Origin of the sequence: Companilactobacillus muriivasis (assembly GCF_036246245.1) — a bacterium.
GTDB lineage: Bacteria > Bacillota > Bacilli > Lactobacillales > Lactobacillaceae > Companilactobacillus > Companilactobacillus muriivasis.
This window is the reverse complement of record NZ_BTTQ01000006.1, coordinates 115,343-173,013: the sequence shown is the minus strand read 5'-3', so window position 1 is coordinate 173,013 and position 57,671 is coordinate 115,343. Positions and strand designations below refer to the sequence as shown.

The 57,671-nt window shown below is 38.0% G+C and carries 46 protein-coding genes and 1 pseudogene (2 of these 47 running past the window's edge); 38 read left to right on the top strand and 9 right to left on the bottom strand.

Annotated features, from left to right (window positions below):
• A protein-coding gene (locus AAA923_RS08370) for an MFS transporter (RefSeq protein WP_338216285.1) crosses the window boundary here: on the bottom strand, positions 1 to 663 show its 5' portion. It extends 546 nt beyond the left edge of the window; 663 of the gene's 1,209 nt are visible here — the first part of the coding sequence; it begins with the start codon at positions 661 to 663; its stop codon lies beyond the left edge, outside the window.
• Positions 664 to 1,688: 1,025 nt separating this feature from the next.
• Here AAA923_RS08370 and AAA923_RS08365 point away from each other — a divergent pair.
• Genes AAA923_RS08365 through AAA923_RS08355 form a run of 3 tightly spaced genes read left to right on the top strand, consistent with a single transcriptional unit; the run spans position 1,689 to position 4,335 of the window.
• The gene (locus AAA923_RS08365; RefSeq protein WP_338216283.1) at positions 1,689 to 2,657 is read left to right on the top strand and encodes an ABC transporter substrate-binding protein; all 969 of its coding nucleotides are present in this window, start codon (positions 1,689 to 1,691) and stop codon (positions 2,655 to 2,657) included.
• 24 nt (positions 2,658 to 2,681) lie between these two features.
• Positions 2,682 to 3,632 carry an ABC transporter permease gene (locus AAA923_RS08360; protein ID WP_338216281.1) on the top strand — a complete coding sequence of 317 codons (951 nt, stop codon included), beginning with the start codon at positions 2,682 to 2,684 and terminating at the stop codon, positions 3,630 to 3,632.
• Positions 3,580 to 4,335, top strand: a complete 756-nt coding sequence (locus AAA923_RS08355) for an ABC transporter ATP-binding protein (RefSeq protein ID WP_338216280.1) — start codon at positions 3,580 to 3,582, stop codon at positions 4,333 to 4,335. Before AAA923_RS08360 ends, AAA923_RS08355 begins: the two co-directional genes overlap by 53 nt.
• A 1,064-nt stretch (positions 4,336 to 5,399) precedes the next feature.
• Here the strand turns inward: AAA923_RS08355 and AAA923_RS08350 are convergent.
• Positions 5,400 to 6,203 carry a tyrosine-protein phosphatase gene (locus AAA923_RS08350; protein ID WP_338216278.1) on the bottom strand — a complete coding sequence of 268 codons (804 nt, stop codon included), beginning with the start codon at positions 6,201 to 6,203 and terminating at the stop codon, positions 5,400 to 5,402.
• Positions 6,204 to 6,268: 65 nt separating this feature from the next.
• Between AAA923_RS08350 and AAA923_RS08345 the strand changes: the two genes are divergently transcribed.
• The 26 genes from AAA923_RS08345 (at position 6,269) to AAA923_RS08220 (ending at position 38,968) form a co-directional block, all read left to right on the top strand.
• Positions 6,269 to 7,381: a glycerate kinase gene (locus AAA923_RS08345; RefSeq protein ID WP_338216277.1), complete on the top strand. Its 1,113-nt coding sequence runs from the start codon at positions 6,269 to 6,271 to the stop codon at positions 7,379 to 7,381.
• Positions 7,382 to 7,460: 79 nt separating this feature from the next.
• Positions 7,461 to 7,952 (top strand): universal stress protein, encoded by a 492-nt coding sequence (locus tag AAA923_RS08340; RefSeq protein WP_041501204.1) that lies wholly within the window; start codon positions 7,461 to 7,463, stop codon positions 7,950 to 7,952.
• 304 nt (positions 7,953 to 8,256) lie between these two features.
• Complete coding sequence (locus AAA923_RS08335) at positions 8,257 to 8,805, top strand: DNA-3-methyladenine glycosylase I (protein ID WP_338216273.1); 549 nt, start codon at positions 8,257 to 8,259, stop codon at positions 8,803 to 8,805.
• Positions 8,806 to 9,321: 516 nt separating this feature from the next.
• A complete protein-coding gene (locus AAA923_RS08330; protein WP_041501206.1) occupies positions 9,322 to 9,810 on the top strand; it encodes a hypothetical protein in 489 nt (162 codons plus the stop codon).
• A 2-nt stretch (positions 9,811 to 9,812) separates the two neighbouring features.
• Positions 9,813 to 10,640, top strand: a complete 828-nt coding sequence (locus AAA923_RS08325; RefSeq protein ID WP_338216271.1) for an ATP-binding cassette domain-containing protein — start codon at positions 9,813 to 9,815, stop codon at positions 10,638 to 10,640.
• Positions 10,630 to 11,304 (top strand): hypothetical protein, encoded by a 675-nt coding sequence (locus AAA923_RS08320; protein WP_338216270.1) that lies wholly within the window; start codon positions 10,630 to 10,632, stop codon positions 11,302 to 11,304. The genes AAA923_RS08325 and AAA923_RS08320 overlap by 11 nt, the downstream gene beginning before the upstream one ends.
• Positions 11,305 to 12,196: 892 nt before the next feature.
• The gene (locus tag AAA923_RS08315; RefSeq protein WP_338216268.1) at positions 12,197 to 12,721 is read left to right on the top strand and encodes a GNAT family N-acetyltransferase; all 525 of its coding nucleotides are present in this window, start codon (positions 12,197 to 12,199) and stop codon (positions 12,719 to 12,721) included.
• Positions 12,722 to 13,240: 519 nt separating this feature from the next.
• On the top strand, positions 13,241 to 14,410 hold the full coding sequence (locus tag AAA923_RS08310; RefSeq protein WP_338216266.1) for a metallophosphoesterase family protein: 1,170 nt from the start codon (positions 13,241 to 13,243) through the stop codon (positions 14,408 to 14,410).
• Positions 14,411 to 14,424: 14 nt separating this feature from the next.
• On the top strand, positions 14,425 to 16,335 hold the full coding sequence (gene asnB / locus AAA923_RS08305; protein ID WP_338216265.1) for an asparagine synthase (glutamine-hydrolyzing): 1,911 nt from the start codon (positions 14,425 to 14,427) through the stop codon (positions 16,333 to 16,335).
• A 626-nt stretch (positions 16,336 to 16,961) separates the two neighbouring features.
• Positions 16,962 to 18,314, top strand: a complete 1,353-nt coding sequence (locus AAA923_RS08300; protein ID WP_338216264.1) for a BspA family leucine-rich repeat surface protein — start codon at positions 16,962 to 16,964, stop codon at positions 18,312 to 18,314.
• 624 nt (positions 18,315 to 18,938) lie between these two features.
• Complete coding sequence (locus AAA923_RS08295) at positions 18,939 to 20,159, top strand: carboxylate--amine ligase (protein ID WP_338216318.1); 1,221 nt, start codon at positions 18,939 to 18,941, stop codon at positions 20,157 to 20,159.
• A 17-nt stretch (positions 20,160 to 20,176) separates the two neighbouring features.
• Entirely contained in the window at positions 20,177 to 20,641 is a 465-nt protein-coding gene (locus tag AAA923_RS08290) for a universal stress protein (RefSeq protein ID WP_338216262.1), read from the top strand.
• A 589-nt stretch (positions 20,642 to 21,230) separates the two neighbouring features.
• Positions 21,231 to 23,174, top strand: a complete 1,944-nt coding sequence (locus AAA923_RS08285; protein WP_338216259.1) for a M13 family metallopeptidase — start codon at positions 21,231 to 21,233, stop codon at positions 23,172 to 23,174.
• A gap of 657 nt (positions 23,175 to 23,831) precedes the next feature.
• Positions 23,832 to 25,778: a M13 family metallopeptidase gene (locus tag AAA923_RS08280; protein WP_338216257.1), complete on the top strand. Its 1,947-nt coding sequence runs from the start codon at positions 23,832 to 23,834 to the stop codon at positions 25,776 to 25,778.
• A gap of 462 nt (positions 25,779 to 26,240) precedes the next feature.
• A complete protein-coding gene (locus AAA923_RS08275) occupies positions 26,241 to 27,491 on the top strand; it encodes an MFS transporter (protein WP_338216255.1) in 1,251 nt (416 codons plus the stop codon).
• Positions 27,492 to 28,156: 665 nt separating this feature from the next.
• The gene (locus tag AAA923_RS08270) at positions 28,157 to 28,858 is read left to right on the top strand and encodes an ABC transporter ATP-binding protein (RefSeq protein WP_338216254.1); all 702 of its coding nucleotides are present in this window, start codon (positions 28,157 to 28,159) and stop codon (positions 28,856 to 28,858) included.
• 10 nt (positions 28,859 to 28,868) lie between these two features.
• Complete coding sequence (locus AAA923_RS08265) at positions 28,869 to 31,394, top strand: ABC transporter permease (protein WP_338216253.1); 2,526 nt, start codon at positions 28,869 to 28,871, stop codon at positions 31,392 to 31,394.
• Between the two features lie 14 nt (positions 31,395 to 31,408).
• Positions 31,409 to 32,113, top strand: coding sequence for an SDR family oxidoreductase (locus AAA923_RS08260; protein WP_338216251.1), 705 nt, complete (start codon positions 31,409 to 31,411; stop codon positions 32,111 to 32,113).
• A gap of 44 nt (positions 32,114 to 32,157) precedes the next feature.
• Positions 32,158 to 32,604: a MerR family transcriptional regulator gene (locus AAA923_RS08255; RefSeq protein WP_338216249.1), complete on the top strand. Its 447-nt coding sequence runs from the start codon at positions 32,158 to 32,160 to the stop codon at positions 32,602 to 32,604.
• A 525-nt stretch (positions 32,605 to 33,129) separates the two neighbouring features.
• Positions 33,130 to 33,453 carry a carboxymuconolactone decarboxylase family protein gene (locus tag AAA923_RS08250; RefSeq protein ID WP_338216248.1) on the top strand — a complete coding sequence of 108 codons (324 nt, stop codon included), beginning with the start codon at positions 33,130 to 33,132 and terminating at the stop codon, positions 33,451 to 33,453.
• Between the two features lie 2 nt (positions 33,454 to 33,455).
• The gene (locus tag AAA923_RS08245; protein WP_338216246.1) at positions 33,456 to 33,866 is read left to right on the top strand and encodes a cupin domain-containing protein; all 411 of its coding nucleotides are present in this window, start codon (positions 33,456 to 33,458) and stop codon (positions 33,864 to 33,866) included.
• Between the two features lie 9 nt (positions 33,867 to 33,875).
• A complete protein-coding gene (locus AAA923_RS08240) occupies positions 33,876 to 34,511 on the top strand; it encodes an NAD(P)H-binding protein (protein ID WP_338216244.1) in 636 nt (211 codons plus the stop codon).
• Positions 34,512 to 34,763: 252 nt separating this feature from the next.
• Positions 34,764 to 35,852 carry an ABC transporter ATP-binding protein gene (locus AAA923_RS08235; RefSeq protein ID WP_338216243.1) on the top strand — a complete coding sequence of 363 codons (1,089 nt, stop codon included), beginning with the start codon at positions 34,764 to 34,766 and terminating at the stop codon, positions 35,850 to 35,852.
• Complete coding sequence (locus tag AAA923_RS08230) at positions 35,845 to 36,786, top strand: carbohydrate ABC transporter permease (protein ID WP_338216242.1); 942 nt, start codon at positions 35,845 to 35,847, stop codon at positions 36,784 to 36,786. The genes AAA923_RS08235 and AAA923_RS08230 overlap by 8 nt, the downstream gene beginning before the upstream one ends.
• Positions 36,786 to 37,616 carry a carbohydrate ABC transporter permease gene (locus AAA923_RS08225; protein ID WP_041501224.1) on the top strand — a complete coding sequence of 277 codons (831 nt, stop codon included), beginning with the start codon at positions 36,786 to 36,788 and terminating at the stop codon, positions 37,614 to 37,616. The genes AAA923_RS08230 and AAA923_RS08225 overlap by 1 nt, the downstream gene beginning before the upstream one ends.
• A complete protein-coding gene (locus AAA923_RS08220) occupies positions 37,616 to 38,968 on the top strand; it encodes an ABC transporter substrate-binding protein (protein WP_338216240.1) in 1,353 nt (450 codons plus the stop codon). Before AAA923_RS08225 ends, AAA923_RS08220 begins: the two co-directional genes overlap by 1 nt.
• 262 nt (positions 38,969 to 39,230) lie before the next feature.
• Here the strand turns inward: AAA923_RS08220 and AAA923_RS08215 are convergent, their stop codons facing one another.
• Complete coding sequence (locus AAA923_RS08215) at positions 39,231 to 40,160, bottom strand: DMT family transporter (protein ID WP_338216238.1); 930 nt, start codon at positions 40,158 to 40,160, stop codon at positions 39,231 to 39,233.
• 109 nt (positions 40,161 to 40,269) lie between these two features.
• On the opposite strand from AAA923_RS08215, the gene AAA923_RS08210 reads away from it, so the two are divergent.
• The 3 genes from AAA923_RS08210 (at position 40,270) to AAA923_RS08200 (ending at position 45,598) form a co-directional block, all read left to right on the top strand.
• Complete coding sequence (locus AAA923_RS08210) at positions 40,270 to 41,166, top strand: ABC transporter ATP-binding protein (RefSeq protein ID WP_338216236.1); 897 nt, start codon at positions 40,270 to 40,272, stop codon at positions 41,164 to 41,166.
• Positions 41,159 to 42,382, top strand: coding sequence for an ABC transporter permease (locus AAA923_RS08205; protein WP_338216234.1), 1,224 nt, complete (start codon positions 41,159 to 41,161; stop codon positions 42,380 to 42,382). Before AAA923_RS08210 ends, AAA923_RS08205 begins: the two co-directional genes overlap by 8 nt.
• Positions 42,383 to 42,712: 330 nt before the next feature.
• The gene (locus tag AAA923_RS08200; protein ID WP_338216231.1) at positions 42,713 to 45,598 is read left to right on the top strand and encodes a glycoside hydrolase family 84 protein; all 2,886 of its coding nucleotides are present in this window, start codon (positions 42,713 to 42,715) and stop codon (positions 45,596 to 45,598) included.
• Positions 45,599 to 45,724: 126 nt separating this feature from the next.
• Here AAA923_RS08200 and AAA923_RS08195 read toward each other — a convergent pair whose 3' ends face one another.
• Positions 45,725 to 46,444 (bottom strand): MIP/aquaporin family protein, encoded by a 720-nt coding sequence (locus AAA923_RS08195; RefSeq protein WP_338216230.1) that lies wholly within the window; start codon positions 46,442 to 46,444, stop codon positions 45,725 to 45,727.
• Positions 46,445 to 47,372: 928 nt separating this feature from the next.
• Between AAA923_RS08195 and AAA923_RS08190 the strand changes: the two genes are divergently transcribed.
• Both AAA923_RS08190 and AAA923_RS08185 read left to right on the top strand, forming a co-directional pair.
• Entirely contained in the window at positions 47,373 to 48,317 is a 945-nt protein-coding gene (locus AAA923_RS08190) for a D-2-hydroxyacid dehydrogenase (protein ID WP_338216228.1), read from the top strand.
• A 652-nt stretch (positions 48,318 to 48,969) separates the two neighbouring features.
• Positions 48,970 to 49,284, top strand: a complete 315-nt coding sequence (locus AAA923_RS08185; protein ID WP_338216227.1) for a hypothetical protein — start codon at positions 48,970 to 48,972, stop codon at positions 49,282 to 49,284.
• Between the two features lie 349 nt (positions 49,285 to 49,633).
• On the opposite strand, the pseudogene AAA923_RS08180 reads toward AAA923_RS08185, so the two are convergent.
• From AAA923_RS08180 to proB, 4 genes and pseudogenes are all read right to left on the bottom strand, one after another.
• Positions 49,634 to 50,092: pseudogene (locus tag AAA923_RS08180) on the bottom strand (GNAT family N-acetyltransferase); the annotation flags it as partial.
• Entirely contained in the window at positions 50,073 to 51,320 is a 1,248-nt protein-coding gene (locus AAA923_RS08175; RefSeq protein ID WP_338216224.1) for a glutamate-5-semialdehyde dehydrogenase, read from the bottom strand. The gene AAA923_RS08175 and the pseudogene AAA923_RS08180, both read right to left, overlap by 20 nt.
• 824 nt (positions 51,321 to 52,144) lie before the next feature.
• Positions 52,145 to 52,570: a MarR family winged helix-turn-helix transcriptional regulator gene (locus AAA923_RS08170; RefSeq protein ID WP_338216222.1), complete on the bottom strand. Its 426-nt coding sequence runs from the start codon at positions 52,568 to 52,570 to the stop codon at positions 52,145 to 52,147.
• A 531-nt stretch (positions 52,571 to 53,101) separates the two neighbouring features.
• Positions 53,102 to 53,914, bottom strand: a complete 813-nt coding sequence (gene proB / locus AAA923_RS08165) for a glutamate 5-kinase (protein ID WP_338216220.1) — start codon at positions 53,912 to 53,914, stop codon at positions 53,102 to 53,104.
• Positions 53,915 to 54,007: 93 nt separating this feature from the next.
• On the opposite strand from proB, the gene AAA923_RS08160 reads away from it, so the two are divergent.
• The 4 genes from AAA923_RS08160 (at position 54,008) to AAA923_RS08145 (ending at position 56,591) form a co-directional block, all read left to right on the top strand.
• Complete coding sequence (locus AAA923_RS08160) at positions 54,008 to 54,292, top strand: LysR family transcriptional regulator (RefSeq protein WP_338216218.1); 285 nt, start codon at positions 54,008 to 54,010, stop codon at positions 54,290 to 54,292.
• Between the two features lie 75 nt (positions 54,293 to 54,367).
• Positions 54,368 to 54,547, top strand: a complete 180-nt coding sequence (locus AAA923_RS08155) for a hypothetical protein (protein ID WP_338216217.1) — start codon at positions 54,368 to 54,370, stop codon at positions 54,545 to 54,547.
• A 942-nt stretch (positions 54,548 to 55,489) separates the two neighbouring features.
• The gene (locus tag AAA923_RS08150) at positions 55,490 to 55,765 is read left to right on the top strand and encodes a hypothetical protein (RefSeq protein ID WP_041501237.1); all 276 of its coding nucleotides are present in this window, start codon (positions 55,490 to 55,492) and stop codon (positions 55,763 to 55,765) included.
• Between the two features lie 73 nt (positions 55,766 to 55,838).
• Positions 55,839 to 56,591 (top strand): alpha/beta fold hydrolase, encoded by a 753-nt coding sequence (locus AAA923_RS08145; RefSeq protein WP_338216214.1) that lies wholly within the window; start codon positions 55,839 to 55,841, stop codon positions 56,589 to 56,591.
• Here AAA923_RS08145 and AAA923_RS08140 read toward each other — a convergent pair.
• A protein-coding gene (locus tag AAA923_RS08140) for an MDR family MFS transporter (RefSeq protein ID WP_435890172.1) crosses the window boundary here: on the bottom strand, positions 56,563 to 57,671 show its 3' portion. Its footprint extends 283 nt past the window's final position; only the last 1,109 of its 1,392 coding nucleotides appear in the window; its start codon lies off the right edge, out of view — the gene reads right to left on this strand; the stop codon is at positions 56,563 to 56,565. The genes AAA923_RS08145 and AAA923_RS08140 overlap by 29 nt on opposite strands.

The window sequence follows — 57,671 nt, the reverse complement described above, 5'->3', positions numbered from 1 at the left end:
TGCTCCGTAGCCTAAAGCTGTGATAACTAAAATCAAGAGTAATTGTGGTTGTTTAATAATGCGCCAGATACCTTTAACACTAGTTGGTTTAGGCAATGGCAATTCATTTGGTACGAGGATAGTGTTGCTGATAAGTCCAATCAATCCCAAAGTAACTAGGAAAGCAAATGACATTCTCCAGCCAAACGTTTGACCGATGAAAGTTCCGATTGGAACACCAGTAATAGTGGCAACAGTCAAGCCAGTAAACATGACTGCAATTGCAGAAGCACGTTTATTTGGAGCCACAACATCAGCTGCAATTAAAGATGCAATTGTCATGAAAATTCCGTGTGACAAGGCAGCGATGACACGACCAGCCAATAAGATGGCAAAGTTTGGTGCCAAAGTAGCTAAGAGATTTCCTAAAATAAAACTAACCATGATACCAATCAGTAATTTCTTTCGATTCCATCGATTAGTAATCAAAGCTAACACCGGTGCGCCAAACATAACACCTAAAGCATAAATAGAAACAGTCAGGCCACCCTCAGAAATAGAGATACCGAAAGTTTTCGTCAATAAAGGCATAATGCCGACACTGATAAATTCAGTTGATCCAATAGCAAAGGCACTGATAGCCAATGATAAAAGAATCCAGTTTGGAGATATTTTTTTGTTCATATTATTTTCGCCCCTTTAAGTAAAAATTGAGTATGTGTAACATTATATGGGGTTAGAACAAATAAACAATTACGTACTTTAAAGTGCAGTAGGGACTAAAAAGTACCTATGGAATTTGTTAGGTATTTGGTTCACTGCTGCCTCCAGTTGTGAGGAAATTCCACGGCTGTGCGACCGACTTGAGCCAAGGTCTCAAGTCTCGATTTTGAGCTTTGCATAAACCGCAAATCTCAAAATACGTCGGTGGGGTAAGTCCTTTCAGGACTAACGCCACCTGCACTGCACGTGGATTTCCTCACAACTGGAGGCTATATCATTTTTAGTTTTGCTGCAGATTTATGGTTTCTGATGTTTTTTTGAACTTTGATTATATTTTATAAAATATTGAATTGATTGTTATAGAGGTTTTGGAATTATTTTTTCACTTTGAATATGAGTTAACTGATATTGGATGTAAATTTTCGAACCATAAAAAAATTAGCTTTCGGTGGTCAGTGATGGAGTACGCTGTGGAGGTGGCGTTATGGCTTCAGCCATTACACCACAGGGCGATTTTGGAGACTTGCCGAACTGTGGCAAGGCTTCAAAGCGAGGGACGAGACCATGGCTCGGCCCGGTCCTCAGAGCGGACTCCATCACTGACCGCCGGAAGCGGCAGTGTCGATCACATTAAATATTTCTAATAAAATTATTGACAGATTAATTTTAGAATGTTTTACTAGTCATTGTAAATTGAAAACGAGGGGAACTTTATTATGAAAATGAATAATAATCTTAGCTCACATTTAAATAGTCAATTTGCCTTTAGCTTTTTCTTTAGATAGCGTTTGTATCCGGTCATTGGATACGAACGCGTACGTGTTCGTATCTATCGATTGGCTAAAGCTTTTAAGCATGTCATTTAAAGCCAGATAGATACAGGGTTGAATCTATCTGGAGAAAATATTTGGGCCCAATTATTTAACCAGTTAGATTCGTATCCGAATCTAGCTGGTTTTTTTTATACTTTTGGGAGGGTATTTTTCATGAAAAAAACATTAATCGGATTATTAACAATCACAATGGCAGCACTTTTATTAGTCGGCTGCTCTAACAAGGCTGCAGCGTCAGACAAGAGTTTGAACGTTGGTATTTTACAAATTGTTCCACATGGATCACTCGATGCTGCACGTAAAGGCTTCAAGGAACAGTTGAATAAAGAAATGAAGCAGAATCATAAATCAATCAAAGTTAATTACAATTATCAAAACGCTCAAGGTGACCAATCGAATTTAAACTCGATGGCACAACAGTTAACTCAAAAGAAGAGTGATTTAATTTTGGGAATCGCCACACCATCAGCACAAGCTTTAGCTAAGAAAACTAAGACGACACCGATCGTGGTTACAGCTGTTACTAATTTGGAGAGTGCTGGCTTAGTTAAAAATGATAAGAAACCTGGCACAAATGTCACTGGTACAAAGGATCTTGGTCCAGTCGACAAGCAAGTTAAACTTTTGACAACTATGACAAAGAACGACAAGCCAATCGGCGTTTTGTACAACTCATCCGAAGAAAATTCTGTTTTGCAGATTAAGATGGTCAAAAAATACGCTAAAAATCACAATTTGAAACTAAATATTGTCAGTGTCACAAGTACCAATGATGTTGCAAGTGCTTTATCAGGACTAGCTGGAAAAGTTTCTGGTATCTACATTCCGACTGATAATTTGATGGCAAGTTCCATGAAAACTGTTGGTAAAAAAGCTCGTGAAGCTAAATTGCCAGTCGTTACTGGTTCAATCGAAATGGCCGAAGATGGCGGTACAGCAACCTACGGAATCAATTACCACGACCTTGGTAAACAAACAGCTAAAATGGCTTACAAGATTTTGATCGACAAAAAGAAGCCTCAAGATATGCCAGTTGAAACATCACACACATTGAGACTTTACGTAAACAAAGCTAACGCCAAAGCAGTTGGTGTTAACCCTGATAAGATTCAGAAGCCATAATTAAAACTTTTTGGAGGTAGAAATATGCTTATATCTAGTCTTGGACAAGGATTACTGTGGGCGCCTTTAGCGATTGGTGTCTTCATCACATTTAGAATTTTAGATATACCTGATTTGACGACTGAAGGCAGTTTTCCCTTTGGTGCTGCCGTTGCAGTGAGCTTGATGTTGAAAGGTCAGTCAGCCATTGTCGCTGCGTTGGCAGGCTTTGTTGCCGGATGTTTGGCGGGGCTGATAACGGGAATCTTGGATACCAAGTTACACATTCCATCACTTTTAGCCGGAATTTTAACAATGACTGGTTTGTACTCAGTCAACATGCACATTATGGGTAAATCCAACGTGCCACTCTTGAATGAAAAAGTTTTGACCGAATATTTGCCAGCTGGTTGGAGTTTAGAAATTCAAACAATCGTCTTGGGATTAATCGTTACCGGTATCGTTGTCACAATTTTATATTTAATGTTCAAAACTAGATTAGGTTTGTCACTGATGGCAACTGGTAATAACAAGAACATGTCAGCTGCTAACGGGATCAATACCGATGGCATGATTATCTTCGGATACATGATTTCCAACGGATTCATCGCTTTATCAGGTGCCTTAATTGCTCAAAGTAACGGCTACGCTGATATCGGCATGGGAATTGGAACTATCGTAATTGGCTTAGCATCAGTATTAGTTGGAGAAATTTTCCTACGTGGACACAATATTTTGACCAGATTAATTGCTATGGTCGTTGGTGCAATCGTTTATCGACTACTTCTAACAGTTGCCATGGGACTAGGATTCCCACCAGATGACTTGAAAATTCTATCTGCGGTCATCTTAGTAATCGTAATCTGTGTGCCAATTATTCAAACAAGAATTAGAACAAAACGTCAATTGAAGAAATATTTAGAACAAATGGAGGACAAAGCTGATGAAGGTATTACAAGTGAAGCACCTACAAAAGGTATTCTTTCCCGGGACTGATAATGAACGTCACGTTTTGAAAAATATTAATTTACAAGTAGATGAAGGCGACTTTATTTCTGTAATAGGTAACAACGGGGCCGGAAAATCAACTTTGTTAAATACCATTGCTGGAACTTTGCACGCTGATGCCGGAGAAATTGACTTGGTCTCACATAATGTTTCCAAAAAATCGATTGCCTACCGTTCACGCTGGATGTCGCGAGTGTTCCAAGATCCAAAAATGGGCACAGCTGGTGATTTAACAGTTATGCAAAATTTAGTTTTGGCCCAAAGCCACACGAATACCATCAACTTGAAGTGGTACCAAAGAAAAGGTGACGTTGAAGAGTATCAAGAATTATTAAAGACATTGAACATGGGACTAGAAAATTTCATGGATACCCAAGTTAAATACCTTTCTGGCGGTCAAAGACAGGCATTATCATTGTTGATGGCAACCTTGAGTAAGCCAAAATTATTGTTGTTAGATGAACATACAGCAGCTTTGGATCCAAAGACGAGCCAAGAAGTTATGAAGATAACGAATGAAATGGTTCAAAGAGAACATTTAACAACCATGATGATTACACACAAAATGTCAGATGCATTGAAGTATGGCAATCGTTTGGTTATGGTGCAAGATGGTCAAATTAAGTTAGACGTCAGAGGTGCTGAAAAAGAGAGTTTAGATACAGCTCAATTGTTGCAGGCATTTGAATAGAGGAGTCCCGTCTACAGAGCTGGGAAATATTCACGAGCTGTGCGGACCGGTCCGAGCCAAAGAGCGGTCTCGAACCTCGGTTTGAAGCCTTGCAAAAACCGCAAGTCTCCAAACGAGCCCGGTGGTATAAGTACGGGAGAACCTCCCGCACTTATACCACTACCACGGCACACAAATATTTCCCAGCTCTTCCGACTAATTAATCGGCAATAATTGAGTGTAAAAGTATTCAATTATTACTGACAACTGGAGACAATACAAATAAAAAGACTAGTTACTGAAGTAGGATTCAGTGACTAGTCTTTATTTGTATAACCCATTTATCAGGGGGGAAGGATGGATTACAATTTGTTCTTTTTGAATGTGAATCATTCTATATCTATGTTTTTTATATGAAGATTAACTTTATAGGGGGGATAAGTTAAAGCTTTTTGATTTCCTTTAACTTACAAATACATCATAACCAGAAAATGTGAAGAAATTATGATGCCAATGTTCCGAAAATGAGAATTTTATTTATTTTTTCGTCTCCGGTTGAGAGATATAGAGTCGCTGTGTGGACCGGTTCGAGCCAAAATACGGTCTCGAACCTCGCTTTTGAGCCGAAAGTCACGTCTCAAAAGACGTCCTGTGCTGTAAGGGCGAAACGCCCTAACACCACTACCACTGCAGACTCTATATCTCTCAACCGGAGACTGGTGTGGCTTTTGTATGCAATAGTATATTTGAAATTAATTAATGTACGAAATGTCACTATAAATATATTGGTGTAATTGATTATGAATTCAAAAAAGAAACATCCTCATTTTAAAAGAGAATGTTCCTTTACAATTTAATTATCATATATGTATTAAGAAATCTGTTAACTAAAATAAATTAGTTGGAAGAGCTGAGGGTATTTAGCCGCAGCGAAAGTGGCGCTATTGCTTTAGCAATTACACCACCGGACGAGTTGGAGACTTTCCGTTCTTTGGAAAGGCTTCAACCGAGATTCGAGACCGCACTGTGGCTCGAACCGTGCTGCGCAGCAGCTGAATACTCTCAGCTCTGGAAACGGGATTAGACTACTCGAGGTAAATCTTCTTCAATGACTCGATTTCAGAAGGACTAACCTTCAATTCATTTTTGATATACTTATCTATGTTGCCATAGGTTTTATCAATAGTCTTAATAGCAGTGGCTAAATAATTATAATGAACAGTCATTAAGTCCTTAACAGAATTGATAACGTCAGGGTCTTTGTAACCCTTAGAATCCAATAAACCTAATAGGTCAGTGACAAATTCTTTGTTAGCTACGTTAGTTAATAGATAATCCTCTTTGATTGTTTCAAAAGGAACTCCCAAAGCTGTTAACAAGAAGACTGCACCCATACCGGTTCTATCCTTACCAGCACTACAGTGGAAAATCAAAACTTCGTTATCGTTCTTATTTAATAATAATTGATTAAAGAATTTTCGATAAGCAGCTTTTGAACTATCCTTTGTGATAATATCACGGTAAACATCAATCATATGTGCATATCCATCGGTAGGATCACCGTCAATTTCAGGAATATAACTGTCACTTTGCACCTCGGATGATTTAGTTTCATCTTCTTCAAAAACTGGTGCCCAAACGTAACGTACACCTGCAGGACGTTTGTCGGGTTTCTTATCAATTTCTTGTTTCGAACGGAAATCCACATCAATCTTCAAGCCGTAATCTTTTAAATATTGAAGGTCTGCGTCAGTTAAGTCAGCCAATCCAGCTGATCTCAAAATTTTGTGGTATTTAACCGTTCTGCCATCGGTTGTTTGATAGCCGCCAAGTTCACGGAAATTAACACCTTTTTCAAGGTTTAAAACACGTTCATTATCGTTAGCCATTCTCATTTACCTCGGTTGTTTTTTTCTACGTACCCATTATAACAAAAAGAAAGAGTTACCTTATTATGAAGTTCATTATTGCACCCGGAAAATACAGTAATCATGTTAGCTCGGAAAAAATCGGTCAAGCTATATACAGTGGAATATTACGTGCCTTGCCCAATGCGGAGATTGCTACCATGCCAGTGACGGACAGCAAGGATGGTATGCCAGCATTGGTTGAGCACACAATTGGTGGTCACTGGAGTGAACTGCCGTTTTTTGATGCCTTTTGGACTAGTAAAACTGGGCGATACCTTGTTACTAATATCGACAGTCAAGATACCGCTATTATTGATTCGGAACAAGTCGTAGGCGTAGATTTAGCAAAAAATAAATCGCGTGATCAATTGTTTCATGCAACGAGTTATGGTATCGGCGAGTTGATTGTTGATGCTGTGACAAGTGGAATTCGCAACATTGTTCTTTGTTTGGGTAAGACGGCCGTAGCTGATGGTGGCTTAGGAGTCTTACAAGCGCTTGGGGCTAAGATTTATGATGAGTCTGGGTCATTAATACCAGAGGGTGAAAATCCGCTGATAAACGTTAATAGAATCGATTTGGAAGATGTCTATGAATTATTAGGAAAAAGAACACGGATAAATGTGTTGTTAAATTTCTCCAGTTCCTACCGACTCAGTGATACTGTAGAGTATTTGAACGAGGCGCAGGAAAGTTTTTTGGAAGATAATTTAGTTTATATTACCGAAAAAATGAATCAGAAGTATAATTTAGATATACACCCGATGCCACATTCGGATTCAATTAAGACGTTGGCAGGGGCGTTTGCAATGATTAATGCACAGATTTCACGCTCGTCATTTGAGTGGGTCGCTAAAGTTACAGGGATGAATGACACCATTCGTTCGGCGGATATATTGATTACGGCCACTGATAAAATTTCTGGAGATTCGATGCATGATGATATTTTGTATCACTTGAGTCGGGTGGCAGGATCAGAAAAAATTCCTACGTTTGTTTTGTGCAATAATTTCGTTGATAATTTTAATAATTATGAGCAACTATTCACGGGGATATTTTCCACACAAATGACGGAATATGACGATGAAATCACGATTTTTGAAAACTATGAATCCGTAGCCAACCAGTTGGCGCGAACTCTTTTAGCTTTTAAATAGTTATTTTATTGAATAATATATATGAATGCATTAATCTTAAAACAAAGGATTTTCAATAAGTGCATTGGAGGATTGAATTATGGAACAAGATTATAAGAGAATTTTGGTTCCGGTAGATGGATCAAATGAAGCAGAAATGGCTTTCAAAAAAGCTGTCACAGTTGCCAAAATGAACGGTGGTCACATCGACGTTTTGACTGTGCTAGATACAAAACAATTCATCGGTTTACATGGTGGAATGCTTAACGGGGACGTTATTTACCAGCTATCCGAAGATGCCCAAAAATATCTTAATGAATTAAAAGAGGGCGCCGTTAAGGACGGTTTCAAAGAAGACGACATCGACATCCACGTTCGTTTCGGTGAACCAAAGACAGTTATTTCCCAAGAATTTATCGAAGAATACAAGAACGATTTAATCATGATCGGTTCAACAGGTATGAATGCAGTCACAAGATTGCTAGTAGGTTCAGTTTCAGAGTACGTTACAAGAAATGCTAGAACTGATGTTATTATTGTTAGAACTGATATTGATAATAAGAAATTAGTTGATAAGAAGCACAAAAAATAGAGAGTGGAGTAGGCCTGGGAATTTCCGAGCATTTTCGTAACTAAGTGAATTGCACGCCGAACTTAGCGGGCGATTTACTTAGTTATGAAAAGCGGAAGAAATTGGCCTACGGAACTCGTTTTAGAGCCACTGACTATATAAAAACGGGCTAAAAACCAACTGACTATATGACAACGAACTAAAATTCGTTGCCCATATAGTCACTGTTTTAAAAAGAATTCACTATTTCGAAGCTCTAAATATAAAATACGAAAAAAAATAAAAAGCTGGCACAATGCCGGCTTTTTTGTTGGAGGAAAACCATATGAGATGTGAGTGGGCCAATAGTTCCGAAGAAATGCAGTCTTATCATGATAACGAGTGGGGCAAACCAAGTCATGATGAACGTCTTTTTTTCGAAATGTTAACACTAGAAGCGGCTCAAGCTGGATTATCATGGTCAACAATTATCAAACGTCGCGAGACATATCGAAAAGCATATGATAACTTTGATGTTGCTAAAGTAGCGGCCTTTGACCAAGCAAAGAGGGATGCATTGCTTCAAGACAAAGGTATCATCCGCAACCGTCTAAAAGTCGATTCATCCATCAATAATGCCAAGTTAATTCAGGAAATGCATCAACACGGAGAAAACTTTTTTGAATATATTTGGAAATTTGTTGATAATAAACCAATAATTAATCATTATAGTGATATGAGTGAAATGCCTGCTCAAACCGAATTGTCGCAAAAAATCAGTAAAGATTTGAAAAAACGAGGTTTCAGATTCGTCGGTCCAACAATAATATATTCATATTTACAGGCGGTCGGAGTTATTAATGATCATGTAGATTCCTGTGATTTCAAGTATTAATTAGTATAATAGTACTGTGCCGTTTCCAGAGCTGAGAGTATTCATCCGCTGCGCGGAACAGCCCGAGCCAAAAGGCGGTCTCCAACACGCCCGGTGGTGTAATGGCTAAAGCCATAACGCCACTTTCGCTGCTGATGAATACTCTCAGCTCTTCCAACTAATTTATTAGGAATAGTTATATTAAACTTTTTCAGTCGTTAGAGACGTAATTTAAACATTTACAGAGTTAAAGTATAATAGATTATTAAGAAGACATTATACCTAAACAACTGATATACTTTAATATCCCAGCTGGAGGTCGCAAGTAATTTTGCATGCAGTGAAGGTGGAGTTAGGACTTTAGGTCTTACTCCACGGACGACTTTTGAGACGCGATTTTCGGCTTAAAAGCGAGACTTGAGACCTTGGCTCAAGTCGGTCCTCACAGCAGTCAAAAATTACTTGTGACCGTAAGCGACAGTAAAAACTAAAAACCAAAAACAAACAAGCAACCTTTAGCAATAACGGAGGAGAATTATGAATTCTGAAACAATTAGTAAATTAGCTGAAAAGCTATATGAAGATCGCAATAAGATTGAAGAAAAGTCACAAACATTCGAGGCTCAAGCAGTCTACGATATTTTGGATTCACTAGAAGTTTTGAGAAAGCCTATCAAGGAATACTTTGATATGACTGAAGATGACTACTACCAAAATGAATCAGATCACCGTTTGACTTTACAAAGCCCAACTCATAAATTGAGTGAATTGCATGACCGTGTTCAGGTAAATCATGTTGATGGTTCTTTGGATGCTCACGAAATCAACTTTACTTACAATCACGAAGATCCATATGCTGGCGGCGATTATAAAGTTAAAACTGATCTTAATTTGGTCAGCTTTGCTTTCACCGTTATCGGCGCTGTTTATGACAATACAATTGTCGCTGATGTCAGAAACTCGCTTTCAAAGGATGCTGTTCTTTCAATCGGACTAGCAGCACACGCTATTGAGGCTTGGCAATAATTATGAAATTAATATCAGTCAATGATTTATCATTGCAAAAAAATGGCTACTTTGCATTCAAGCATGTAGCTTTTTCTTTATCCCAAAACGAAATAATCGGTATCAACGGCGACAATGGTAGTGGTAAAACTCAACTTTTAGAGGCAATTGCTAATTATCAAACACCAGACAGTGGCACAATTGAATATACTCCAGGGGTCAGGATCGGTTATTTACCCCAAGATAATCCGCAAGTTGTGGATCAAACTGTTGCCAAGTATTTAGAAAATATTCGACGAATTTCAAAAGATTTAGCTGTTAGAAAAGAACAATTGCAAGGGATGATTACGTTTCTTGGTGTCAGTCCATGTTTGAATCAACCTGTCCGCCAATTATCGCTTGGTTTAAGACGACGGATTGACTTCTTAGCAGCGGTGGCTGGACACCCCAATGTCTTGTTGTTGGATGAACCGTTTGCCTTTCAATCGAAGAAAACTATCAAGAATATGTTGAGTTTAATGCAAGATTTGAAGAAGAATGGTTCAGGCATAATTTTGAGTGCAACAAGTTTTGATAAAGAAGTCAGTCAATATTTGGATGCTGGCTATCTTTTGGCTGAAAACAAGCTGACAAAAATTGAATCTACGACTAATAAAGAGCTGAAATGTCAGTTGATTTTTAGCGTGCACCCAAATTCCGTGGCCGTAACTTCAGATATTGAACGTTATATCACTTCAAATCTCAATAATATCGTTAAATTAGATATTCCTTTTGCGTTGAAAAATGCTATGGTTGAGAAGATGACACGACTTCACTATCATCTGGAGGAGGTTTTACGAGATGAAGGTTAGAATCTTCTTGAAAAGTTATCTGCAATTAATTTTTCAAGATTTCTGGTATTTGACAATGCTGTTTGCCATTATCGTTTTCGGATTGACCGCTGACCATTTGCTCGGGATTGATTCGATAAAAAAATACAGCCTATTGTTGATTGGCAGCTTTTTCTTGTCGCTGTTCTCCACGATGAACCTTTATCACAATGACAGCCGACAAAACAAGTATTTAAAGCAGAAAGTTGCCAGTTATTGGGCGGATACATTGAGCCAATTTTTGGTAGCATTGATTGTGAATATTTTCTCAGGCAGCTTGATTTTTATTTTCAGTCTAATTTTAAATCGTGACATTTTATTAGATACGGTCGGGATTCTGACATTAATTGCAGTCGGTTTCTTAGGAAGTTCGATTGCAACATTATTTAAAACCCAATGGGGTCGTCATTCGAGTCTGGGGCAAGTGGGCGTGTTAGTTTTTGTCTATTTGGCATTGTCAGGCAGCGTGATCAGTTTATTGGATTACGTGGAGTGGTTATTACCTCCTTTATCAAAAATAATAGTAACTTTGAACAGTAAACCATTCATACCGCAGTTGTTGCCGATTACAGGTCAAACGTTCTTATATGGACTAGTTTTATTCATAATAAGCAGTTTGATTTATCGTCCAAAAAAAATGCACTAAAGTGTTGCAATGAGGTAGGTTTTTCTGTTTTAATACTCTGATGGATTAAAGTTGTCGCCGGAGAGTGACTGCGGTTTAGTTTGCTATGGGATTTCTCGTATCTGACCAAATCACAATCACCCTCCGGCTAGTATTTTATGGACTTGTTTGATTATTGTTATTTATTAACGCGTGGTATTAGTTAAATATGTCGTCTACAGAGTTGGGAAATATTCACAAGCTGTGCGGAACGGTCCGAGCCAAAAAGCGGTCTCGAACCTCGGTTTGAAGCCTTGACAGTCTCCAAACACGCCCGGTGGTATAAGGACGGGAGATTTCTCCCGTCCTTATACCACTACCACGGCACACAAATATTTCCCAGTTCTTCCGACTAGTTAATTAGTATCAATTGAATATAAGAATATTCGAATATATTTATACTCAAGCAGGTTTAGGCTATCAACTGGCACCATACAGTATGTATTAATAAATTTTAAGTGAGTCTGTAAATTTAATATAAACATAATTTGATGTAATGTAGTTGGACTGATATTTTTTGAATATGCAATCCAATTCACTGGCGGTTAGGTTTTAAGTAATCGTGTAAAGTTATTTATCAAGCGATTATTTAAAGTGAAAGATGAGGGTAATCATCTTGAGAATAACTTAGCCGGAGGTTATCAGAGATATGGGTATGCAGTGAAGGTGGCGTTATGGCTTTAGCCATTACACCACGGGGCGAGTTTGGAGACTTTCCGAATTTTGGAAAGCCTTCAAATCGAGGTTCGAGACCGTACTTTGGCTCGGACTGGTTCCCCACAGCAGACCCATATTCTCTGATGACCGTAGGCGGCACAACACAAATGATAGTTTTCAACTTTAGCTCTGACGAAATAAGGAGGGCATTTAATTAATGAGTAATATTTATTTGCGTCAATCAACCCTTGACGATTTGCCAAGAATTATTAAAATCATCGATAGTGCAAAGAAAACCTTACGGAACCGTGGTGTTAACCAGTGGCAAAATGGTTATCCCAATGATGAGATTTTAGAACAAGATATTCAAGAAGATATAAGTTATGTTTTAATATTAAATGGTAGAGTTGTCGGAGTTGCTGCATTGCAACAAGGCTACGATCAGAATTATCAAGAAATGACCTCAGGGTCATGGTCAAACGATTCTGATGTGACTTATTCCGTGATTCACCGGATAGCAATTGAGGCTGATCACCAAGGCGAACACCTAAGTTCAGCGCTCATTCAACAACTATTAACAATGTCATATCATCTTGGCTACCGTGATGTCAGAATTGATACGCATCCGGATAATTTAGTTATGCAACACATTATTGAATCCAGCGGTTTTGAAGAAAAAGGTACGATTACGATGGACGAAGATCTTGGTGTAAGAAAGGCATACCAAATTCTTTTGAAATAAACTTTGAAAGATAAATTTTCACATTTTTGATATATAATTGAACCATAATTAACCATCGTTAAGATGGTTTTTTTATTATATCTAAAGGTTAAAAAATGAAGGCTTGATGTAGCTGGCGTTATAGTACTTCTAACTGAGTTTATTTAATATATTCTATACGCATGGTGCTAGTTGATAACCTTTTAGAAATATTTCATAGTCTAAAATTATTTGAATATAAATACATTTTTAGTACTCTTACATTCAAATATTACCGATTATCTAGTCGGAAGAGCTGGGAAATATTTGTGTGCCGTGGTAGTGGCATAAGTACGGGAGGCATCTCTCGTACTTATGCCACCGGACGTGTTTGGAGACTTGACGAATTGTGTCAAGGCTTCAAACCGAGGTCCGAGACCGCCTTTTGGCTCGGGCCGTTCCGCACAGCTTGAGAATATTTCCCAGCTCTGGAGACGGACATACTTTCAACCTTTAGTACTATATTTATATCCATGGTTTGGATATTGGGAGAACTGCAAATTGAAAATCAAAAATATTGCAAGAAGTGTGCTTACACCTAGACCTTCAGAATTTATTTCAACTCAAACAGATAATTTTTTGAGAAGATTAAAGCCGAGACCGTTTGTCGTTGATTATATCGAAGGTGTTTATAAAAATAATGTCTTACCTAATGTCAATGATGATACAGTTACAATTTCCGTTCTAACTGATACTCACGCTAAAGCCGTCGTCAGTTCTTCCTATTATGGAATCAATGGCATGCGGCACATTATTGAGGCCAATTATGTCAGTGATCATCTGGGAGTCGATCTGAATGTTCATTTGGGCGATTTGATGGATGGCAGCGACAAACCTGAGATAAGTCGGGGTATTTTGAAGTTTGCAGTTGAAAATTATCAGGCAAGCAAAGCCCCATTTTTTATTATTGAAGGTAACCATGACGAAAATGATAAATATGATGAACACCGTTTCTTTAAAACAGCTTCATTTCACCGAGATGATTATGATTCACTAGTAACAAAATACGATTATGAGCAACCTGAGATTCAACGTTTGAATCCCGTTTCAAGAGTAGGCTGGTTCGATAAAGGCAGTATACGAATTGTCTTCATCGATACGAGTGATATTCCTTATATTTTAAGTAATGGTTCCAAGAAGTATGATTTCAAGAAAGTCCGTGGAGTCAGGGAACAACAGCTTGAGGATTTAACTACCGTTTTGGAACACACCGTGGATAAACATGTCGTTGTGATGGGACATGCAAATATTATCAGTCCAAGTGGACGGAGTGCGTTAAACTTTAATGGTGACTTGGTGCAACAATTATTAGTTGCATTCAATAACAAAGCTTCTGGACAATTAAAAAATGAATTAACTGGAGATTTTGGTGTAAATATTCGCTACGATTTCTCGTCTACCGGCATTTCTAAGGTAACGACTTATATTTGTGGACATATGCATTACGAAAAAAACTACAAAGTTTCTGAAATTAATCATATAATATTAAATTGTTCGGCCCTTATGGGGAAGAAGCACGGTTTAACAACTGACTATAACAAAAAATGGGATAGACGTTATAATGAAATCTCTGAATTAGCAGGGTATTTCATTAATATCGACCCGAATAAACTACGCTTACAGATTTATGGTTACGGAGCCGCAACAAGGTATGTAAGTTTTGAAATATAAGGGAGAATTATTTTATGTGTGGAATTGTCGGATTCGTAGATAAAAATATTGCAGATAAGAAGCCTGTAATTGAAGCTATGATGGATACGATCAAACACCGTGGACCAAACAGTTCAGGTGAACTACTAGAAGGCGACACTGCATTAGGTTTCCGTCGCTTGAGTATCATTGATATTAACAGTGGTATGCAACCAATTTATAACGAAGACAGATCAAAAGCCGTCATCTTCAACGGTGAAATTTACAACTATCAAGATGTTAGAAAAGAATTAAAGAAAGCCGGACATGTTTTCACAACTGATACTGATACTGAAGTTCTTCTTCATGGATTTGAAGAATGGGGTATCGAAGGTTTGTTGAAGAAAATCCGTGGAATGTTTGCCTTTGTAATTTATGATCTCAAGACTGGTGATATTACTGGTGCAAGAGACTTCTTTGGTATTAAGCCATTGTATTATTACAATCGTGAAGGTACATTTATTTTCGGTTCAGAAATCAAATCTTTCTTGAAGGAACCTAATTTCAAGAAGGAATTAAACAAAGCTGCTTTGAAGCCATATTTGACTTTCCAATATTCAGCTATGAATGAAACTTTCTTCAAGAATGTTTTCAAGATCCCTGAAGGCCACTACTTTACATTTAAGAATGGCAAATTAAGTATCAAGAAATACTGGGATATGGAATTCAAAGAAAATAACTTGTCATTTGAAGAAACTGTTAAACGTATTGATAAATCATTGCGTGATTCAGTTGAAGAACACTCAATCAGTGATGTGCCAGTTGGTTCATTGCTTTCAAGTGGTGTTGATTCAAGTTACGTTACAGCTATTTTGAAACCACAACATACATACTCAATCGATTTCGATACAAGTACGTATGAAGAAGGTACTGCCGCTAAGGAATTGGCCGACAAATTAGGCCTTGAAAATACACGCGGTATCGTTACAAAAGAAGAAGCTATTAAGTCACTTCCTTTGATTCAATACTACATGGACGAACCAGATGCTAACCCATCAAGTGTGCCGCTATACTTCCTAACAAAATTAGCTAGCCGTGACGTTACCGTTATCCTTTCAGGTGAAGGTGCTGATGAATTGTTTGCCGGATATGCAAATTATGGTTTCCACTCACATTCAAAGGCTATCCGTGTCGTTGCTGAAGACTTGAAGAAACTACCTAAAGGTGTTAAATACAAGTTGGCTCGTGGTTTGAAGAAGATGCCTAACTTCCCAGGAAGATTGCACTTGTACGAATCAACAGCTAAGGCTGAAGAATTCTTTATCGGACAAGCTAAGATTTTTACTGAAAAAGAAGCAGCCGATTTAGTTAAACCAGAATTTGAAAAATCACGTTCTGTACATGACATCGTTATGAGAAGTTACAACAAAGTTCGTGACTATAACGATGAAGTTAAGAAGATGCAATACCTAGATCTTCACCAATTCATGGCAAACGATATTATTCTAAAAGCTGACCGTATGAGTATGGCCAACTCAATGGAATTACGTGTACCATTCCTAGATAAAGAAGTTGCCAAAGTAGCAGCCGGCGTACCTACAAAGTATCTTTTGAACAGTAAAGATAGCAAGTATGCATTGCGTGTAGCTGCTGAACGTGCACTTCCAAAAGAATGGGCAAAACGTGAAAAATTAGGCTTCCCAGTTCCAATTCGTGACTGGATCAGAACAAAGGAAGTTTATGAAGACTTCCGTAAGTTGTTCAGTGCCGACTTTGCCGGAGAATTCTTCGACCAAGACGCAATCTTGAAGATGCTAGATGGCTGTTATCGTGGTGAAAACGATGATCGTCGTAAAGTTTGGACAATTTATACATTCTTGATCTGGTATAAAGTTTACTTTATCGATGGTGGTAAGAAACCAGACGTTGATCCTAAGGTTTTTGTACCAGAAGACGAAGAAAAGTAGAGAGTGAAACAAGGGCGGTCAGCTCCCGAGCATTTTCGTAACTAAGTGAATTGCACGCTGAACTTAGCGGGCGATTTACTTAGTTATGAAAAGCGGAAGGAGTTGCCCTTGTGTAACTCGTTTTAGAGCCACTGCCTATATAAACAAAGGTTTAAAAATATATAAATAAAACTAAAAACTGTAGAAATCCAAATAGGAAATCTACAGTTTTTTATTGTCTAAATAGGTTTTAGCAAAAATTGGAAAAAGCAAATATACTGCCAAATAAGAATGCTTTATGATTCAACCACAAACCCAGTCTCCGAGTACCAGAGATTTCAAATGCAGTGGAAGTGGCGTTATGGCTTCAGCCATTACACCACAGGGCGACTTGAAGACTTGCGGTTTGTGCAAGGCTTCAAGCGAGAATCGAGACCTTGGCTCGATTCGGTCCCTCACAGCATGCGAAAATCTCTGGCACTCGGAGACGGCATATTTCAATACACCCCATAATAAAGTTAAGAAACAATAAAACTATTGCCAAACTTAAATAGTGGACAAGATTATTTGATATAGTAAACTTGATATTTTTCTAAACAGAATCCGTTAGGGGAATTCTGCTTAGAACCAGAATCAGGGGTGGAAAAATGGATACTAGCAATGTAACAAATATGAGCCAAATGTTTTTAAATTGTCGGTCACTAAAAGAATTAAACTTATCTAGTTTCAATACTAATAGTGTCCAAGATATGTCACAGATGTTCAGTGGCTGCAGCGATTTACGCATGCTTAATATTACAAATTTTGATACCAAAAAAGTTACTAATATGAACGGAATGTTCGCTGGTTGTGAAACCTTGGAAGAGTTGGATTTATCAAACTTTGACACGAAAAATGTTAAGAGTATGGATAATATGTTCCAATCTTCCGATGCTCTCAAGTCACTCAAGTTGGGTGAAAAATTCGTTGTACCCAAGAATAAAGAACATAATTTGAAATTGGTCAACCGAACTTGGATTGATGTTGGGACGGGCACAATTAAGAATCCTAAACCAACCAACAAGGAGGGTATCAGTTCAGTTGAATTGTTGAAGCACCATGATAAAGGTAACTGGGTTGTTAAACCTGAGAAAGCTTACCAAGGTGATTTCAAATTGATCATCGCCAATAATTTGAACAAAGATATCGTTATGGATGTTCCAGAAGATATTCGTCCAGAATACATTGGCAGCAGTTTTGAAATGATGGTTCCCCAAATCATTGGTTATAACGCTGATAAAAAGATTTTGCATGTTACCGCTACAGATAAAGGTTTAATCAGTGACGATAAAGTTAACTATACAAAAATCGAATCAGAAGTTGACCCTAGAACAGTTACTTTTGATAAACCAGTCGAAGCAGTAAAGCCTGCAGAACCTGTAACGCCAAGAATACAGCCCACTTCTTCAGTACAATTAGCTGAAAAAGTTGCGCCAAAGCCTGAGAAAAAAGTGGAAGTTCAACCAGAAGAGAAGACTGAGACTAAGCCTGAAGAGAAAGTGAGTCTGGCAGAAAAGGTAGAACCAGTCAAGCCTGTAGTAGAGGGTAAAGTTTCAAAATTCATGCATTATGTCACAGTACATCCTGATATTCAATCAGCTCAAACGTACAACACTAATGGTCAAGTTAATAAAGGTGACCAATTGCGTCAAAATTACAGCTGGTTCAGTGATAAACAACTTCAAATTGGAGCCCAAAAATATTACCACGTTGTAGGCGATTCATGGGTCAAGGCTGAAGATGTTTACCGTTATCAAGAGTTCCAAAATATTGTTAAGACTAAAGATGTTGTTATGACACACTTGGTTAATAGTCGTGCCGAAGAGCTAACTAACCGTGGCTTGGGTGCTTTGAGTACATGGCAAACATCTAAAGAAGCATTGATCGGTGATCACAAGTATTATCAAATAACTACTAACGAGTTTGTGGACGCTGATAGTGTTGATTTGATGAATGCTTAAGGTTGCTGTTTAAACCGTTACAATCGTTATGCAATGGCAATAAAGCATGGATTTATTGCGTATTTGAATTATTGGTCAATTTAAATTGTTGTAATCGTTTATGGTATTATTAATGATTTTTCAAATGAAATTTATAATTAATTATTTCAAGTAATGTTTCATGAAGCTTGTAATATCAAGGCTGACAAAAAATATATCACCATTATTGATGAATAGTTGTTTCGATAAAGGAAATACCGTTCAATGATAATCAGAGGCGATGGCTCGCATTTACTTCATGTAGATGTGAGTTTTTTTGATGTGTGTAGTAAATAGAGTAGCGTTATGACGTTACTCTCAATATGTGATATATTAATAACCGCCGATATAAAATAATTATCAGCCGTCTCAAACAGATTTATTAGAGATACGCCGTATTATGCCTTTTTCAAGTGATAAATTAAGAAAAGGATAAGGCTAGGAAATTAAAACCCACAGCGATACTCGTTGTGATAAATTGAATATGGTATAATTTTGTTTGAAATGTGTGAAAATTTAAAAATAGAATTTTAATATAGTAAGAGGTTGATCCCTATCGAAACTGAATCAGGAAAAAAATTCACGCCTATATTATTAGGTAGTGATATGAATGTTTACGGAATGGCTCGTGCTTTCCATGAACTTTATGGGGGCACTGTTAAGGCCTATGCTGATATCCAATTGGCACCTACAAGATATACAAAAATCTTAAACTTAACACTTCACCCAGGCTTTTCTGAAGACCCTGTTTTTATTGAAAAAATGCGTGAAATTGCTAAAGTTTACCAAAATCACGAAGAACCAGTTATTTTAATTGGCTGTGGTGATGGTTATGCCGAACTTATCAGCAAACATAAAGAAGAATTATCAAAGACATTTGTCTGCCCATATGTTGATTATGATTTACTAAAATCATTGAATAATAAAGAGAGCTTTTATAATGTTGCCGACAAACATGGTTTGCCACATCCTTTGACAAAGATCATTACAAAAGATATGTACGAAAATAAGCAGGATATGGATGTGCCATTTGATTTCCCAGTGGCTTTAAAACCTGCTAACAGTGTTGAATGGTTGGATATTCATTTTGAAGGCCGTAAGAAAGCTTTCACTATCCATTCACAAGAAGAATACATGAGTATTGTCGGTAAAATTTATGGCAATGGCTATAAATCTGACTTGATTTTACAAGACTTTATCCCTGGTGATGATTCCAACATGCGTGTTTTGAATGCCTATGTTGATCAAGATCACCACGTCAAGATGATGTGTTTAGGTCACCCAATTTTGGAAGACCCAACACCTCAATCAATTGGTAATTACGTCGCAATCGTGCCTGAATTCAATCAGGATGTTTACGACCGTGTTCAAAAGTTTCTTGAAGATATTGAATTCACCGGTTATGCTAACTTCGATATGAAGTATGACTCTCGTGACGATACTTTCAAATTCTTTGAAATCAACCTACGTCAAGGTAGAAGTAGTTTCTTTGTCACATTGAATGGCTACAACTTGGCTAAGTACGTTGTTGAAGATTACGTTGAAGGCAGCCTTGAGAACGAACCAACCGTTTATGCCAACAAGAACAAAGCTCAACACAAGCTTTGGTTAGGTGTACCAGTTAAAGTCTTCAACAAGTATGCTGCTAAAAATGATGCAACTAAATATGCTGACGAATTAATCAAGCAAGACCGCGTTGGAACAACTGTTTTCTATGATAAAGACAGATCGTTCAGACGTTGGATGTTGTTGACATACATGTTCCACAATTACGTTAAGAGATTTGATGAGTACTTCGAAGAGAACAAAGGACGCGACTTTAAATAACTTAGGGGGCTTTATTGATGGACGAAATAAAAGGATACAAAGTTAAAAAAGTAGATTATTCTAAGATTTTAATCTGTGTCGATTCAGACGATTTTGTGTCATCGAAAAACGCTTTTAATTATGCCTGTTCACTAGCAAGACACCATAATGCCGAACTAGGGATTGTTTCAGTGTTGGAAACTGGCGATTTGAATATCTTTCAATCACTAGATCCAGAAGTTTTGAAAGAACGCCGCGAAGAGATTAAAGAACTTCTAGCAATGTATGGCGAAAAAGCCGAAGACTATGGAGTTAAGAATATCCATTTGATGGTAACCGAAGGAACACCAGGCACAACAATAGTTGATAAAGTTATTCCAAGTTTCAAACCAGATTTAGTGATTGTTGGTGTTGAAGAGAAGAACAGAACACGTAATACAATCGGTTCGCAAGCTGCAAAGATTGTGAATAATTCTAAGTGCTCAGTTAGTGTTATCAGATAGAGAGTGGAGCAGACCTGGGAATTTCCGAGCATTTGCCTAACTTCACGAATTATCCGCGTACTTTGCGGATGATTTGGGAAGTTAGGCAAAGCGGAAGAAATTGGCCTGCGGAACTCGTTTTAGAGCCACTGCCTATATAAACAGAGGTTTTAATCCCCACATATCAGCGATAAAAAAGCACTTACAAAAAAAGTACGAAAAATAAATAACAAATAAAATAGTGGACAATCTAAATCAGATGTCCGCTTTTTTAGTAGGGTACCGAGAATTTTTTTATTGCAAAGTATTACAGACCACAAAAGAACAGAGCCGGAGGGTATTAGAAATTTCACCAGCAGTGGGAAGAGGAGTTAGGACGAGTGAATTTCTCGTTCTTACTCCACTAGGACGATTTTTGAGACTTGCTGGTTTTGCAAGGCTCAAAAACGAGGTCCGAGACCGAACTTTGGCTCGGACCGGTCCCCACAGCAGGTGAAAATTTCTAATACCCTCCGGCGGCAGTGAAAAAATAAAACTGAATCATAAATATTCTAATAAATTATAAAGAGTGATATAGTAGTCACTAAAAAATAACGGCGGTGAATTATATATGTTAATGAGTAAAGTTGTCGGTGGTGCAGGTGACATGGTTAACGCCAAGCCAGCCGATTTTAAAGATAATTTGTATTTGGCTGTCAATGGTGCTTGGCAAGAAAAGGCCGAGATTCCTTCAGATAAGTCACGTACTGGTGGTTTCATGGATCTTGACGAAGGTGTCGAGAAGAAATTGATGAAAGAATTCCATGAATTTGCTGACGGGGAAAAAGAATTAGATGACGAATTGATGGAACAAGCTGTTAAGCTATATCGTTTGACTAACAACGTTGATCACTTGAGTAAATTTCACCAACAACCAATTTTGAAAGATATGCAAAGAATCAGTGATTTGAATAGCTTACAAGATTTGAGTGAAAATATGGCTCAACTATCAAAAGATGGTTTCCCATTGCCAATTGATGGCGAAGTTGATGCTGATATGAAAGATACCGCTAAGAATGCTTTGTACATCGGTGGCGCTAGTCTAATTTTACCTGACAAATCTTACTATGATAAAGACAATGAATCAGGTAAGAAATTGTTAGCTAAGTACGCTGAAATCGCTGGCCGTTTGCTTTCAATGATTGGTTACAAGTTGGACGATGCTAAAGAAATTGTCGATAAGGCATTGGCTTTTGATAAGGCATTGCTTCCAATCGTTAAGAGTTCTGAAGAATGGGCTGACTATACAAAAGTTTACAACCCAATGGACTTTACTGAATTTATTACTAAATCAGACAAGCTTGACTTGAAGAGTTTGGTAACAGATTTGATCAACGATACTCCTGAAAAAGTTATTATCACTGAACCAAGATACTTGGACAATTTGAACAAGTTAGTTAATGACGATACTTTTGAAGATATTAAAGCTTGGATGATGGTTAAATTCCTAACAGGCAATGCTTCAATTCTTGATGAAGAATTCCGTCAAACAATTGGTGAGTATCAACTTGCTAAGAGTGGAGCTAAGGAACTTCAAAACAGAACTAAGTATGCTTATCACTTTGCTTCAGGCATGTTCAGTGAAGTTGTCGGTGCCTATTATGGTAAGAAATACTTTGGTGAAAAAGCCAAGGCAAACGTTCGTGAAATGGTCAAGAAGATGATTTCAATTTACGAACAAAGACTTTCTAACAACGATTGGTTGAGCGAAGATACTAAGAAGAAAGCTATCGTTAAACTTGATAAGATTGTTATCAAAGTTGGTTATCCTGATAAGATTCAAGACATTTACAGCAAATTCCAAATTAACGAAAATGATTCATTGTATGACAACGTTTCTCGAATCAAGAAGATTATTACTCAAGATTCATTGGATCAATTCCACAAGCCAGTTGACCGTGAAAAATGGTTGATGCCAGGACACATGGTTAACGCTTGTTACGATCCTTCAAGAAATGACATCACATTCCCAGCCGCTATTTTGCAAGCACCATTCTACAGTTTGGACCAAACAAGCAGCCAAAACTTTGGTGGTATCGGTGCCGTTATTGCGCATGAAATTTCTCACGCCTTTGATAACAACGGTGCACAATTTGATGAATACGGTAATATGAACAACTGGTGGACTAAAGAAGATTACGCTAAGTTCCAAAAATTAACTAAGAAAGTAATCGATGAATTTGACGGCATTCCATATGCTGGTAGCAAGGTCAATGGTACTTTGGTTGTCAGTGAAAACGTGGCCGATGTCGGTGGATTACGTTGTGCTCTAGAAGCAGCTAAGGAAGATGCAGACTTTGATGTCAAAGCATTCTTCACTAACTGGGCAAAAGTTTGGAGAAACAAGTCAACTAAGCAATTAACAGAAATGTTCTTGTCAGTTGACGTTCACTCACCAGCTCCATTACGTGCTAATGTTATGGCTCAAAACATGGATGAATTCTATGATGCCTTTGATGTTAAACCAGGCGATGGTATGTGGTTAGATCCAGATAAGCGAGTTAATATTTGGTAAAATTAAATTATAAGCGGGCAAACTTTTAAGTTTGTTCGTTTTTTTATGCCGCCGGAGGCCGACAGTAATATAGTTCATGCTATCAGGACCGGCGTGAGCCAAGGTCTCACGCCTCGCTTTGAAGCCTTACCACAGTTCAGTAAGTCTCCAAAGTCGCCCTGTGGTGTAAGTGCTAAAGCACTAACGCCACACCCATTGCATGACTATATTACTGTCGACCTCCGGCTAGGTTCTTGGATTGCTGCTTTTTCCTTAATTAAGATTGTGTAACTGTATTTGAAGCATGGAATAGCCTTAAATCAAAATTAATTACATAATATATTGAGCAAGCATTTATATAAAATAAGCTAATGATTTGCGTAATAATCTATTCTGGAAGTAAACTTAGCCGGAGGTTGGTAGAGAAATTGGCCCGCAGTGAAATGTATTGTAAGAACAAAGCTTTTACAATACAAGGACGACTTTTGAGACACGGGTTTCGGCTCAAAAGCGAGGACCGAGACCGTACTTTGGCTCGGGCCGTTCCTCACAGCAGACCAAATTTCTCTGCCAACCGGAGGCGGCAATATATATACAATATTTCTTAATATTACAATTGCTCTAATTAAATTAGAAGAGTACCATAGAAATACAAAATAAGTTGTGGCGGTGAATTAATTGAGAATTAATAAAATTATTGGTGGTGCCGGGGATTTGGCGCTTGATACAAAACCAACCGATTATAAAGACAATCTATATCTAGCAGTTAATGGCGAGTGGCAGGATAAGGCTGAAATTCCAGCTGATAAATCCAGTGCCGGGGCTTCCGTTGATTTGGAATTGGAGATTGAAAAGAATCTCATGCAGGAATTCCATGATTTTGCTAAAGATGATAGTTCAATTAATGACTCAGAATTTTTGCAAGCCATCAAACTATATCGAGTAGCTAACAACGAAGAAACTTCTCAAATGGTGCAGAACAACTCAATCTTGAAAGACATTGATCGTATCAAAGCATTGAGTTCAGTGGCTGATTTGAGCAAAAATTTTGCCAGTTTGAGTAAAGATAATTTTATTTTGCCATTGGGTATGTTCGTTGAAGCAGATATGAAAAATACTGCTAAGAACGTCGTCTTTGTGGATGGTGCTGATTTATTCTTGCCTGAAAAATCTTACTATGACGACGACAATGAATTTGGTCATAAATTGTTGGCTAAATATGTGGACGTTGCTACCAAGTTATTGGAAAAATTAGGTTATAGCGATACAGATGCCAAAGATACCGTTAAGAAAGCTTCAGCTTTTGATAGTTTGTTGGTTCCAGTCGTAAAGAGTGCTGAAGAATGGGCTGAATATACTGAAATTTATAACCCTTATTCATTTAATGATTTTGGTGCTAAGTCAGATACTTTGGACTTGAAGACCTGGGTTACCGATGAAATTAAGGCAACTCCCGAAAAAGTTATTGTTGTACAACCAAGATACATGGATAACCTAAATAAGCTTGTTAATGATGATACTTTTGAAAATATTAAGGCGTGGATGATTGTTAGATATTTGATGGATAACGCTGAATTTGTCAGTGAAGATTTCCGTCAAATTTATGGTGAATTCAAGTTAGCTCGTAGTGGTGCCAAAGAATTGCCTACAAGAACTAAATACGCTTATCATTTGGCAGAACGTACATTTAGCGAAGTTGTCGGAGTTTATTATGGTAAGAAATACTTTGGTGAAAAAGCCAAAGCAGACGTCCGTGAAATGATCAAGAAAATGATTGATATTTACGAACAACGAATCAATGACAACGATTGGTTAGGTGAAGATACCAAGAAAAAGGCAATCGTTAAGTTGGAAAAGATTGTTCTTAAAGTTGGTTATCCCGATAAAGTTGAAGCAATTTATAAAAAGCTAAAAGTTGATGAAAAGGCCACTCTTTATGACAATATGGTCCAACTGAATAAAGTTTGGGTACAAGATAACTTGGATGACTATCAACGACCAGTTGACCGAACAAAATGGGCAATGCCAGGACACATGGTTAATGCATGTTATGATCCAACACGCAATGACATCACATTCCCAGCCGCAATTTTGCAGGCACCATTCTACAGCTTGAAACAAACAAGTAGCGAAAATTATGGCGGAATTGGGGCAACAATTGCTCACGAAATTTCCCATGCCTTCGATAATAACGGTGCACAGTTTGATGAATATGGAAATATGCATAATTGGTGGACAAAAGAAGATTATGCCCATTTCAAAGGATTAACACAAGAAATGATTGATCAATTCCAAGGTATCGTTTATGCAGGCGGCAAGGTTAATGGAAAACTAGTTGTTAGTGAGAATATCGCCGATGTTGGTGGAATGCGCTGTGGGATTGAAGCAGCTAAATCAGAACCAGACTATGATCCTAAACAATTCTTCATCCAATGGGCTAAATCATGGAGATTCAAGGCAACACAAGAGTATAACGAAGATTTACTAGCAACAGATGTACATGCGCCACAACCAATGCGTGCGAATGTAATGTCACAAGATTTAGATGAGTTCTTTGATGCATTTGATGTCAAAGAAGGAGACGGAATGTGGCTAGCTCCAGATAAACGTATTAATATTTGGTAATTTTAAAAATGGTATAAAATAATTGACCACGGCAATCGTAAAAGGTTGTTTGTGGCTTTTTTTGTATTAAATGTTCTATAAAAATGTTTTTCCTCTAAAGCACCTCGCAGGCGAAGCCTAGGTTATGTTTTGACCTTAAAGGGTTTTATCTTTGCGGTCCTAAAAGGATCTAAAAGGCACTGAAGCAAATAAACAAAGCGGAGGGTGACAGAGAAATTTTTTACCAGAGGTGAAGGTGGCGTTATGGCTTTAGCCATTACACCACGGACGAATTTGGAGACTTACCGGTCTGTGGTAAGGCTTCAAATCGAGGCGCGAGACCTTGGCTCGCACCGGTCCCACCTCAGGTAAAAAAATTTCTCTGTCGCCCGGAGCGCCCCAAAATAAAATTATTGATAACCCAAAACAAATATGATAAGATTTTTCAGCTTGTGACAAATCCAAAATAAAGGGGGGATTTTTATGGAACAAGACACACTTATAATGAAAAATTGGCGTCAAAATATCTATCTATTTTTAACAGGTCAATTTTTATCAGGAATTACCAGCATGATTGTGCAATACGCGATTATTTGGTATTTAACCAAACAGACAGGATCGGCGACAGTCTTGAGTATGGCAACGTTATTAGGAATGTTGCCAATGATTTTGTTGAGCCCATTTGTGGGACCTTACGTTGACCGTTCAAATAAGAAAGCATTGTTGATTGTACCTGATATTATTGCCGCATTAGTGGCAGTGGTATTGGCTATGGTTGGCTTCATGACACACGATTTTCCACTTTGGTTAGTCTTTATTTCCTTAGTTATCAGAGCTATCGCACAGACTTTCCAAATGCCAACGATTCAATCAATTTTGCCAACTATGGTACCGAAAGACCAATTGACGAAAATTAATGGTCAATTAGGAATGGTTCAATCGGCCAATTACATCATTGCACCAGCGTTAGGAGCCTTTCTATTCGCTATTATTTCCATGCCCGTACTGATTCTATTTGACGTTTTAGGAGCTATTGTCGGGGTAACGATTATCTTGTTCGTAAAAATCCCTGAATATCCTAAGATAGATGAAAAAGTTCGTGTTTTAGCAGATGCTAAATTTGGCCTAGATTTACTCCGTTCGAAAAAAGGCTTGTGGTACATGACTTTAATGGGAACCGTATTCACATTATTATTCATGCCAGCAGTCAGTATGTATCCATTAATGACAATGTCATATTTCAAAGGTACAGTTGCTCAAGCAGGTATTATTGAAATGATTTACTCAGTTGGAGCCTTGATAGGTGGAACAATCATCGGATTCTTGGGAAACTGGTCTGATCGACTCAAGCCAATCATGGTATCAATGTTGATCATGGGAATCACGATGGGAATGAGTGGCTTTTTACCACAAAATTACACTGGATTCTTGTGGTTCTTTGCCTTAAATGCAATTTCTGGAATAGCAGCACCATTCTTCAATACCTTGTTGATGGCGATAATTCAACAGAGTTATCCACCAGAACAATTGGGACGAGTGCTGGGAATCATGAATTCACTAATGAGTTTGGCAGGACCAGTCGGATTGATATTTGCGGGACCATTAGCGGATAAAATTGGAGTTAACAATTTATTTGTAATTGCGGGAGTAGGAACAATAGTCTGTGGCATTTTTGTATTTATGAATGCTACAACACGAAATTACGATAAAGAATTGCAAAAAGAAATCAATTAGTTTTTTTGATGCCGCCTCCGGTTTCGAGGGAGATGAGGTAGCCTGCTGTGGGACCGACTTGAGCCAAGGTCTCAAGTCTCGATTTTGAGCTTCGCAAAAACCGCGAATTTCAAAATACGTCCTGTGCTGTAAGGCCGGAAAATCGCCGACCTAACACCACTGCCACTGCTGGCTACCTCACTTCCTCGAAACCTCCGGCTAGTTGGTTGGATTCATTTATTTGCATTGAAGTATTATGTTTAAAATTATATGGAGTGTTAGAACACCATTATTTGAATAGGGTCATTTCCATTGATCAAAAAAACTGTAGTAATCTGTAAAAAGGATTGCTACATTTTTTTTGCTTTTCTGAATTAAAGTTGAATTAGCAATAGAGAGCATACAATCAAGCAATCCAATAGCCGGAGGGTGACAGAGAATTTTTTACCTGTGGTGAAGGTGGCGTTATTGCTTTAGCAATTACACCACGGACGAATTTGGAGACTTACCGGACTTTGGTAAGGCTTCAAATCGAGGTGCGAGACCTTGGCTCACACCGGTCCCACCTCAGGTAAAAAAATTCTCTGTCACCCGTAGGCGCCAATAATTAAAAATTATTTTTTTATTTTTTGTGATGTATCCGTTTTCTTATATAATGGTAGGTAACAAAGAAAGGTGAGGGTCTAATGGCATACATTGAAGTTAGAAATGAATCGAAACGTTATCACATGGGAGAAACGACGATTATTGCTAATAATAATCTGAATTTTAACGTTGATAAGGGAAAACTAACTGTTATTTTGGGGCCTAGTGGTGCTGGTAAATCAACTGTCTTGAACATTTTGGGCGGAATGGATACTCCGACTGAGGGACAAGTTATTATTGACGGGACAGATATTGCCCGGTTCTCTGAACGTGAATTGACTACTTACCGTCGCAATGATGTTGGATTTATTTTTCAATTTTATAATTTGATTCCTAATTTAACTACGAAAGAAAACGTTGAATTGGCTTCGGCTATTGTTAAAGATGCTTTGGATGCCACCAGAACTTTGCAGGCGGTAGGATTGGGAGACCGTGTTGATAACTTTCCATCACAATTATCTGGTGGTGAGCAGCAGCGTGTCGCAATTGCCCGGGCTTTGGCTAAAAATCCTAAGTTGTTACTGTGTGATGAGCCAACGGGTGCTTTGGATTATGAAACTGGTAAGCAGGTTTTGACACTGTTACAAAATGCCAGTCACATTGATAATAAGACGGTTATCGTCATCACTCACAACTCGGCTTTGGCAAAAATGGCTGATCGAGTGATTCGGATTCACGATGCCAAGGTTCAATCAATTGAAGATAATCCTTATCCAACTCCAGTCCAAGATATTGAATGGTAGGTGATAAAATATGAGTCCTTTAACGAGAAATATGTTGCGCGATATTAAGAAATCCAAAGGACGATTTATCGCCATTATTTTGATTATCATGTTAGGTGTATTGATTTTTGTTGGTGTCAAAGCTGCTGGTCCGAGTTTGAATGATTCATTGGACAAAACAGTTTCTGACAAAAATTTATCTGACATTCAAATGTTATCAACAACAGGGTTTTCGGAAACTGACCTCAAATTAGCTAGAAAAGTTCCGGGAGCTCAAGTTGAAGCCACGAAATTTAAGTATGTTATTGGTGGTAAAAGTAAAGTGGCCGTTGCGCTCTATGGTTATGATGAAACTGCCAAGCAGAACCAATTGATCATGCGTAGTGGACGTTTGCCTGAGCGTAATAATGAAGTCGTTTTGGATAAGAATGCCAAATCCAAGTACGGTTATAAATTAGGACAGCAGTTCCATTTTGCTAATGATTCTGGGTTAAATCACAAGTCATACAAGATAGTTGGGTTTGCTGATTCACCACAATATATTGATAACCAGTCACGTGGGTCAACCAATATTGCGGATGGACAAGTGCAATTATTTGCGTATATTCCGGAAAATCAACTGGATATGTCTGTAGCAACAATGCTGAATTTACATTTTAATTCTTTGAAGGATAAAAATACGTTCAGCGATGATTATAAAGATGCGGTTGATAAGAAGTTAACGATACTGAAGAAGAAGTTTAAAGGTCGTAAGTATCAACGGACAACTGAAGTTACCGCTGACTATTTAGCTCAGTTTGATCAGCAACAAGCACAGTTGGACCAGTTACGTGCAATGGATCCACAAGCTGCCAGTCAACAACAAGTCCAGTTGAATGCGGCGAAAACAAAGGTTTTAAAGAAGGCTAAGACGAGTTACACATGGCAAACAAGAAATGATTTACCTGGATTTTCAGCTTATGGTGAAAGTTCAGATCGAATCGCTGCTATTGCCAATGTCTTTCCAGTGTTCTTCTTCCTAATTGCTGCCTTGATAACGTTCACGACAATTACTCGGATGGTTGAAGAGGCCAGAAGTGAAATCGGAACGTTCAAGGCATTCGGTTATACGAAGTGGGAAATTTCTAAAAACTACTATTACTATGCCATTTCAGCCGGTGTAATCGGAGCTATTTTGGGAGCGTTGATTGGAAATGAGAGTTTACCAAGAATCGTTCTGGCCCTCTACAAGCAATATATTGCCCTCAATTGGGTGGTTAGCTTGCAGTGGTGGGTAATTCTTATAGCCATGATATTCTCGCTGTTGGCAACTTTAGGTGCAGCTGTAATCGTTATTAGAAAAGAATTAGTTGAAGGTCCAGCAGCTCTAATGCGTCCGAAATCTCCTAAGTCAGCCAAGAAGATTCTGATGGAACGGATCAAACCGTTGTGGAATCATTTAAGTTTCAATAGCAAAGTTAGTTATCGAAATCTCTTCCGTTTCAAGTCACGAATGTTTATGACAATTATCGGGATTGCCGGAGGTACTGCTCTGATTTTAACTGGATTTGGAATTCAGAATTCTATCGGAGCAAGTGGAAATCGTCAATATAGTGAGATTTTTGATTATCAAGCAGTTGTGAAGCTGAATGATGATGCTAATTTGACGAAAGTTAAGCAAGTTTTAAATGATAATAAGCAATATCAAAGCAGTACAGCCATTAATTCGACGACTGCCAAGTTGAAAGCTAATGGCGAACAAGTTAATGATGTAAATATTTATACGCCAACATCGATAAATAAATTCGATAAATTTGTTCATTTGGGGACTAGTTTGAATAAACATGGCGTAATTTTATCAAAGAAGACAGCTCAACTGTTGGATGTTAAAAAAGGCGATAAGTTAAATGTCGCAGCAACTGGTGGCAAGAAAGTTACTGTCAAAGTAGGCGCTATAACGGAAAACTTTATTGGACATTTTCTCTACTTGAGTCCAGAAGTTTATCAAAATAAGTTTGGCGAATTGGCAACCGCAAATACTTTGTTGCTACATTTGAAGACCCAGACGAGTGGTCAACGAAAACATTTAGCTAATAAGTTATTGGATTCTGGTGAAGTGATGGGCACTAGTTATACGCATGATGTTTTGAGTACCGTTTCAAAGATGTCATCATCATTGAAACCAATCGTTTTGATCTTTATCTTATTATCAGGAGTTTTGTCGTTCGTTGTGCTATATAATTTAACCAACATCAACGTTTCGGAAAGAATTAGAGAGCTGTCGACTATCAAAGTTTTAGGATTTTATAACAATGAAGTGACGATGTATATTGTCAGAGAAAATATTATTTTGACGATATTTGGAATTATCGTTGGCTATGGAGTCGGTAATTTATTGACAGCTTATATCCTTAATCAAGCCGCGACCGAATTGGTGATTTTTCCACTGACAATCAGTTGGATCGGTTACTTAGTTGCAACTTTATTGATGATAATTTTCACAGCTATTGTTATGCTTGTAACGCACAAGAAACTGCAACATATTGACATGATTGGTGCACTAAAATCTAATGAATGATTGAGGGTAGTATTATGAGTCTAGAGAACGATAAAGTTCTGATAATTGGTGGTACTTCGGGCTTTGGTAAAGAAGTTGCCATTATGGCTAAGCACAAAAAGGCCGATGTTTATGTCATTGGCCGTGATCAAGAACGTGTGAATCAATTAAGATATGAGGAAAACATTCAAGGTAGTTCATTAGATGCACAAAATAAGGAACAGTTGGACCATTTTTTTGATAAATATGGCTCGTTTGACCACATTGTGTCGATGCTCGGTGGCGCTATGGGCGGTGGATTTTTGGATAGTCCTATGGCAGAAATTCGTGAAGCAATTGAGGATAAATTTTTCGCCAATTTACAATTAGTTCAAGTTGCCAGCAAACATTTACGTAATAAAGGTTCAATTATTTTGACATCTGGTTCCGGCGGTCATCCTTATGATGCTTCTGGTGCGATTATCGGTAATCAAGCCATCAATACAATGGTTGAAGGAACAGCCGTTGAATTGGCTCCAGATCACCGAATCAATGCCGTGTCACCAACCTGGACTCCAACTGGTTTGTGGCGTGATATGAATTCTAAACAATTGGCTCAACAAAAGGATAATGTGGCTGAAAATGTACCATTAGGTCGTGTGGCTAGAATTGATGAAGTTGCTTCCGCTTATATTTATTTGATGGAAAACGACTTTATTACTGGCCAAGTCTTGAGGGTTGACGGTGGAGTTGACCTCTAAGAGGTGTTACACTTAAAGCTAACTTTAAGCAGAGGTGAAAAATAATGCCAGTAGAAATTGAAAAAAGATACCGTATTGGTGACTTTTCCGAATTGGTCGGATTGAATAGCCCAACACTTCGTTATTACGAAAAAGAAGGACTGATCAAGCCCCACCGAACTGATAATGGAGTCCGTTACTATACTGATATGGACGCTAGATGGGTCCGTTTCCTGTTACATTTGAAGAGTACAGGGATGACAATCGAGCAGCTAAAACGCTATGTTAAATTGCGTGCTGAAGGTGATTCGACAATTAATCAACGAATTGAATTGCTTGAGGAAGTCCGTAAAAACTTTGAAGTCGAATTTCAACAATTACAAGATAGTTGGACGATTTTGAATGATAAGCTGGATTGGTACAAAGGTAAAATGGGCGGCCATATCGAAGACAGTGAACAGTTTTCTGAGTATTTGGAAGGCTTGAATCACGGGTATTTGCAGGATAGGTAAGCCGTCGGAGGTTCTCCGACCTAAACCACTACCACTGCGGACTCTATCCCTCGCGACCTCCGACAAATGTGTTGGTTTGTTTGAGATTGAGTTTTAAAAATATTGAATGGTATAAAATAACTGTTTACTTTCTAGAAAAGTGGACGGCTATTTTTTTGCAATTAACACAATCAAAAAAACATAATTAATTCTTCCCTATTATTTACATTTGAAGTTGATTTAATCAAAGGATTCTTAAATATAATTCAAGATCGAGCTTCCGGGTGCCAGAGATTTTCACCAGCAGTGAAAGTGTCGTTATGGCTTTAGCCATTACAACACAGGACGATTCTGAGATTTGCGGTTTGTGCAAAGCTCAGAATCGAGGGTCGAGACCGTACTTTGGCTCGAGCCGGTCCTCACAGCAGGCGAAAAATCTCTGGCACCCGGAGGCGGCATATTTAAAAAACAAAATATTTTTAAGAATATTCTTGACTTAAAGTTAACTTTAAGTTGTTTAATGTAAAACATCAGGAGGAATTGATTATGGCAAAACAAACAGCAGGACACGACTTATTAGGAGATTTTGCTCCACAATTTGCAGAATTAAATGATGACGTATTATTCGGAGAAGTTTGGAGTAAAGAATCTGAACTTTCTGCGCATGATCGTTCTCTAATCACAATCGCAAGTATTATTTCAGCAGGTAACATTGAGCAACTAGATGCTCATTTAAAAATTGGTAAGAAAAACGGTATTACTAAAGAAGAAATCGTTGCAGAAATTACTCATTTATCATTTTACGCAGGTTGGCCTAAGGCTTGGTCTGCATTTAACAGAGCTAAAGAAATTTGGAAGGATGAAAAATAATTATGGCAAAAAATGAAGAATTAAAGACAGACGGAGTTTTCCCAGTTGGTGACAAAAATGATGCATATGCACAATACTTCATCGGACAAAGCTACCTTAAAGGCTTAGTTAGTCCTGAAGACAATATCGATTTTGGCGTTGGTAACGTTACATTTGAACCGGGATGTCGTAACGATTGGCACATTCACCACGATGGTTTCCAAATCCTTTTGGTTACAGGTGGCGAAGGTTGGTATCAAGAGTGGGGCAGACCAGCTCAACTATTGAAGCAAGGTGACGTTGTCGTTATTAAAGAAGGCGTTAAACACTGGCACGGAGCAACTAAGGACAGTTGGTTCAGCCATGTTGCAATCACTAAAGGTACATCAGAATGGCTTGAAAAAGTTACTGATGCTGAATATGACAAATTATAAGAGGTAAAAATGACAGAAAAAGTTTTAATTTTAGGTGCTGCTAGTCAAATTAGTCGCTATTTGATTCCCGATTTATTGGAACAGACAGATGCTAAATTAACATTGTTTGCTCGTAATGGTAATCGTCGTTTGAAAGATTTCCAAGATAAAGCAGGAATTATTGATGGCGACTGGACTAATACTGAAGAATTGGTAGCAGCTTTAAAAGGTCAAGACATCGTTTATTTGGCCACAGTCCCCAATACGTCAGTATCGAAGAGAATTGTTGCTGCAATGAAACAGGCTGGCGTTAAACGCTTAATTGTAGCTGGTGGACTTGGTATTTTTGACGAAGTTGCTGGAAAATTTGGTGAGTGGAATGCGCGGATGATTGGCGATTATACAGCCATCAAGGAAGCATCATTTGCATTGTGTGATCCAGATTTAGATGTAACATTTTTACGAATGACTTGGTTGTATGACCAAGATAATAATACGAAATATGAAATTGTTCCTGAAGGTCAGCCCTATAAAGGGACTCAAGTTACTCGTCAGGCAGTTGCACAATTGATTACAGATATTGTTAAAAAGCCATCGCTTTACAGTCAACAAAATATCGGTGTAGTTGAGCCCAATACTGAGTGGGATAAGCCGTCATTTTACTAAAATAGTGAATTTGTTTTAGTTGTTGGAAAAAATAAACTGATATTTGGAATTTTAGCAAGTGATAAATTCAATATTTTGATATTTAATAATTGTTAAAGTTAACTGTGAATTTTCAAAAATATAACTTATATCACAAAATTATAGACCGAGAAAATGGTCTATTTTTTTTACGCTTTTTTTACATTAAATAGATTATATATATACATCCCGTCTCCATACTATAGCTAATGACTTATTTGGAGGGATTAGATAATGTCTACAGTATTAACGAATATTACTAAGAATTACGATTCAGAGAAAGCGGTCTTGAGTGATGTCAACGCCGAAATCCAAACCGGGGAATTCTTTGTAATTGTTGGCCCATCAGGTTGTGGTAAGAGTACTTTACTACGAATGATTGCTGGTTTAACACCAATCAGTGACGGTGAAATTCGTATCAACGATAAAGTTGTTAACGGATTGCCACCTAAGGACCGTAACCTAACAATGGTTTTCCAAAGTTATGCACTTTTCCCATTTTTAAATGTCTGGGATAATGTTGCTTTTGGATTGAAAGCTAGAAAAAATACTTCTCAAGCTGAAATTGAAACACGTGTTAATGATGCTTTGAAAATGGTTAACCTTGAAACTCTAAAGGATAGAAAACCGCGTGAACTTTCTGGTGGTCAAAGACAACGTGTGGCTTTAGCTCGTGCTGTTGCCAGTGATGCCAAGATTTGTTTGATGGATGAACCACTATCTAACTTGGATGCTCAATTGAGAATCAAGATGCGCCAAGAAATTTATGCACTTCAAAGAAAGCTTGGCCTAACACTGATTTATGTTACCCATGATCAAGTTGAAGCTATGACTATGGCTGATCACATCATGGTTTTACATGATTCTAAAGTTCAACAAATTGGTACACCAGTTGAAATTTACAAACATCCAGCTAATGAATTTGTTGCTAGTTTCTTCGGGGTTCCACCAATCAATATTTTGCCTGCTGTGAAAGTTTCTAATGGAAAAATCAATGTTAACAACGATTTTGAAGTTAATATCGATCAACAAGTTCCAGCTGATAACTTTAAAGTTGGTATTAGACCTAACGAATTGGTACTTGAACAAACTGATGAATTGCATGCTAATGCCTCTGTTAAGTCAATTGAATTCCTTGGTGATGAAAAAATTGTCTACGCTAAGATGAGTAACAATAACTTAGAAGTATCGGCGGTTGTTGCTAGTGATGCTGATTTTAAAGCTTACGATACAATCAAAGTTTCAGCTACTGACAACGTTTTATTATTCAATGGTGATGGTGTAAATATTACTAGAAACGCGGAGGATGTAGTCAATGCTTAAGACTTCGACAACTGACGCTGTTCCAGAAAAAAAGGTTAAAACCGCACAACGTCACAGTTTTCGTTTGAATGCGAATGACAAATATTATGCATCTATCTTTTTAGGTCCCTCATTATTAGTTTTAGGATTATTCGTTTTCTATCCAATGCTTAAGACACTTTATATCAGTCTCTTTTTAACTAATACACTTGGTAAAACGACTGTCTATGTGGGATTAGGTAATTATGTAAATCTAATTTCTTCACCAGATTTTATATCTAGTATGTTCGTTACGTTATTTTATGTTTTTGCGGTAACTTTCTTTACTGTGGCGCTCGGATTACTACTAGCCAACTTAGCAAGTCAAAAGTTACCAGGTATTGGCATTTTCAGAACGCTTTATTCAGTTACAATGGGTGTTTCAGTAGCTGTCGCAGCTATTTTCTGGCTCTTCATTTTTAATCCATCAACTGGTTTCTTTGCACTAATGAGTAGTATGTTCAACTTACCAGTCATGAACTGGTTAACTAATCCAACTAGTGCCATGTGGGCGGTTATTATCACAACCGTTTGGATGAACCTTGGATTTACTTTCTTAATTTTATTGGGTGCTATTCAATCAGTTCCAAATACTTTGTATGAAGCCGCCGACGTTGAAGGTGCTTCATCAAACTTCCAATTTTTCCACATTACTGTTCCAATGATCTCACCAACATTGTTCTTCGTTTCCACAATCACTATCATCGGTTCATTTAAGAGTTTCGGCCTAATCGATATGATTACTAAGGGTGGTCCTACAAATGCCACTAACATGCTAGTTTACCGAATTTATAAAGATGCCTTTTACAGTGGAAATTATTCTAAATCTAGTGCAGAAGCAATCATTTTGACAGTTATTATTGCCTTCTTCACATTGCTTCAATTCAAATTCCTTGAGAAGAAGGTGAACTACTAATGCAAAGTCTTGATGAAAGTGCTGTTTTAAAACGTGTTTTCAGTTATATCTTGATGATCTTACTAGCTTTGATTATCTTGGGACCATTCTTTATCGGTATTTGGACTAGTTTCTTGCCAACAATGGATATTGCTAAAGGTAATATGTTCAGTACCAACGTTTCACTTGATAATTACGTAGCTGCATTTACGAGAACACCAATTTTACGTTATCTAGGTAATACGGTTGTCATCGCTACAGTTACCATGCTTGCACAATTACTTTTCTGTTCAATGAGTGCTTATGCTTTCGTATTTCTCAAGTTCAGATTTAGAAAAACATTCTTCACATTATTCTTAGTTACAATGATGTTGCCTTTCGAAGCAGAAATCATCCCTAACTTTGCCACAATCAAACAAATGGGATTATTGGATCACTTTGGAGCGTTGATTATTCCATTTTTAACTTCAGCATTTGGTACGTTCATGCTTCGTCAATCATTCATGCAAACACCAGCTGAATTGAAAGAAGCTTCAGATATTGAAGGTTTGAATCATTTCCAATTTTACTGGAAGATTGTTTTGCCATATAACAAGATCAGTATGATTACTCTTGGTGCTTACAGTTTCTTAGGTGCCTGGAACCAATACCTCTGGCCAATGTTGACAACCTTTAGTAATAACTCACGTGTTATCCAAAATGGTTTGAAACAATTGAAGTCAGAAGAAACTTTCAATGACTGGGGTATGATTCAAGCTAGTGCGGCTATTATTGTTATTCCAACAATTATTGTGCTCTTCGTCGGTCAACACTACTTCAAGTCAGGTATGAACGAGGGGGCAGTTAAATAATGTCGAAATTTAAAAAATTAACAATCCCGTTGATTTTAGTTTTGGGAGTCGTTTTAGTTGCCTTGTTTGGTAAGTCTCTTTCAGCTAAATCTGCGGTTAAAGATAATCGGACACAAGTTGTTTTTTGGCACGAAATGGGTGGACCTTCTGAACAGGCTTTGTATAAAGTCGTTGATGGTTTCAATAAGTCACAAAATAAATACAAAGTTGTTCCTAAGTATCAAGGATCTTATGATGAAGCTATCCAAAAGATTCTTCAAACACATAACACAAGTACATCACCAGCAGTTTTCCAAGCATTTGATATTTCAACCGCTCAAATGTTGCACAGTGGTTATACAACACCAGTTCAAAACTTCATTGATGAAGATAACTACGATGTAAGTAAGATTTCTGCCGTTGCCAGAGCTTTCTATGCCAATGGTGGTAAGCAACAAGCTATGCCATTCAATACTTCACAACCAGTCTTGTATTTCAATGCATCTCTATTAGAGAAGTACGGCATTACACCACCGCCAGTTTCACCTTCATACAGTGACATCACTCGTGTTGCCAAAGAATTGTACGAGAAGTCTGGTCACAAAGTTAAAGGTATGACTGTTCAAGTTTATGGTTGGTTCCTAGAACAAGCTTTAGCTAATGCCAACAGACAATTAGCTAACAGAGACGATGGTCACACAGGTAATCCAACTAAGGTTAATATCAACAATCCTGATACAGTTGAGTTCTTGAACTGGATCAAAGAAAATATTAAATCTGGTGATTTTATTGATTATGGTTCAGGTGCCAGTGCCGGTGCCAACCAAACTGCCGGATTCCTTTCTGATAAGGTTGGAATTTTCATTCAATCTTCAGCAAGTATTGGTCAATTAAGCAAGAACAATAAGAATAAATTAGGTATCACGTACTTCCCACATCCTGATGGCAAAAAAGCCAATGGTGTTTCAATCGGTGGGGCAGCCCTTTGGATCTCAAATGACAAGCCTAAGGACGTTCAACGTGGAGCCTTCGAATTCATCAAGTATACTTTGAAGCCAGAAGTTCAAGCTCAATGGCAAAAGTCTACTGGTTACTTAGCTCTTAATAAAGATTCACAAAATACAAGTATCTTAAAGGACTTATATGCCAAGAGTCCTGAGTCAAAAGTACCAGGTGAACAATTGGCTAATGCCAAAGCTAACTTCTCCAACTCTGGTATTTTGATGGAAGGTATGCAATTGACTCGTCAATTAGAAGAAGTTGCCATGGAGACAGTTTATAATGGCGGCGATATTAAGACTGCTTTAAATGTAGCAGATAAGAATATCAACGATAATTTGACTACTTTGAATAAAGCAAACGGATTTAATTAAGATTTGCCGTCTCCGGGCACCAGTCGATTTACCCCGCCATGAGGACCGGCTCAATCCAGAGTGCGGTCTCGACCCTCGATTTTGAGCCGAAGTTCACGTCTCAAAAGTCGTCCTGTGGTGTAATGGCTAAAGCCATAACGCCACTTTCACAGCGGGGTAAATCGATGGTGTCCTCCGATTCTTTTAATGGTCAGCATTATACATACTATTCAGTATTTATTAACAATCATCAAACCTTTTAAAAACAAAAAAATCATTCCTCCTAATTATCGGAAGAATGATTTTTTTGATAGTGTCTTAAATTGAATAGGTTGGGTGGCAATGCTTGTAAGAAGGTAATACCTAAGATTAACAATGCACCTGCTAATTCAGCGGCACTGACATGTGTTTTTAACACCGTCACGGCCAAGAATGTTGCTGTTAATGGTTCAAAAGCACTCAACATTCCAGTTGTTGCTGGTGTTAAATAGTTGAGGCTTTGTAGATAGAACAGATATGAAAACATTGTTCCACCGGTGACGATAAAGATAATACAAATCCAAGCTGTTGGTGTCATTGCTGGAACGTGTGTCAAGTTGGCGAATGGTGCGAAGACGATTCCACCTAATAACATTGACCAACCAGTAACGATTCTGGCATCGAAACGTTTTAATAATTCTCTTGGTAGTAGTGTATATGATGCTTGACTAATACCAGCTCCGACTCCCCATAAAACGGCTGCAGGTGACAACATTAGCTGATTAATGTGTCCGTGTGTTACTAGGAGAAAAGTTCCTAGAAGAGCCAAGAAAATGGATATTACGTCAATTCTTCGTGGCAGTTGTAGTTTTCTCAATGAGATGTATAAGATGATGAATAATGGCCCTAAAAATTGTAAAACTGTGGCGGTTGGCGCGTTGCCATATTTAATCGCCATAAAGTATGTGTATTGTGCTGGCAACATCCCTAAAAGCCCGAATGCCAGTAATTGTACGACATAACGTGGCTTTTTTAAGATGGTAAATAATTCTTTAGAATCAACGAAGTAACACCAGATAACTAGCATTAGACCAGCGAAAATCAAGCGAATACCCACGATCCACTGTGTGGGGATGCTTTCTTGTGTGAATAAATATTGAGCGATACTGCCAGAAAATCCCCAAAGAACAGGACCGGCAATCGCATAGAAGAACCCCTTTTGTTTGTCTGTCATAAAAATCTCCCCCAAGACATGTTAAATATCATGCTAACACTGATATTGTGGTCCAAGCAAAGAAATATTTTATACTGTATAATTCGTCTTATATATAGGAGGAACGCTTATGCTCAAAATCCAAGATATTAGTAAGAATTTCGGATCATTGCAAGCTTTGAATGATGTCTCATTCGATGTAGCGGACGGTCAGATTATGGGATTAATTGGCCAAAATGGTGCCGGAAAATCGACTACTTTTCACAGTATTTTGAACTTTCTAAATTATTCAGGAACAATCACGTGGAATGGTCAACCGATAACTGAGCCAGTCTTTGATGAGATTGGTTATTTGCCCGAAGAACGTAGTTTGATGCCCAAACTAACGATTGAACAGCAGATTGTTTATTTGGCACGACTCAAGGATAAATCGGCCAAAGAGATTCGCCCTCAAATTAACACGTGGCTACAACGATTTGCGGTTAAGGGAGACAAGAAAGATAGAATTAAAGACTTATCAAAAGGGAACCAGCAGAAGGTGCAGTTGATTTGTACGTTAATTCATAATCCTAAATTAATTATCTTGGATGAGCCATTCAGTGGCCTTGATCCAGTTAACGCCGACCTTTTGAAGCAATCCATTTTGACTGCTAAAGAGCAGGGAGCTGCCATTATTTTCTCTAGTCACGATATGGAAAATGTTGAAGAATTGTGTGACAGACTAGTTATGTTGCGTAATGGCCAAGTTGTTTTACATGGAACTGTTCGTGAGGTTCGCCAATCATTTGGTAAAACTAGAATTTTAGTCACAACGGATTGGACGAAAGAAAAGTTAGAAAACTTGCCACACGTCATTAAAGTTGAACGTCACGAGGAAAAACGTTTCGTCTTAGATTTAGATGATGAAACAGCCGGTGAAGAAATTTTTGATAAGTTGACTCAAGGTAAATATATCGAAGAATTCAGTCAGCAACCACCAACTTTGGATGAAATTTTCCGTTTGAAAGCAGGTGAAAAAAATGAATAAACTCTGGATTGTTACGATGGAAACATTTCTACGCCAAATCAAGTCGTGGAGTTTCGTACTATTAATTTTAGGACCATTCTTGATGTTTGGGATTTCCATTGGTGCCGGTTATATGAGTGCTCAAAGTAACCAAGGTGCCGATAAGATTGCTGTTATCAGTAATCAGCCACAGTTGCGCGACAGTTTTATCAAGAGCAATAAAGACGATGTCAATAAATCAGTTACTGATAAAAAGACAGCTACTAAGAAAATGAATCATAATAAATTAGCTGGATATTTGGAATTAGAAATAGTTTCTGGCAAAGTCAGTGCCCATTATACGGGGACGACCTCACTAGGAACGGGAACGAAGTCGCGTATCAATAGTTATTTAATGCAGACACAGCAACAATTAAATCTTGCCAATGCTAAATTAACTACCGGCCAAATTCAAACTTTACAACAGCAACCAGTTTTGAAAGAGTCAATTAAGAAGAGCACTGGAACGGCGAATATAGCTAAGCAGCTTTCATTTTGGATCACAGTTGTTATGGTTTATATAATTTTAATTACCTATACAACCATCACCGCTCAAGAAATTGCTTCTGAAAAGGGTACTAAGATTATGGAAATTATTTTCTCCAGTACTACAGCCGTGAAGTATTTCTTGGGGAAAATCTTTGGAGTAATGTTAGTGATTTTGACACAAGTTCTAATTTATCTATTAGGTGGTTGGGGAGCGTACATCTTTGCCCAAAACTCATCCCTAACTAAGCCATTTATGCATGAGTATCAACCATTGATCACATCAGTTTTTAAAAACTTATTAAGCGTCAATCTAGTTTATTTGTTGCTAGGTGTAGTAATTTATACAATTTTGGCCGCATTTTCCGGAGCATTAGTAGCCAAAGCAGAAGACGCTTCAAAGGCAGCTCAGCCAGTGATCATGTTGAATCTAGCAGCATTCTTCATCACCTTCCCATTCCAAAATAACCTCGATTCGATGGTGGTAAAGGTACTTTCTTACATTCCATTTTTCTCAACATATTTCATGCCATTAAGAATAATCAACAACGACGCATCGACACTAGAAATTGTCTTATCGCTTGTGATTTTAGCGTTAAGTATCGTTCTCTTGGCAGGATATATTGGAAAAATCTATCAAGGATTGATGTTACAAACAGACGATTCAAGCTTCTGGAAGAGATTTAAGAGAGGAGTATCGTATACTAAATAGTTCAGTATTTAACTAAAATTTCGAAAATTAAACTAGACGGAGGATGCCAGAGATTGTACCAGCTATGCAGGTATTATTAGGGCGAAAGCCCTGATAATACGGACGACTTTTGAGACGTGATTTTCGGCTCAAAATCGAGGCGCGAGACCTTGGCTCGCACCGGTCCCATAGCAGGTACAATCTCTGGCATCCGGAGGCGGCAATAAAAATAAATACCATTATATTTGCATATTAAATTGCATTTATAGTGGTATTTTTTATACAAAATGTATATGAAAGCGTTTTGCATGCAGGTATACTCCACGTATAGAGGAAAGGGGTATTAAATATATGTCTGCAAAACAGAATCAACATGAGGGTTTCAGAAGTAGTCAAAAGCTGTTTTTACTCGGTGTGACTACATTCAGTGCAATGCTAGTTTTCATCAGTTCATCTACCACAGTTCACGCTGATGAAACGGATACAACGGTTTCCACAAGTACGAACGAGACTGATATGGCAACAGCTCCAACTGATCCTAACTCCAAAGAAACAGATTCGACAGCAACAGACAATACTAGTGATACCAAAAAGGTGAGTGCCTATTATGAAGTTCAGGCATCCTCCGATATTGCGGCTGAACAAGCACAACCAGTCGCAACTAAATCAACTAAGGCGGTGACAACAACTATCGGCAATTCAGTTGAAGATACACAGACTTATCAAGCAATTCAGAAGACTACTGACACGATGAATGCCAATCAAGTTAACGTTGACCAAGCATATTTTGGACTGGCCGGGGATAAAGTAGTTGATCAACAGTTGGCAAATATGGACGCGACAACAGCGGCTAAATTGAATGATGACGGCTATTTAATCAAGAGTGGCGTAGTTGATAATAAGAAAACTTTGGTCGTTCAAGGAAAAGATGCCACCGGACTATTTTATGGCATCAATCATGTGAATAATCTAATCGCTAAAAAATCCGATTTATCCAAAATTAACATTTCCGAATCACCCCAGATGTCAATTCGTGGTGTGATTGAAGGATTTTATGGAGAACCTTGGTCACAACAAGCCCGTAAAGACTTGTTCAAATTCATGGGTGATCACAAAATGAATGTTTATATTTATTCACCTAAAGATGATGACTACTTGCGGAAGAATTGGAAAGAACTTTATCCACAAGATAAACTTGACCAAATTAAAGATTTGATTGCTGCAGCTAAGAAGAACCATGTACAATTCGTTTATACGTTATCACCTGGTAATGACATTACATATTCTAGTCAAGAAGACTTCGACAAGACGGTTGCCAAGTTAAATCAATTGAAGTCAATCGGTGTAACCCAGTTTTACATTGCGTTAGATGATATTCCTTTGGGGATGACAGATGCCGATGCAGCAATTTTTAAGAATCATCCCACAACTAACTATCATAATAATCCGTGGTCAGGTTTGGCTGATGCGCAGGCCTTTTATGTGAACAAGGTCCAAAGAGATTATGTTAAGAAAAATAATTTACCTGACCTCTGGTTAGTGCCAACTAATTACAATGGTTCTAAGCAAGATCCATTCAAAGAAGCTCAAGGTGAAGCTTTGGATAAGAATATTCGTGTGCAATGGACAGGTGAAGGGGTCTTTTCAGGCGATATTACGAATGAATCAGTTGAAAAAGCTAAGGAAACATATCACACAGACCACATTTTTATTTGGGATAACTTTCCAGTAAACGATTCAGACCAAGAACGTTTGTATCTCAATCCAGTTAGAAGTAGAAGTAAAAAGCTTTATCAAATCATGGATGGGTTCACAAGTAATCCAATGGTACAGCCTTATGCTTCATGGATTGGCTTATCTAGTTATGGTGATTACATGTGGAACGCTGACAAATATAATCCAGATGCCAATTTACAAGACACGATTCGAGAACTAGCTGGTGATGATCCAGAAGTAGTTGTCGCAATACAACAGTTCGTTGATTTGAATCAATATTGGAATTATGCGACTGAAGAAGACCAAGTGCATGCGCCAATCTTATCAAATTTTGTGAATAAATTTGAACAAGCAGACTATGGCACGGTAGCTTATCAAGAGGCCAAAAAGGATTTGTTGGACCGCTTGAATATCATTAGTAACATGCCAACGACATTGCAGAAGATGAAGACAAGTGGTTTTTATAATGATTCGTTGCCATGGATCAATGCTGCTAGTCACTGGGGGAAAGCGATGATTGCAAGCGTGGAGATCATGGACGCAATCAAGAATAATCAGACTGACAATTTGAGTACTAGTTTCAGTAATCTCAATGAACAAGTTAAATTAGCCAATGAGAAATCTTTGCCAGACAATCGGACTGGAAAAACTGACTTAGTACTGACACCAACAGTTGGTGATGGCGTGTTTGAAAGTTTTGTTGCCAAAGCTAATCAAGCGGTCGATGGATATTTGGGAATAAAAGCCTTAGTTGCGGGTACAACTCAAGTAACGAGCGAAGCGACAACTAACATTTCCCAAAATGGCGATTATGCTCCAAGCAATATGAATGATAATAATCTTAATACCAAATTTTGGAGTAATCGCAGTGTCAAAACCGGCGATACGATTACTGTGGATTTGAAAGAAAGCCAAGAGATTCAAAGAATCAATCTACATCAAGGTGTTTCCGATGATGTAACATCAGGTGACATTTTTAAATCAGCCACAATCTATGCCGGAAATTCAGCTGACGGGAGCGATAAAGTTGCCATTGGCGAAGTGACACCGACTGGAAATTATCAATTAGATTTGAATCAGCCAATTAAAGCCAGATATATCTTTATAACAGCCACAAGCGATTCAGACAGTTGGCTCCAAATTAGAAATATTTCTGTTTTCGGTAAGACCGGTTTAAGTATCAATAATATTCAAACAACCGATAACTCAAGTTCTAAAGGGATGTTTGATGGAACGGTTGAGACAGCATTCACTGGGACACTAAGTGACAGTCAAACGACCGGAACAATTGAACAAACCTTCGAATCAACTGATGCTAAAACAATTTATCTAGCAGGTAAGGTGAGTGGGACTATCTATGTCCATCAAAATAATAAATGGCAAGAATTGGGTCGAGTTGAAAGTAATCAATCATTAACCCAACTAAAAGTTGAAGGTGGGTCGATTGATGGCATTAAGCTGGTGATCGATAGTAATACATCTGAGTTTGTAATTAATGAATTTGGGTTGAGTAGTAAATAAGAGAGGGAAAACCTCAAGTGTATTTGCACTTGAGGTTTTTTTGCTGCATGTAACAGATACAATAACCGGAGGCGGAAACAAAAAGGACAACCTGCTTTTCAGTAGATTGTCCCAAGATATCATTATTTAAAAGAATAGTCCGTAAATTTTAATAGCAGAAATACCAGCAAGGATTGGAGCAACAACTGGAACCCAACTATATTTCCATTGGGAAGAACCCTTTGGATTTAAAGGTAATAATGCATGCAATACACGAGGACCAAGGTCACGTGCAGGGTTCAAAGCTGGACCAGTAGGACCACCAAATGAAATAACCAAACACATAACCAGGAATCCAAGTCCGATAAAGTCGGCACGAGGGTCGATATGATCAGAAGTTAATGCTACGGCACCAAATACCAAGATAAAGGTACCGATAAATTCGTTAATGAAACCGTTAAGACGACTGTTTTCAGCATCGATTGTTGAGAATGTACCAAGGATACTTTCAACATTTTCTGTTTTATTATAGTAAGGCTTGTAGGCAGCCACAATTAACAATTGACCAAAGATGGCACCTAAGAATTGAGCAATTAGATATGGACCAACTTCAGACCATGGAAATTGGCCGTTGATAGCTAATCCCAAAGTCATAGCTGGGTTGATTTGACCACCAGAGACAGGTCCAAACATCATGGCCGGAATCATAACACCGATACCGTAACCAAATCCGATTAAAATCCACCCACCGTGGAAACCTTTTGTTCCTTTTAATTCAACGTTGGCAACTGAACCATTACCGAGGGCAACCATGATAGCTGTTCCGATAAATTCAGCGATACAACGTGCTAACAATGTATAATGCATAATTAATACTACCCCTAAATTTAATTAATTTGTCTCATCATGACCTATACTATCAAGCAAAACACGAATATTAAAATTCACTCAGAAATGGGTTAAATCATATAAATTCGTAATAATTTGTCTTTGGTGAGTGAATATTTTCTAAAATTCACGTAAAAAAATTGCTCCATCAATAATGGGCAACTTCCACTAACATAAATAGTAAAATAAATCAAATAATGAGCAACGTGTAATATTGTATCATACATTCCGAATATTTTTTGTCATTTTCAGAAAAATCAACAAGTTTTTACTTTAGGGGTTTTCCGCCTACGGGTGAGATGGATGAAGTCCGCTGTGGGACCGGCTCGAGCCGAAGTGCGGTCTCGACCCTCGGTTTTGAACTTCGCAAAATGCGCGAATTTCAAAACACGTCCTGTGGTGTAAGAACGGGAAGAACGCCCGTCCTAACACCACTGTCACTGCAGGACTCCATCCATCTCACCCGTAGGCTAGTTTGTTTATTGACTGGAGTGTATTTTGTCTTGCAGGGTTCACGTAAGATTGAGTAGAGTTCATTTAGTATATAGACACATAATCAAAATCTTAATGAAATTATTTATAACAATAGGAAATAAATGAGTCGGAAGGACTGAGAATACGTACCCGCTGTGGGTGTGGCGTTATGGCTTTAGCCATTACACCACCGGGCGAGTTTGGAGACTTACCGAACTTTGGTAAGGCTTCAAACCGAGATTCGAGACCGTACTGTGGCTCGAATCGGTCCGCATAGCAGGTGAATATGCTCATCCCTGGAGTTTTTCAAAAAAATGGCATTACTTTACTTGGAATTTAACTATCAAAAGATATAATTGAGTTATTATTCCGGTGACAAGAGTTAGTCTCTTTCAACCTTTGGATAATTAAATCCTAAAAACGAGGTAGAAAAATGAAGGTTCTTAGTTTAGTTAATTTAACAAAGAAACAAACAGAGAAGATTCAATCAATCTCTGGTATCGATTTAAAAGTCGTATCTCCTAAAAAGGTTACTCCTGAAGATCTCGATGGAGTCGAAGTTTTGTACGACTGGTCAAATACTTTGAAAGATGCCGTTTTGAAGAGCGATACTTTGAATTGGATTCAAGTTGTTCGTGCAGGTGTCGACGCTTTGCCTTTGCGTGAATTGAATGAAAAAGGTGTTATTTTAACTAACGGATCCGGTGCCAATGCTATCAATATTGCGGAACAAACTTTGACTTATATGTTGATGTTCATGCGCCGTATGAATTTGACTGCTAGACATCAAGATGCCCGTGAGTGGAAACAAGACGATGGTTATGATGAAGTTTATAACAAGACCGTCATGATTGTTGGCGTGGGCCACATTGGAAAATTGATTGCTCAATATGCCAAAGCTTTGGGAATGAAGACAATCGGTGTCAGAAGAACTGATCAAGACGCTGAATATATTGATGAAATGATTCCGATGTCAGAAATGAAATCTAGAATCAATGAAGTTCACTTTGTTGTCAATGCTTTGCCAGATACCGAAGAAACTATTGGTATGTTTGATGAAGAATTGTTCAAAGCTATGTCTAAGAAAGCTTATTACATCAATATCGGCCGTGGAAAAACTACTAAGATGGACGATTTGATTGCTGCCTTACAAAATGAAGAAATTGCCGGAGCTGGTTTGGATGTTACAACTCCAGAACCATTGCCAAGCGATAATCCATTGTGGGATATGAAAAATGTCATCATAACACCACATGATGCTGGCAACAGTGTTCACTATGAAGAACGAGCCTTCGATATTTTCAAGCGCAACTTGAAGTCATATGTTGAAAATGGCGAAGTTGTTATTAATGAAGTAAACTATTCAACCGGTTATTAGGTGAGTGGTGCCGCCGAAGGGTGCGAGGGATAAAGTCCGCTGTGTGGACCGGATCGAGCCTGGGGTGCGGTCTCGACCCTCGATTTTGAGCTTTGCACAAACCGCAAATCTCAAAATCATCCATGTGCTCGATATATTAAATAGATAATTAAGTGTAAGTTCTGAGTAAATGTTAATTTATTTACTTGGAACTTTTTTCGCATATCAAAAAGGTTTGTTCCCTAAACTAAGCTACTGAATCATATAAATCATATATTGTTGAAGGTTGTAATTTTTTTAAAGTACTAAATAAATTAGTTGAAAGAGCTGAGGGTATTCATATGCAGCGAAAGTGGCGTTATTGCTTTAGCAATTACACCACCGGGCGTGTTGGAGACTTTTCGGCCTTTGAAAAGGCTTCAACCGAGGTTCGAGACCGCTCTTTGGCTCGGGCCGTTCCGCGCAGCAGATGAATACCCTCAGCTCTGGAAAAGGCATACTTTAACCAGATAACGTTTTCAAAGTGAAATAGTGTTGAGAATTAACCCAGATGTATTAAAATTAAGTTAGATACGTGAAAGGAAAAATAATGTCATCTGGTGATTGTTTTATAGGATTCATGCTTGTTTTCTTGTTTTGGTTATTATTATTAATTTTGGAAATAATATTAAACATGAGAAACACGATTATAGAATTATCTTTCTTTTCTGATGAAAAACTAAATACTTTAGATAGTGATCTAAATAAAAGATTCGGTGTTCGTTTTCAGGCTCCATTTGAATTATTGGAGTTTTTGATAGTTGGATATATTGTTTATGTACTATTAACGGATTTACGTTTCCAAGGGATTCAATTGGATGCTGGTTCGTTAAATCAAATCCTGTTCTTCTTTGCGATTGTCACAGCAGTGATGGTCGGGGATATGTTGTTGATTGCTAAAGATTTACATATTTATAAGTTTATTAAGAATTATGTGGCACAATCTTAAGAAGAGAGTGGAGACAGGGCGGTTAGCTCCCGAGCATTTTCGTGGTTTTGTGAATTGCACGCTGAACTTGCGGGCGATTTACAAAATCATGAAAAGCGGAAGGAGTTGCCCTGTCGGAACTCGTTTTAGAGCCACTGCCTATATATAATCAAAAAAAGAACTGTATCAATCACAAATGATTGTTACAGTTCTTTTTGACTATAAATTATTATTCATCATCTTCAGGATGCTCTTTAAGCCAAGCATCAGCGTCTTTTTGACTCTCGAGATGCTCAACGGGTATATCTTTAATAGCTTCAGCTAAATTTTTCTCGGCCACTTCTCTTGATGTAGAATTAATTTTCTTTTCCATTCTAATCATATCCTTCAAAATTAGTTTATTTTCGATAATTGGTTCATCGTAATTATCCACAAAGAAGTTACGATCAATGTTAACAACTCGAAAGCCACATTTTTGATAAAGGTAAAGCTGTGCAAAACTTGTACTACCTGTACCAATTTCAATTGTATGATATTGCCTTTTTTCAGCCCAATCAAGTGCAAACCGAATTAACTTTTCGCCTAAACCTTGATTTTGAACCGATTCATCCACAGCAATATTCACAATTTCCACTGTTTCGGGTCTGGTATCGAGCATTAATAGCACGCCTAATAGTTCGTCATTGTGCACAAGTTCAAATTTGTAAGCTCGGTCAAGATAACTATCCACAATTTTTCGAGACGGATCAGCATCCAAGAAAAGCTGATAATGTTTGGAAGTGATTTTTGTAATTGTTTGAATTTTAAAATTATTCTCTGATTTGTCCATCGCCTTGTACCAGATACTTCGTAGTAGTTAATTCGTTGGCCCCCATGGGACCTCTGGCGTGAAGCTTTTGAGTACTGATACCAATTTCAGCTCCGAAGCCAAATTGTTGTCCATCAGTGAAACGAGTTGAAGCGTTTGTGTAAACCACCGCAGCATCGATTTGTTTCATGAATTTGCGACTGGCTGAATAGTTTTCAGTGATGATTGATTCACTGTGTTTTGTATTGTATTTGTTGATATGTTTGATAGCGTCATCGATTCCGTCAACGATTTTAATAGCAATGATGTAATCGTCGTATTCGGTGCCCCAATCTTCATCAGTAGCGGGCACAATATCAGGAACGATTGCTTTGGCTAGAGTATCGCCACGGACTTCAACGTTATTGGCACGCAAGGCATTGTAAAGTTTTGGCAAAAATTGATTAGCAATATCCTTGTGAAGGACAACTTTTTCAGCCGCATTGCAGACAGAAGGGCGTTGGACTTTGGCATTGATAATAATCTTCAAGGCCTTTTCCAAATCAGCGTCTTTATCAACGTAAATATGACAGTTGCCGGCACCAGTTTCGATAATTGGCACTTTAGCTTTGTTGACGACCATCTTGATAAATTTACCGCTACCACGAGGAATCAAAACATCGATATATTCAGTTAATTCCATCATCTTCTGGGCTGTTTCATGACTGACATCGTCAATCAATTGGACAGCATCAGGAGTGATACCGGAATCTTTCAAAGCCGAACGAAGTGTTTCTGACAAAATAATGTTGGAATTGATAGCTTCTTTACCACCACGCAAAATAACGGCGTTACCAGCTTTAAAACATAGACCAGCAGCATCAACAGTCACGTTAGGGCGAGCTTCATAAATCATACCAATGACACCCAAAGGCACACGCTCTTGAGTAATATCGAGGCCAGTTACAGTTTCCCAACCACGTTCAACTTTGCCGATAGGGTCAGGTAAGTCCATTACTTGACGTAAGCCGTCGGACATATCGTTGATACGATCCGGTGTTAATAAAAGACGGTCGATCATCGCTTCTTTAATGCCATTCTTCTTAGCATTAGCAATATCTTCTTTGTTAGCATCAATAATCTTTTTAGTGTTGAGTACCAAAGCATTGGCCATGTTTAATAAGGCATTATTTTTCTTTTGAGTACCAAGTTGACCTAATTCAAAAGCTGCACTTTGGGCATTTTGACCCATTTTTTCTAGATCTGTCATGATTTTTTCACTCCTAAAACTGTTTTTAAATATGCCGCCTTCGGGTGCCGGTGAAATGGTAGTCCACGGTGAGAACCGGTCCGAGCCAAAAGGCGGTCTCGAACCTCGATTTGAATCCTTGCCAAAGTTCGGCAAGTATCCAAAGGCGCCCTGTGGTGTAACGGCTAAAGCCGTTACACCACCTCCACCGTGGACTACCATTCACCGGCACTCTCCGGCTAGGTTATTTGTATATAGTTTTGTCATCAGAATAATGACGATAAGTAAATGTGTTAATTGCGAAAGAATTCCAGTTTATGAAATGTTATCCGCTTTCAATATTTAGATATGTATCTCTAGTATACACAAAAAAGCACTCATCACCATTGTGAGTGCTACAAATAGGAAAGATTTTGAACTCATTGAATTTGTATCAATTCATATTCAATTAAAGTAAAATCAAACTCAATTATAAAAAAAGCGGTTTTGTCATTTAAAAAGTTAATCTAGTCTCCGTGTGTGAGGAATCTGCCAGCAGTGAAGGTGTGATATAAGGACGTAAGTCCTTACATCACGGGACGACTTTTGAGACGTGGTTTTCGGCTCAAAAGCGAGGTGCGAGATCGTACTTTGGCTCGCACCGGTCCCACAGCAGGCAGAATTCCTCACACACGGAGACGGCAGTATAGTAGATTAATTTTTCAAAGGACAAAAAAATAGCGGACGGCTGTATCCACTATTTTTAACGTCTAAGTAATATTTTGTTTTAGTTATCGTTGATTAATATGTTGCCGTCAACGTAGTATCAATTTAGCACTAGTTTATGTTGCCGTCAACATAATTACTCACTTATTTAAATTTTTTGCAATTCTATCAATCATTTCAATAAACAAGCGTTGTTCTTCTTCACTCAAACCATTAGTTGCACAACACTCTGAAGTGACCCAAATTTCTTCAACTTTCTTAGCTAAGTCATGCCCATGCTCAGTCAAACTAACGAGGGTAACGCGCTTATCTTCAGTAGATTTTTCCGTATGAATGAGATCACTACTGACCATACGGCGGACGGATTTGGCAATTGTTGAATGGTCGACACAGAGTTCTACGACAAGCTTGTTTTGAGAAACTTGCCCATGTTTTAATAATTCCAATAAAATCATATCTTGACCAGGATAGAGGCCAAGAGGACGCATTTTTTTAGTAACTTGATTCTTATAACTGTTTATAAGGTTAATAATGGCTTTTTCAATTGGAAATTTTGGATTCATCATTATCGCCTCCTAATAGTTAATTGTTTCCTTCTCCAGAACTGAGCGTATTTACCTGCTATGCGGACCGGTTCGAGCCACAGTGCGGTCTCGAACCTCGATTTGAAGCCTTGCAAAAACCGCAAGTCTCCAAACTCGCCCGGTGGTGTAAGAGCTAAAGCTCTAACACCACTGTCACAGCCGGTAAATACGCTCAGTTCTTCCGACTAATTTATTTCTTTTAATGTCATATAATCAGTCGAAAGAATTTGTAGCATCTCGGTAATGGACTTGATTGTAAATTGTATGGCACGAGTATTATGCTGACAGTATTCTGTAATAGTACAATTTCAAAACTAAAAAATACACTAGCCGGAGGTCATCAGTAATATAGTCCAGCAGTGAAGGTGGCGTTATTGCTTTAGCAATTACACCACGGACGACTTTTGAGACGCGGTTTTCGGCTTAAAATCGAGGCTCGAGACCGAACTTTGGCTCGAACCGGTCCTCACAGCAGGACTATATTACTGACGACCGGAGGCGGATCAGACGAACTTATTCGTTTGATTTAGAAAATAATGTACCAACTGGATCGCCTGACAAAATATTAAAGATGATGTCAGGATTCTTACCGTTTGTTAATACCATCTGCTGATTGTGCTTTAAAATGCGTTCAGCGGCTTTTAATTTAGTCGTCATGCCACCAGTACCATATTTTGTTCCGTGACCACCAGCGGCTGCGATAATGGCAGGGCTGATAGAATCAATTCTGGGAACTAGTTGAGCATCGGGAACTTTTAAAGGATTGGCTGTGAAGAAGCCGTCGATATCTGACAACATAATTAACAAGTCGGCATCTACTAAATTAGTTACAATGGCAGAAAGTTGGTCATTATCGCCAAATTTTGTGTGGTGGTCCAATTCGGAAACGGTGACTGTATCATTTTCGTTGACGATTGGAATAGCATTATCCATTGAGAGCAATTCTTGGAAACTGTTCATCACGTTGGTGTGACTTTCCGGATAATCGATTATATCACGAGTGATCAACATTTGGGCGACTGACATACCGTATTCGTGGAAAGCTTCATTATAAATCTGCATCAATTCGGCTTGACCGACAGCAGCAACAGCTTGTTGTTTCGAAATTTTAACCGGACATTGATCGATTCCTAAAACTCCCATACCGACACCAATAGCACCGGATGAAACTAGGACGACATCTTTGCCTTCTTTTTTGAGGGTGCTCAAAACTTTGGCAAGTTCTTTGATAACATTTAAGTTGATCTTGCTATTTTGACGAATTAAAGTGCTTGTGCCAATTTTGACAACGATTCGATCAGCATAGATCTGACGCTTATTTTGCATTTTTTCTTCCTCATAGATGTTTTTAAAACTAGTATTTATTTTCCATAACTATTACGATAGAACAATAGGTAGAATAAGAAAAGGGTGTATTTCATGTATAAAATATTAATCATGCTTCATGACGGTGACGACTATATCCGAATGAACAAAGTTTACATCGAAAGTATGCCGGTCGCTGGGCAATATATAATTCACTCAGACGGATTGCCATATTACGTTGAGGAAGTCACAACCTTTGTCGGGTACGTAAGCAGCAAAGGTGCGATTGCCATCGTGGTCGTGCATCCAGCTCCAAAAGATGCGGAAGTTAACAATCTTTATGGCGTTGATATCGTCAAGGATTTGGATGATCCTGAATATAATAAAAAAGAAGATTAACTTGTAGTGTAAATTAAAGATATCGTCTCCAGAGCTGGGAAATCGTCATTAGTTGAATGTGAAAGTATTTGAGCGATGATTCAAATCTGGCAAATAGACTTTAAAATAAATGATAAGCAGAGCAATGGTTATGGATATATCATGATGGTTGCTAATGGCAAAGCAAATATAATTGCTTTGTCTTTTTTTGTCTTTGGAAGTATGCCACTTGCAGGTATTTTTGAAGAAATTTGTTTCTTTTACCGATATTTTTAATGCCATTCACTAATGATTAATGATGATCAAGTTTAAGAGATAAAGACGAAATTAATATCAAAACTAGCCTAGGTTCATTAATCAAAAATCTATTTACAATCATATGAAAATAGTCAGCACATTATCTTGATCAACAAAATGCAAAAAACAGCAAGATAATGGTAATTACAATATTTATAAGCTGGTACAGCAGCCTTTACAGTGATTAATAAATGAAGAATCGTGGAAAAATTTATTATTTGAGTCAAAAAATTAGTCTGTGGTTGTCAGTAATGCAGACAGCCGTGAGAGTGGCGTTAGAGCAGCGGTTTTCTGCTCTTACACCACTGACGTATTTTGAGATTCGCGTACTTTGCGAAGCTCAAAATCGAGGCGCGAGACCTTGGCTCGCACCGGTCACATGGCAGACTGCATTACTGACAACCACAGGCGGCCTCCTTCAATACACCCCAAAAAGGGTAAAAAAAAATAAAGACCTACCACAAGTCTTTATTTTTGCGAGAAATTTAAAATCAGAGCCTACCACTAACCCTGATTCCTAAGCAGTTGAGAAGGAGTACTACTTTCAAAACGGATAACAATGAAAATATTGTTAGGTATATACATCTCGCCTATATAACCAAATTAATTATAAGTCCAATATTAAAAAACTTCTACAATCTCTTTAATATAATTTGATAAAAATGGCAATATATTAAAACTATTCGACAACTTGATACACTATCTTGGCTACTTTGTGAAATCACATGACACAAAATAGTTATGATGTCATAATTTAGTCAATGAGAGTTTCCTGATTTTATATGAAAAGTTCAAAATTGTATAAGTATTTTATATAAAGTTGAAAGCACATGCCATCAAAATTGAGGCATAATGATGACAATAAATGAGAACAAATCGCATATGGGTTTTGGAATTTCCAAATAGAAGGGTGGTAACATTTTGAAACAAGTTAAAGTTTCCAACGTCGAGCGAGATAATTTTATCCGTTCCGTTGAGGAGTCCGTTGGATCCTTCAATTTAGGTTCAGAAGGTTCGTTAATAAAACTGGTGTTTAAACATCTTAAACAACTTGAGTATGACGAAAATCTAGAAGTTGAATTGATTAGTTTCCGCAGTGACTTAATCAAGTTTGACATGGATACAGGTCATCGCCACAGTCGCGATGTTGAGGAGTTATTATTTAAAATTAAAAATAGAAATTTACCATATATTTAATATAATGTAGGAATATTTTTTATTCCTGCTTTTTTTTGTATTCTGGGTGATATTATGGTTCCGAGGTGACAAAATGACAAAAATTTATCAACAAATGATACAAGATGTACCAATTTTAGAGGTGATTCCAGATGATGGATTTCACAAACAATTGCCTCTCGTAATTTTTTATCATGGTTGGCGCTCCAGTAAAGAATTAGTTTTGACTCAAGCACGAAAATTAGCACAAAAAAATATCCGTGTCATCCTACCCGATGCAATGAATCACGGGCAAAGATTAGCGGATGTCTCTTCAATTCCCTCGTTTACCTTTTGGAACAGTATCCAAGGAAATTTGACTGAATATTCGTTGATTCGAGATTATTATTCTAATAAATATTTAATCAAAGATAATAAGATTGGCGTTGGCGGGTACTCGATGGGAGCAATGACGACTGGAGCCTTGTTAACGGCACATCCTGAAATCACTGCTGCAACTATCATTATGGGTACCCCGGATCTTTCAACGTATGCAAGATTAGTTCGAGAAGATGCCAAGCGTCGTGGAATTTATGTTCCAGATGATTTAGAGCAGTTGACAAGCTGGATTAATGCTTATGATTTGAGCCGGCACCCAGAAACAATCGCCCATCGACCATTGCTATTTTGGCATGGAACTGACGATTATCGAATTCCATATCGCCAGTCCAAAGACTTTTTCGACCGTATTCATAATGAAAGTTATGCCGACCAAGTAGCGTTTATTACTGGCTACAAAGCAGGTCACTTGGTTGAACCACGATTAATGGATAAAGTAGCTAACTTTTTTGAGTATTACTTGGAATAGCTTTGAATAGGATGAACAAATTGAGCAATCCTAAAATTACTAAAACAATGAAAGCATGTTGTGTACCAATTGCAGTTGATACCTTGAGGCTGAGGTGAGTATTGCTTTGACTTTGAGCAATGATGGCAGAAACAATTGATGTACCAGTCGCTCCAGCAAATTGTTGCAGCGTGTTAAAAATGGCGTTTCCATCGGCTTGATCAGGGCCAGAAAGATATTTCAGACCATTGGTCATGATATTACCAAATGACAATCCCATTCCGAACATATAGAGAATATAAATCCAGACAATCATCGTATTTGTTAAATGTAAACTGAAGATTGTGAAAATAATTAGGGAAATATCAGCACATGTGACACCGAATAAAATTGGTAAGCGAGCGCCCATTTCATCGAGAACTTTTCCACCTAGAGGAGCTAAAATTGCCCCAATGACACCAGCAGGAAAGACTGCCAAACCGGCAACTGTGGCTGAATTATTATTGACAAGTTGGATATAGTTGGGCAGGATAAATGCAAATCCTAGCGATAGAATTTGGAAAATGAAGAAACTAGCTACATGACTGCTAAAAGTGTGATTCTTGAGGACTTTCAAATTGACGATAGGACTGGCAATTTGAGTTGAGCGGAGAATGAAGCTGACAAGGCCAATGATTCCCACTAAAAATCCTACGATTACTACGAGGTTCGGTTTGCTCATGTTACTGAATCCGAAGATCAGTCCGCCAAAAGTTAAAATCAAACTGAATAAACTGAGTGAGTCAAATTTAGATTTTTGAATTTGGCTTTTTTGTTGGATATTTTTAATTCCTAATAGGAAAGAAACAATCAAAATTGGCAAGAGAATTACGAAGATGTAGCGCCATCCAAGTGAGCTGACAACTAGACCACCAAAGGTTGGACCGATGGCAGGAGCCACAGCAGTAATTAGTGTTCCGATTCCCATCATTAGCCCAATTTTTGATTCGGGAACATTTTCCAAAATAATGTTGAACATCAGTGGCAAAGCAATTCCGGTACCAAGACCTTGGATAATCCGCCCTAACAATAGAATTGGAAATGCGGGTGCTATGGCATCAA

Coding starts and splice junctions, on each gene's coding strand:
- AAA923_RS08145 (WP_338216214.1), top strand. CDS start 55,839: ATGACAAAAATTTATCAACAAATGATACAAGATGTACCAATTTTAGAG.
- AAA923_RS08270 (WP_338216254.1), top strand. CDS start 28,157: ATGGCATACATTGAAGTTAGAAATGAATCGAAACGTTATCACATGGGA.
- AAA923_RS08235 (WP_338216243.1), top strand. CDS start 34,764: ATGTCTACAGTATTAACGAATATTACTAAGAATTACGATTCAGAGAAA.
- AAA923_RS08275 (WP_338216255.1), top strand. CDS start 26,241: ATGGAACAAGACACACTTATAATGAAAAATTGGCGTCAAAATATCTAT.
- proB (WP_338216220.1), bottom strand. CDS start 53,914: ATGCAAAATAAGCGTCAGATCTATGCTGATCGAATCGTTGTCAAAATT.
- AAA923_RS08330 (WP_041501206.1), top strand. CDS start 9,322: ATGAATTCTGAAACAATTAGTAAATTAGCTGAAAAGCTATATGAAGAT.
- AAA923_RS08265 (WP_338216253.1), top strand. CDS start 28,869: ATGAGTCCTTTAACGAGAAATATGTTGCGCGATATTAAGAAATCCAAA.
- AAA923_RS08345 (WP_338216277.1), top strand. CDS start 6,269: ATGAAGTTCATTATTGCACCCGGAAAATACAGTAATCATGTTAGCTCG.
- AAA923_RS08175 (WP_338216224.1), bottom strand. CDS start 51,320: ATGACAGATCTAGAAAAAATGGGTCAAAATGCCCAAAGTGCAGCTTTT.
- AAA923_RS08325 (WP_338216271.1), top strand. CDS start 9,813: ATGAAATTAATATCAGTCAATGATTTATCATTGCAAAAAAATGGCTAC.
- AAA923_RS08320 (WP_338216270.1), top strand. CDS start 10,630: ATGAAGGTTAGAATCTTCTTGAAAAGTTATCTGCAATTAATTTTTCAA.
- AAA923_RS08210 (WP_338216236.1), top strand. CDS start 40,270: ATGCTCAAAATCCAAGATATTAGTAAGAATTTCGGATCATTGCAAGCT.
- AAA923_RS08250 (WP_338216248.1), top strand. CDS start 33,130: ATGGCAAAACAAACAGCAGGACACGACTTATTAGGAGATTTTGCTCCA.
- AAA923_RS08295 (WP_338216318.1), top strand. CDS start 18,939: ATGAATGTTTACGGAATGGCTCGTGCTTTCCATGAACTTTATGGGGGC.
- AAA923_RS08240 (WP_338216244.1), top strand. CDS start 33,876: ATGACAGAAAAAGTTTTAATTTTAGGTGCTGCTAGTCAAATTAGTCGC.
- AAA923_RS08215 (WP_338216238.1), bottom strand. CDS start 40,160: ATGACAGACAAACAAAAGGGGTTCTTCTATGCGATTGCCGGTCCTGTT.
- AAA923_RS08170 (WP_338216222.1), bottom strand. CDS start 52,570: ATGATGAATCCAAAATTTCCAATTGAAAAAGCCATTATTAACCTTATA.
- asnB (WP_338216265.1), top strand. CDS start 14,425: ATGTGTGGAATTGTCGGATTCGTAGATAAAAATATTGCAGATAAGAAG.
- AAA923_RS08300 (WP_338216264.1), top strand. CDS start 16,962: ATGGATACTAGCAATGTAACAAATATGAGCCAAATGTTTTTAAATTGT.
- AAA923_RS08230 (WP_338216242.1), top strand. CDS start 35,845: ATGCTTAAGACTTCGACAACTGACGCTGTTCCAGAAAAAAAGGTTAAA.
- AAA923_RS08220 (WP_338216240.1), top strand. CDS start 37,616: ATGTCGAAATTTAAAAAATTAACAATCCCGTTGATTTTAGTTTTGGGA.
- AAA923_RS08155 (WP_338216217.1), top strand. CDS start 54,368: ATGATTCAAATCTGGCAAATAGACTTTAAAATAAATGATAAGCAGAGC.
- AAA923_RS08285 (WP_338216259.1), top strand. CDS start 21,231: ATGTTAATGAGTAAAGTTGTCGGTGGTGCAGGTGACATGGTTAACGCC.
- AAA923_RS08340 (WP_041501204.1), top strand. CDS start 7,461: ATGGAACAAGATTATAAGAGAATTTTGGTTCCGGTAGATGGATCAAAT.
- AAA923_RS08160 (WP_338216218.1), top strand. CDS start 54,008: ATGTATAAAATATTAATCATGCTTCATGACGGTGACGACTATATCCGA.
- AAA923_RS08190 (WP_338216228.1), top strand. CDS start 47,373: ATGAAGGTTCTTAGTTTAGTTAATTTAACAAAGAAACAAACAGAGAAG.
- AAA923_RS08225 (WP_041501224.1), top strand. CDS start 36,786: ATGCAAAGTCTTGATGAAAGTGCTGTTTTAAAACGTGTTTTCAGTTAT.
- AAA923_RS08245 (WP_338216246.1), top strand. CDS start 33,456: ATGGCAAAAAATGAAGAATTAAAGACAGACGGAGTTTTCCCAGTTGGT.
- AAA923_RS08335 (WP_338216273.1), top strand. CDS start 8,257: ATGAGATGTGAGTGGGCCAATAGTTCCGAAGAAATGCAGTCTTATCAT.
- AAA923_RS08360 (WP_338216281.1), top strand. CDS start 2,682: ATGCTTATATCTAGTCTTGGACAAGGATTACTGTGGGCGCCTTTAGCG.
- AAA923_RS08350 (WP_338216278.1), bottom strand. CDS start 6,203: ATGGCTAACGATAATGAACGTGTTTTAAACCTTGAAAAAGGTGTTAAT.
- AAA923_RS08205 (WP_338216234.1), top strand. CDS start 41,159: ATGAATAAACTCTGGATTGTTACGATGGAAACATTTCTACGCCAAATC.
- AAA923_RS08185 (WP_338216227.1), top strand. CDS start 48,970: ATGAGAAACACGATTATAGAATTATCTTTCTTTTCTGATGAAAAACTA.
- AAA923_RS08195 (WP_338216230.1), bottom strand. CDS start 46,444: ATGCATTATACATTGTTAGCACGTTGTATCGCTGAATTTATCGGAACA.
- AAA923_RS08290 (WP_338216262.1), top strand. CDS start 20,177: ATGGACGAAATAAAAGGATACAAAGTTAAAAAAGTAGATTATTCTAAG.
- AAA923_RS08200 (WP_338216231.1), top strand. CDS start 42,713: ATGTCTGCAAAACAGAATCAACATGAGGGTTTCAGAAGTAGTCAAAAG.
- AAA923_RS08255 (WP_338216249.1), top strand. CDS start 32,158: ATGCCAGTAGAAATTGAAAAAAGATACCGTATTGGTGACTTTTCCGAA.
- AAA923_RS08315 (WP_338216268.1), top strand. CDS start 12,197: ATGAGTAATATTTATTTGCGTCAATCAACCCTTGACGATTTGCCAAGA.
- AAA923_RS08355 (WP_338216280.1), top strand. CDS start 3,580: ATGAAGGTATTACAAGTGAAGCACCTACAAAAGGTATTCTTTCCCGGG.
- AAA923_RS08260 (WP_338216251.1), top strand. CDS start 31,409: ATGAGTCTAGAGAACGATAAAGTTCTGATAATTGGTGGTACTTCGGGC.
- AAA923_RS08365 (WP_338216283.1), top strand. CDS start 1,689: ATGAAAAAAACATTAATCGGATTATTAACAATCACAATGGCAGCACTT.